At 46.2% G+C, this 57,671-nt stretch carries 37 protein-coding genes and 1 tRNA gene (1 of these 38 only partly in view); 10 read left to right on the forward strand and 28 right to left on the reverse strand.

Annotated elements, in window-relative coordinates; genetic code table 11:
• On the reverse strand, positions 1-845 hold an 845-nt coding region (locus DWY55_RS09370), incomplete at its 3' end, for a tyrosine-type recombinase/integrase (RefSeq protein WP_243633649.1).
• Positions 846-1,006: 161 nt separating this feature from the next.
• Here DWY55_RS09370 and DWY55_RS09375 point away from each other — a divergent pair.
• Entirely contained in the window at positions 1,007-2,113 is a 1,107-nt protein-coding gene (locus DWY55_RS09375) for an AAA family ATPase (protein ID WP_022401130.1), read from the forward strand.
• Between the two features lie 28 nt (positions 2,114-2,141).
• Here the strand turns inward: DWY55_RS09375 and DWY55_RS09380 are convergent, their stop codons facing one another.
• The 5 genes from DWY55_RS09380 to DWY55_RS09400 form a co-directional block, all read right to left on the reverse strand.
• The gene (locus DWY55_RS09380) at positions 2,142-3,083 is read right to left on the reverse strand and encodes a HipA domain-containing protein (protein WP_005824466.1); all 942 of its coding nucleotides are present in this window, start codon (positions 3,081-3,083) and stop codon (positions 2,142-2,144) included.
• Between the two features lie 2 nt (positions 3,084-3,085).
• On the reverse strand, positions 3,086-3,412 hold the full coding sequence (locus tag DWY55_RS09385; protein WP_022401131.1) for a HipA N-terminal domain-containing protein: 327 nt from the start codon (positions 3,410-3,412) through the stop codon (positions 3,086-3,088).
• Complete coding sequence (locus tag DWY55_RS09390; RefSeq protein ID WP_005824474.1) at positions 3,412-3,636, reverse strand: helix-turn-helix transcriptional regulator; 225 nt, start codon at positions 3,634-3,636, stop codon at positions 3,412-3,414. The genes DWY55_RS09385 and DWY55_RS09390 overlap by 1 nt, the downstream gene beginning before the upstream one ends.
• 457 nt (positions 3,637-4,093) lie before the next feature.
• A complete protein-coding gene (locus tag DWY55_RS09395; RefSeq protein ID WP_022401132.1) occupies positions 4,094-4,441 on the reverse strand; it encodes a hypothetical protein in 348 nt (115 codons plus the stop codon).
• Positions 4,442-4,518: 77 nt separating this feature from the next.
• The gene (locus DWY55_RS09400) at positions 4,519-7,671 is read right to left on the reverse strand and encodes a PspA/IM30 family protein (RefSeq protein WP_022401133.1); all 3,153 of its coding nucleotides are present in this window, start codon (positions 7,669-7,671) and stop codon (positions 4,519-4,521) included.
• A gap of 337 nt (positions 7,672-8,008) precedes the next feature.
• Between DWY55_RS09400 and DWY55_RS09405 the strand changes: the two genes are divergently transcribed.
• The 3 genes from DWY55_RS09405 to DWY55_RS09415 all read left to right on the forward strand — a co-directional run bounded on the left by DWY55_RS09405 (position 8,009) and on the right by DWY55_RS09415 (position 13,337).
• Positions 8,009-8,956, forward strand: a complete 948-nt coding sequence (locus DWY55_RS09405; protein WP_005824483.1) for a tyrosine-type recombinase/integrase — start codon at positions 8,009-8,011, stop codon at positions 8,954-8,956.
• 442 nt (positions 8,957-9,398) lie between these two features.
• Positions 9,399-12,665, forward strand: coding sequence for a PL29 family lyase N-terminal domain-containing protein (locus tag DWY55_RS09410; RefSeq protein ID WP_243633650.1), 3,267 nt, complete (start codon positions 9,399-9,401; stop codon positions 12,663-12,665).
• A 111-nt stretch (positions 12,666-12,776) separates the two neighbouring features.
• Positions 12,777-13,337, forward strand: coding sequence for a hypothetical protein (locus DWY55_RS09415; protein ID WP_034532595.1), 561 nt, complete (start codon positions 12,777-12,779; stop codon positions 13,335-13,337).
• A gap of 73 nt (positions 13,338-13,410) precedes the next feature.
• On the opposite strand, the gene DWY55_RS09420 is transcribed toward DWY55_RS09415, so the two are convergent.
• Positions 13,411-13,971: a porin family protein gene (locus tag DWY55_RS09420; RefSeq protein WP_035447725.1), complete on the reverse strand. Its 561-nt coding sequence runs from the start codon at positions 13,969-13,971 to the stop codon at positions 13,411-13,413.
• Between the two features lie 161 nt (positions 13,972-14,132).
• Between DWY55_RS09420 and DWY55_RS09425 the strand changes: the two genes are divergently transcribed.
• From DWY55_RS09425 to DWY55_RS09435, 3 genes are all read left to right on the forward strand, one after another.
• Positions 14,133-14,630: a hypothetical protein gene (locus DWY55_RS09425; protein ID WP_008661945.1), complete on the forward strand. Its 498-nt coding sequence runs from the start codon at positions 14,133-14,135 to the stop codon at positions 14,628-14,630.
• A 280-nt stretch (positions 14,631-14,910) separates the two neighbouring features.
• A complete protein-coding gene (gene ric / locus DWY55_RS09430) occupies positions 14,911-15,639 on the forward strand; it encodes an iron-sulfur cluster repair di-iron protein (RefSeq protein WP_005824443.1) in 729 nt (242 codons plus the stop codon).
• Positions 15,636-15,995 (forward strand): DUF488 domain-containing protein, encoded by a 360-nt coding sequence (locus DWY55_RS09435; RefSeq protein ID WP_035447724.1) that lies wholly within the window; start codon positions 15,636-15,638, stop codon positions 15,993-15,995. The genes ric and DWY55_RS09435 overlap by 4 nt, the downstream gene beginning before the upstream one ends.
• 70 nt (positions 15,996-16,065) lie before the next feature.
• Here DWY55_RS09435 and DWY55_RS09440 read toward each other — a convergent pair whose 3' ends face one another.
• The 11 genes from DWY55_RS09440 to DWY55_RS09490 all read right to left on the reverse strand — a co-directional run bounded on the left by DWY55_RS09440 (position 16,066) and on the right by DWY55_RS09490 (position 38,638).
• Positions 16,066-18,501 (reverse strand): DEAD/DEAH box helicase, encoded by a 2,436-nt coding sequence (locus DWY55_RS09440; protein WP_117878227.1) that lies wholly within the window; start codon positions 18,499-18,501, stop codon positions 16,066-16,068.
• Between the two features lie 133 nt (positions 18,502-18,634).
• Complete coding sequence (locus tag DWY55_RS09445) at positions 18,635-18,856, reverse strand: DUF2795 domain-containing protein (protein WP_002558131.1); 222 nt, start codon at positions 18,854-18,856, stop codon at positions 18,635-18,637.
• Positions 18,857-18,926: 70 nt separating this feature from the next.
• Entirely contained in the window at positions 18,927-19,481 is a 555-nt protein-coding gene (locus tag DWY55_RS09450; RefSeq protein WP_005824436.1) for a cob(I)yrinic acid a,c-diamide adenosyltransferase, read from the reverse strand.
• Positions 19,482-19,585: 104 nt separating this feature from the next.
• The gene (locus DWY55_RS09455) at positions 19,586-20,218 is read right to left on the reverse strand and encodes a hypothetical protein (RefSeq protein ID WP_117878229.1); all 633 of its coding nucleotides are present in this window, start codon (positions 20,216-20,218) and stop codon (positions 19,586-19,588) included.
• 4 nt (positions 20,219-20,222) lie between these two features.
• Positions 20,223-21,719, reverse strand: a complete 1,497-nt coding sequence (gene bas-suc, locus DWY55_RS09460; protein ID WP_057258765.1) for a 3-succinylated cholic acid synthase — start codon at positions 21,717-21,719, stop codon at positions 20,223-20,225.
• A gap of 195 nt (positions 21,720-21,914) precedes the next feature.
• Entirely contained in the window at positions 21,915-24,377 is a 2,463-nt protein-coding gene (locus DWY55_RS09465; protein ID WP_117878231.1) for a glycosyl hydrolase family 95 catalytic domain-containing protein, read from the reverse strand.
• 174 nt (positions 24,378-24,551) lie between these two features.
• A complete protein-coding gene (locus tag DWY55_RS09470) occupies positions 24,552-26,765 on the reverse strand; it encodes a glycoside hydrolase family 3 C-terminal domain-containing protein (protein WP_117878233.1) in 2,214 nt (737 codons plus the stop codon).
• A gap of 47 nt (positions 26,766-26,812) precedes the next feature.
• Positions 26,813-29,395: a glycoside hydrolase family 2 TIM barrel-domain containing protein gene (locus tag DWY55_RS09475; RefSeq protein ID WP_117878235.1), complete on the reverse strand. Its 2,583-nt coding sequence runs from the start codon at positions 29,393-29,395 to the stop codon at positions 26,813-26,815.
• 141 nt (positions 29,396-29,536) lie between these two features.
• Complete coding sequence (locus DWY55_RS09480; RefSeq protein ID WP_117878237.1) at positions 29,537-32,419, reverse strand: TIM-barrel domain-containing protein; 2,883 nt, start codon at positions 32,417-32,419, stop codon at positions 29,537-29,539.
• 138 nt (positions 32,420-32,557) lie between these two features.
• Positions 32,558-36,637 (reverse strand): hybrid sensor histidine kinase/response regulator transcription factor, encoded by a 4,080-nt coding sequence (locus DWY55_RS09485; protein WP_181986305.1) that lies wholly within the window; start codon positions 36,635-36,637, stop codon positions 32,558-32,560.
• 219 nt (positions 36,638-36,856) lie between these two features.
• Positions 36,857-38,638, reverse strand: coding sequence for a cellulase family glycosylhydrolase (locus tag DWY55_RS09490; RefSeq protein WP_005833637.1), 1,782 nt, complete (start codon positions 38,636-38,638; stop codon positions 36,857-36,859).
• Between the two features lie 252 nt (positions 38,639-38,890).
• Here DWY55_RS09490 and DWY55_RS09495 point away from each other — a divergent pair, with 252 nt between their 5' ends.
• Positions 38,891-40,459, forward strand: coding sequence for a glycoside hydrolase family 43 protein (locus DWY55_RS09495; protein ID WP_057253881.1), 1,569 nt, complete (start codon positions 38,891-38,893; stop codon positions 40,457-40,459).
• Between the two features lie 394 nt (positions 40,460-40,853).
• On the opposite strand, the gene DWY55_RS09500 is transcribed toward DWY55_RS09495, so the two are convergent.
• Genes DWY55_RS09500 through DWY55_RS09515 form a run of 4 tightly spaced genes read right to left on the reverse strand, consistent with a single transcriptional unit; the run spans position 40,854 to position 50,383 of the window.
• Positions 40,854-43,475 (reverse strand): hypothetical protein, encoded by a 2,622-nt coding sequence (locus tag DWY55_RS09500; RefSeq protein WP_117703777.1) that lies wholly within the window; start codon positions 43,473-43,475, stop codon positions 40,854-40,856.
• 8 nt (positions 43,476-43,483) lie between these two features.
• Positions 43,484-45,454 (reverse strand): hypothetical protein, encoded by a 1,971-nt coding sequence (locus DWY55_RS09505; protein WP_005824411.1) that lies wholly within the window; start codon positions 45,452-45,454, stop codon positions 43,484-43,486.
• 41 nt (positions 45,455-45,495) lie between these two features.
• Positions 45,496-47,175, reverse strand: a complete 1,680-nt coding sequence (locus DWY55_RS09510; protein WP_117680860.1) for a RagB/SusD family nutrient uptake outer membrane protein — start codon at positions 47,173-47,175, stop codon at positions 45,496-45,498.
• A 13-nt stretch (positions 47,176-47,188) separates the two neighbouring features.
• Complete coding sequence (locus DWY55_RS09515; RefSeq protein ID WP_005824407.1) at positions 47,189-50,383, reverse strand: SusC/RagA family TonB-linked outer membrane protein; 3,195 nt, start codon at positions 50,381-50,383, stop codon at positions 47,189-47,191.
• 347 nt (positions 50,384-50,730) lie between these two features.
• Between DWY55_RS09515 and DWY55_RS09520 the strand changes: the two genes are divergently transcribed.
• A complete protein-coding gene (locus DWY55_RS09520; RefSeq protein ID WP_005833650.1) occupies positions 50,731-51,690 on the forward strand; it encodes a FimB/Mfa2 family fimbrial subunit in 960 nt (319 codons plus the stop codon).
• A 10-nt stretch (positions 51,691-51,700) separates the two neighbouring features.
• Here the strand turns inward: DWY55_RS09520 and DWY55_RS09525 are convergent, their stop codons facing one another.
• From DWY55_RS09525 to DWY55_RS09535, 3 genes are all read right to left on the reverse strand, one after another.
• Entirely contained in the window at positions 51,701-53,089 is a 1,389-nt protein-coding gene (locus tag DWY55_RS09525; protein WP_005824402.1) for a PAS domain-containing protein, read from the reverse strand.
• Between the two features lie 229 nt (positions 53,090-53,318).
• Positions 53,319-54,128, reverse strand: coding sequence for a Fic family protein (locus DWY55_RS09530; protein ID WP_034525383.1), 810 nt, complete (start codon positions 54,126-54,128; stop codon positions 53,319-53,321).
• A gap of 75 nt (positions 54,129-54,203) precedes the next feature.
• Positions 54,204-54,287: transfer RNA gene (locus DWY55_RS09535), tRNA-Leu, on the reverse strand.
• Between the two features lie 157 nt (positions 54,288-54,444).
• Between DWY55_RS09535 and DWY55_RS09540 the strand changes: the two genes are divergently transcribed.
• On the forward strand, positions 54,445-55,530 hold the full coding sequence (locus DWY55_RS09540; RefSeq protein WP_005824399.1) for a mannose-1-phosphate guanylyltransferase: 1,086 nt from the start codon (positions 54,445-54,447) through the stop codon (positions 55,528-55,530).
• 100 nt (positions 55,531-55,630) lie between these two features.
• Here the strand turns inward: DWY55_RS09540 and DWY55_RS09545 are convergent, their stop codons facing one another.
• From DWY55_RS09545 to DWY55_RS09555, 3 genes are all read right to left on the reverse strand, one after another.
• Positions 55,631-56,023 carry an HIT family protein gene (locus tag DWY55_RS09545; protein WP_005824396.1) on the reverse strand — a complete coding sequence of 131 codons (393 nt, stop codon included), beginning with the start codon at positions 56,021-56,023 and terminating at the stop codon, positions 55,631-55,633.
• Positions 56,024-56,072: 49 nt separating this feature from the next.
• Positions 56,073-56,537 carry a transcription elongation factor GreA gene (greA, locus tag DWY55_RS09550; protein ID WP_005824394.1) on the reverse strand — a complete coding sequence of 155 codons (465 nt, stop codon included), beginning with the start codon at positions 56,535-56,537 and terminating at the stop codon, positions 56,073-56,075.
• Between the two features lie 190 nt (positions 56,538-56,727).
• Positions 56,728-57,671, reverse strand: partial view of a thioredoxin-like domain-containing protein gene (locus tag DWY55_RS09555; RefSeq protein WP_005824390.1) — the 3' portion only. 208 nt of this gene lie beyond the right edge of the window; only the last 944 of its 1,152 coding nucleotides appear in the window; its start codon lies beyond the right edge, outside the window; the stop codon is at positions 56,728-56,730.

Below are 57,671 nucleotides of genomic sequence, written 5' to 3' on the forward strand. Positions count from 1 at the left end.
GAGTGCCCCATGGCTTCCGATATGATTCCGGGGTGTATCTCGCAATGGTAAGCCATTGTAGCCCAGGTGTGTCTGGCTGCATAGGTGCTGAGTGCCGACTGCATTCCCAAGCACTGCCTGAGTACTGCCAGCCGCTGGTTGAATGCCCTGAGTGCCGACTGGTATTCCCGGTATGCGGCTTCCGACCCTTCCTCACTTTGTAATATGGGGAATAAATAAGGAGAGTCCTTGTCCTTGTTTGCTATTATTCTCACCATCTGCATGGCTTCGGGTGTGAGTGATACGGTCAGCGCCCGTCCCGTCTTCCGTCGTCTGTACGATAGTATATTTCCCTGCAGGTCCCTTTTGTGCAGGTATGCCAGATCCACAAAGGGTATGCCCCTGAGCATGAACATGAGTACGAAGAAAATCCTTGTTTTTTGCTGTGCGTTTGGGAGCGTCCCTCCTTGCAGGCTCCTTTCCGTCTCCCTTACCAGGCTGCTGATGTCTGATGCTTCGAGCGCCTTCTTCCTGTCTGCCCGTGTGCCGGTATACACATGCTCAAACAGTCTGGGTACATACCGTATGTACTTTCTGTCCACCGCCCGATGATACACCGAGCGTACCGTCTTGATGTAGGTGGACACAGTGTTCCAACTGCAATTCCTCTGCCTGAGGAAGTTTTCGAACCTCTTCAGTACGGTCGGGCTCAGTTTGCGCATGGGCATCGGTTGCCATTTGGTGAATGCCGAGAATGCATTCACCGCTGACTGGTAGATGTGTGCCGTCCCCCACCTGCCGCTTTCCCGGAGTTCCCCGATGACTGAGGAGAACATCTCTTGTAAGGTAATTTCATTTCTATTCATTTCCAATTTATTTATAAAAGGTTTACCTTACAAGTATATACAATAAAATGAAGCAAAACAGAAGTTTATAATGTATTTCTTCATTTTAGCCAGTCTTTCAGAATGAACTCAAATATATTTCTTATATTTGCGAAAAAAGTCGCATTGAAAAAAGTCGCAATATGAATAATCCATTTAAATTCGGTACAATTGTAGACGGTGAATACTTTACGGATAGAGTAGCGGAACAAGAAAAAGTAAGAGAGATACTTGCAAGTGAGAATCACCTGATACTTATTAGCTCACGACGTTTCGGCAAGACCAGCCTCGTTCAAAAAGTAACGAAAGGATTGTCACGTCCCGTTTTTCAGTTGAACCTGCAGTTGGTAACAGGCACTGCCGACTTTGCCGCACGATTATTGTGGATTATGCTTCAGCAATATCCTATGGAACGTCTGAAACATCTTATCACTCACTTTCGTTTTATCCCCACCATTTCAACCAATCCCATGACGGATGGCATAGAAGTTTCATTTCAGCCGTCAATGGATGGCTTCATTCTGTTAGAGGATGTATTCACACTGATTGATAAACTGGGAATGAAGAATCCACACAAGAAACCGATTGTAGTACTGGACGAATTCCAAGAAATACGTACATTGGACAAGAATCTGGATAAAAAATTGAGGTCTATTCTACAGACTTACAACCATGCCAATTACATTTTCTTAGGTAGCCAGGAATCGATGATGCAGGAAATCTTCGAAAAAAAGAAATCCCCTTTCTATCATTTTGGATATTTGATGAAGTTGGGTAAGATTCCTCAAGATAACTTCTATGAGTTTCTCAAGAATGGCTTTCTTCTCTTGGGTGAGGATATGGATGCTGAAACGATAGGCCGCAGCATTCTGTCGTTCACCAATTGTCATCCCTATTACACCCAGCAACTGGCTTACCAGACATGGAATAACTGGAAACAAAACGGTTACAGTGATACTTTGGTGGAAACTGCCATTACGGAGTTGACCCATGTACACGATATGGATTATGAACGTTTATGGAGCACTTTCAATAAAACAGATAAAAAAGTCTTGATAGGCTTAACTATGCAGATGGGGACTCCGTCCAGTCTTCCTTTTCTACAAGCTGTCGGTATTGATTCTCCAAGTACAGCTTTCAGTAGCTTGAAGCGACTTGGACAACAAGGATATGTGATACGTAATGAGGGGTATGAACTGGATGACCCTTTCTTCAGAAGGTGGATTGAAGTAAAGAGAGAAGGGCGATAGAAAGAGGAAATCCTTGTTGGGTTTCGTATCATTTCAGCATATTGAGTTTTATGCTTATCATGTCTTTATATGATATTTGCATCTCCTCCGGTAGAAAAGAGAGACTGATGAACTCCATCCATTTGGTTTCTACTTTCAAGAGTTTCTTGAAGAGGTTTTCTATTACTTTTTCGTCCAATCCCGACGCCCGTATGGACGTGACAAAGTCAGCCTTCTTTAATTTACGTTTTTTGCCGTTTAGTGTAAGTGCAAGTTCTTCGGTGTCTTCAGGCATCACCAATGCGGTAGACAGCATGTCATATGCTGGTGTGAGCGTATATACCTCTTGTTGGGGACTATAAAGCGAGAAGTTCTTCAAATGCATGTCGGCATTACCGGTTATCCATGAAAAGACGACTTGCTCCCAGAAATTCACCAGGTCCAATTTGGGAGCGGATGAATATCTCAGCACTAACTTCGCAATCTGTTCATAAGAACCTTTGTATTTTTGTTCAGTGAGTTTTTCAGAAAGTTGGCACATGTCTTCCATAGCCAATTTCCCTCCTTCATTCGTGCGGTCTATGCGCCGGGTGATATAGCATAATTCACCATCCTCAAAGCGGATGAGGCTATGCGGCACAACTCGTATCTTGGCTATCTCCGCAAGATGCATTGTCAGATCCTCTAATTCGGGAAGATTGCCGAACCGTTCGGTTTGCGGCTTCAAAATATAGCGCCCCCATAAGCCTACAATCGTAAATCGTCCAGGCTCGTTTTTACTTCCTTTGTTGATATCCAATGATAATTTGGCCTGCACTCCGGTCAGTGTGGTCTGACTGCGAATTACCTGCCTTGCCAAATCGTTGAGATTATTGTGCGTATAAGGCAATATAGGCGCCTCTAGTGTCCCGAATATCTTTTTTGAGCAAGCCTTGTGGAAATCCCTCTCATTTCCATTCAGTTCTTTGTAGCAATACAGACATTTTGCCATTTTTAATCCTCCTCATTTATAGGTTCGATACCCACTGCACCGATACAGTCTTTACAGCACGCCAGCAACAGTGACATTCGGTCACGTGCATCTATTTTCCAGTTCTTTTCCGCAATGTCAAGCAGCCATCCTTCGGGTATCAGCCCGTCGAAAAAAGGAAACAGCACTTTGTCGTGATAGGCTTTCTCTGTCAAGGGTAATGTGAGACTGACAGCTTCTGCAACATCCGACTGCAGGAATTCCGTATCGTACTGGAAGGTATAGCCATCCTCATCCTCTGTGAGGATACCGGCTTTTATTCCTCGGAGATTTATCAATGCCTGCTTCATCATTCGTCAGTTTTAGTTATAGGTACTGCGCCAACTTCGCTGCCGAACAAAGACAGTAGCTGGTTTACCTTGTCCAACCGCAGCGTCTGTTTGCCTTGCTCCAATTCACGGACAAAGCGCAAGCCTACTCCTGACTTTTCCGAAAGTTCCACTTGGGTCAGATTGTACTGCTTACGCATCGCTTTTACATATTTGGATAATGTTGTTTGTTCCGTATATTCCATTTTTATACCCTTTGGGGTACAAAGATAGAATATATTTTCGTTATTACACCCATAAGGGTATAAAAAGATTAAAGGAGAAAGAGATTATATCTTTTCGGGTATAAATTAGCTAGAATAAGTTTATGAATCTATCCATTTCCTGTCTACCTATTTCTGGCTTTACTCTTAAAGCCTGCCAGTCCTTCACTGCTTCAACGGCCTCTGTGATAATTCTTTCAGTGGCTTTTGGGCTAAGCATATAATCTCTTATGAGAATCACACTATATTTCTAGGCCGGCTTTGCTTGATTCTGCTGAGTACATAAGAAGATAGCTTGTTATATTGTTCAAACTCTTATAAATTCTTGTCACTTTTGCTGCGTACAACTGTCTAAATGGTGAATTGCTGAAAAAAGCAAGAGGCTGTCTCAAAATGCACTTGAGATAGCCTCTTCTATGCAAATGTTTTACTCTTCAGTTTATTCCTGATATTTCACTTTTGTTCCCAAAGCATCGTGGCGCATTTCGCGCTCACTTCGGTAAAGCTTTTCATCTTTTAAATAATAGTATTCCTGATAACCTCCAAATTCGATATTGGCATACTCTAAGTGGTCTTCGGCCTTGCAAGACTTCCATGTACCTTCATACTTCACTGAATCAGAGAAAGTGATGAGGGTGGTTGAGTCTGCACGGAGTTCAAACCTCACGCCATTTTCCGTTATGAATGTACCGGCGAAAGAATGAGTAGACTCTGTACTGTTAGTATTGGTACAAGAATATAAAAAACCGAAAGCTATTGTCAACATAGCCAAAATCGTTCGTCTCATTGTTCTTTTGTTTTTATAGAAAAGAGAGTGCTTCTTTTCCGGAAACACTCTCTTTTATTAGTTATCTGCAGTGATGATTATCTTTGAGCAGGAGTACCAGAGTTCTTCTTAACATCAACTTCGAATGTCAAAGTGAATGTCTTCCACTTGTAACCGAACTTCACAGGGATGAACAATTTGTAATCCCAGTTAACCGGAGTACCGCTGTAGTTGTTGTAAGTCAGAGTTTCATCTGCCTGGTTGTAAACAACCTTGGTATTAGAAGGCAGAGGACCGTTTGTTACACCATCAGTCGGAACCAAGTTACCGTTAACCAGTTTCAAGTTAGACTTGATTTGGTCTGTCATCCATTCGCCCGGAACTACTTCGTAGAATTCCCACAAAGCTTTCTGCAAGCCGGTAGTATTGGCTACAATATACTTCTTGCCTGATTCGTCAGCATTCCAAGAAACATAAGTGAAAGCACCCTTAACGTCAATTGTACTACCACCTACAGTTGCATCAGTAAAGTTCTCAGTTTCACCTGTAGTTACTGTCAACGGTTCGATGATAAATGCATCATATTCCTTGATAGTTGCAGTGTGGGCAGCAGCCAGCAGAGAACCAGCAGCACAAGCATCTTTGTAGCATACGTCGGCAACCAACTTGATGGGGACATACTTGCCTACGAGAGCCTTGGCAGCTTCTGTCGGAGCGTCGCCGCTACGCGGTGCGTGAGTCGGGTTTACTTCTTCCAACTTGATGTTGTAAGTGATTTCATTGGCATCCAGCTTGTTGGGAGCGTAGTTCACAATCTCAGCAGCTTTCTTGCCGTCGATGTACAGGATTGTTCCGTCAGGACTTACAGTCGCAGTCTTTTCAACAACGCTTGTACCGTTGAAATATTCGTACTTGTAAGCAGAATTGGCAGCTTCCAGTTTTTCTTTGTCGAACACGAAGCGGGCACCTTCCTCTGAATAAGCACCACCTTTCACACCCTGGTGGCCGCTGGCAGCATAAGGATACAGTCCGGAATAGAAGAACTTCTTACCGGCACGCAGTGCATCGGCATACCAGATTGCGCCGCCCAAACCGGTTGTCGGTTTAACTCCGAGGTCGTTCAGGAAACCGTTCAGCAAGTCTGTGTAGATGTTACATGTCGGGTTATTCTCTGTATTGTTAGACCATGCCGGGTTGGATTCCTCGGTATTGTAAACAATCGGGTTTACATTGAATGTGGACCATTCATTGTCGTTCTTCCAGTAGCGGCCATCGTAACCCCAGAGGTTGAATACCGGCTTGTAGATAGTACGTGTCAAAGTAATCTTCAATGTAGGATATGCACCTGTAGGATCGGAGTAGTAGCAAACCTTGCTGAAGCTCATCTTTTCCTGGTTGTTCCAGTTCGGATACTTCTTAACGATGTCTGCATGAGTCAGTGTCCAGATGATGTTGTAAGATTCTACACCAGCTTCAGAGTTGGCAATCACAGAAGCCGTACCTTCGCCGGCACCCTTTGTACCATCAAATTGAGTATAAACGGCGTGGAATTCCTGCTTGGTCATACCACCTTCTTTAGCCTTGTCGTAGATGTCCTCATTCATTTCCTGAGTACCGATACGACCGGTGTAGTTGCTGCAGTAATAGATAGAATCAGCAAAAGCATGAGACAACTCTCTCTCGCCAGCTTCTTTCACCCATTTCACTTTCAGGTAACGCATGGCAACCAAAGCATTGTTTACTGTATCCACCAGTTCCACGCGAACGATAGGCTCACGACCTACAGCTGTTGCAGAAGTACCTTCGACAGTGTAAACCTTGGAAGACATGATACCGTTTTCGTGAGAATCCAGCTTGGCAAATTTCTGCTGGTCTGTCTTGTTGGTGTTACCATCTACGCCACCCAATGTGTTATAAGGAGCAGTAGGGATGTAGAAACGGAATGTCAGACCATAATCCTTGTAGTTTGCCAGATTTGCATGGTTAGCGTGGTTAGTTTTAGCATCTTTAGCGTCTGTAACACAAACCTTCACCAATTTCTTCAAATCAAGCGGCTCGTTATAAGGTTGCTTAAAGTCTACATATTCGTTGGCTTTAGATTCGTATACGCATACAGAGTCATGATAGTGTACATAGAAGTCTTCTTTGCCGTCGTTCTGGATTTCATCGGCAAACTTACCGGTCATAGTTTTGCTAAAGTCAGTTTTGCTATTAACCAGATACGGAACCTTAACCTCTTCGTGCAGACGTACATATTCAGAGTTCACATACACCTTAGTACCTTGTTCGTCAAAAGCTTTCTTTTCAGCAGCTGTATAGTTTTCAGCAGCGATAGGAGCTTTCAAAGATGCCATGTAGAACTTTTCCTTGTCGCCGGCAGTCGTTGCAGCGATAGAACCCTTGACTGTCTTTTTGAATTTTACTGTCAGCACGTCCTTATTGATGTCGTACTTAACCGGTTGAATCGGGCTGTTAGTCTTAATATCAGCACCGGTAGCCTTGGTCATAATATTTTCAGATGTGATGCAATCAAATGAGGGCAATTCAATATCTGAAGTACGGACACCTACGCTGGGGCTTACATGGAAATAAGCCTCGTTGTAATCTGTAGAAATGGAGTTAGCTGTAGCAGCAGCATTTACGTGGTCCAAAACCGGAGTCGTAGTGTGGTCTTGAGTTGTATGCTTAGCCATAGCCTGATACTTCTGCGGGGTATATTGCAGGGTAGTCAGCGTGATGGCGGCAATACCGTTGATGTGGCTGGTAGGGATTACGGCCAGGCTGGTCAGACGATGACCAATCAGGGACATCACCTCAGCACTTACCTTGTCAATTTCAGCAGCCAAGTCCTTCAGCTTCTCGTCTGTAACGAAGTCGCCTTTCAATTCTTCTTTCAGAGCCGCAATCTTTTGGTTTACGATGTCCAAAGAAGCCAACTTGTCGATTTGGTCTTGCAGTTCTTTCTTCAGAGCTTTCAAGTCGTCATCAGAAACACCACCTTCTGCCGAACCGGCCTTGTCCAAAGCTTCCTGAGCCTTGTCCTTAGCTTCGTTGGCAGCTGTTTTAGCATCGTTGACAGCTGTCTCCAAAGTCGAAACTTTTGCAGCCAGCTCTTCAAGTGAAGCTTTCTTGTCCAGTTGTTCCTGCAAGTTCTTGATGTCGTCATCATAGTCCTTACAAGACGTGAACGTTCCTGTCGCACCTATCATCAAGGCACTGAACAGGGTCACACTTAGAAACTTTTTGTTCATAATTGAAAAACTTTAAATTTATAAATTTAAAAAATAAAAAGTGAATAATTTCTCATTTCCGGCATTCCTTTTCCCACAATGCTTTTGTTAAAAAATTCCGTTACTTCGCAGGTAACGGAGGAATTTTCCGTGCAAACATAATTGTTTTTCTATAAATGAGCAAATAATAATGCTGTTTTTTTATAATTAATCGAAAAATCTGCATTTAAGCGCACTTTTTTGTTAATGGGATTGTTGTTCGCCCCAATTATTAGTGTATTTGCACGTATGTTCTGCATTATAAAGGGATTGTACTTATACATATTATTAATAAGAGAATGTATAATTTAAATTGAAGATGAAAGAGATTACCTTACAAGAAATGCTGTCAACTATTATTGGAGAGCTTCGAGAAAATGGAAGATGGGGAACAGCCCATATTTACCAATCTACATTGAATGTGTTTTCCGCATTCAATAACTATCGGGATTTGCATCTGCGCAAATTGAATCCAGTGGTTTTGAAACGTTTTGAAATGCACCTGCGTCAACGAGATTGCAGTTGGAACACCGTTTCTACCTATATGAAAGTCATTCGCTCGGCTTACAATCGAGCTGTAGATTTACGATGTGTCCGTTATACTCCTAGATTATTTGAACATGTGTATACAGGAACTAAAGCAGACAAGAAAAGAGCTTTGGAAGCTTCGGATATAGGAACTTTAGTTCGCGGGACAGAAATGGATTTGTCCAAAAGGATTCCTTCCTCAAGCCTTCAAAAGGCCAAAATGCTATTTGTTTTTATGTTTATGATGCGTGGTCTCCCATTTGTCGATTTAGCTTTCTTGCACAAGAAAGACCTGCAAGGGAATGTATTGTCCTATCGTAGAAGAAAGACTGGTCGCACCTTACGGGTACTTCTATCCCCTGAAGCCTTACAGCTGGTACACATGGTATCCAATAAGGACGAGAACTCACCTTATTTATTCCCAATATTACGTAGCAAGGATGGTACAGAAGCGGCTTATAAAGAGTATCAATCAGCTTTGAGGCGTTTTAACTATCAGCTGTCAGCTTTAAAAACACATTTGAATATGAGTTCACATCTTAGTTCGTATTCGGCAAGACACACGTGGGCCACAATGGCATATTATTGTGAGATTCACCCTGGCATTATTTCCGAAGCGATGGGACATTCATCGATAAATGTTACTGAAACCTATCTCAAACCTTTCAACGACAAGAAGATTGATGAAGCAAATGAGAAGGTAATTTCTTTTGTAAAAAGCAATGGAATCTCGGCATAGATTTTTTTATTTTTATTGATAAAGCGGCCTAGATGTGTCCATATTTATTCCTCCCGCAAGAAGCATCTCTTGAAGGGAAGAGTCCTCTCGCTCATTTCTCAACAACTTCCCCTTAAGCCAAAACTCTACAAAATAACACTTTAAGTCTTTCTTTCCCTATAAATATTTTGATTTCCCTTTATCGTAACTTTACCTCTCGGTCATATTATCAGAATTCCACCTATAAGCCACTTTTCATCTTTCATCACTTAAAATGTTATAAACAATTATAGGGGCATTACAACTATATTAAACTTCTTTTCACATAATTGATTCAAGATGGTTCCCGTTACCTGCGAAGTAACGGAATACTTAGTAACAAAACAAGTATGCGAAAGGGGTTCAAAATGAGAGATTATTCACTTTTTATTTTTTTAAATTTATAAATTTAAAGTTTTCAATTATGAACAAAAAGATTCTAAGAGTGATCCTGTTCAGCGCCTTAATGGTGGGCACTGCAGGAACGTTCACGTCTTGTAAGGACTATGATGACGACATCGAAAGCTTGGACAACCGCGTATCAGCAGTAGAAAAGCTGGTAAGTGACCTTCAAGCTAAGATTGACGCTGGATCGGTCATTACCGGCGTTGACAAAACAGAAGATGGCATTGTCATCAAATTAAGCAATGGCGAATCTTATCCTATCAAGAACGGAACAAACGGCACAAACGCTCCCGTTTGGAGTATTGTAAAAGACGCTAACGGTGACTATTGGTGGGCTAAAGACAATGTACAAACAGAGTTCCCTGCACGCGGTGAAAAAGGTGAACCGGGCAACGGTAGCGCTGGTCAAGACGCTAAAACCATCTATTACTACCCAGGTACTGAAGAAACTGGCAAGTTGCATGGCCAAGCAGAAGCTGGCTACTGGGTGAAAGTAACAGAAGAGAAGGGTAAAGATCCTTTATATGAAGTACAAACTACGAAATGGTTACCGGAAGGGACTCTTTCAGCAGTTTGGAATACAAAAGATGAAACTCTGACCCTTGGTAACATGAAGGATGAGAACGGCAAATTGGTTGAAAAGACTATTTCTCTGACTACTAAGTTGAAAGCATTGGTATTCATTCCTGATTTGTATGAAGACGGAGTAGAAGCTACTAAATACAAATATGCCAACGGTGATTTCATCGAAGCTGAAAAGAACGCAATAGAAAGTAAAGATGACCACAATGTAGCTTATGTAATCAAGAAAGGTACAAGTGCTACCAATTGGATTACTTTGAAAGATGCCACTAAGAAAACTTATTGGATGCCTTCAACCAGCGCAATGTACTATCACTTGAACCCGCTAAATGCCAAGCTGAAAGATATTGAGTGGAAATTCTTGGCAGCTACTCCGGAATATGTAGCTACAAAAGCTACTCCTGCTGTGGTAACCCCTATCTTCCAAAACGCAGGTAAGACCATTGACGGCGAAAAAATGTATGCTACATACAAACTCTCTGTAGAGGATTTGAAGAAGGGCAATTTGAGCACTCCCGGTGAAAACAACTATATTTCTATCGCAGCTCTGGAAGCAACATTGGTTAATGGCGAAAAAGAAGGTGAAGAAAAGTCTACAGTTACTTCTGACTATGCAGCCATCATGCCGATGATTCAAGGTTTTAAAGCCATTGCGTATACCGATGACAGCAAAATCGTAACAAAAAACACTTGTAAACCTGAACTGTATAAGACAGCTAAGGAAGCTATCGAAAACGTATATACTGTTCCTGCACAATACAATGGTGGTTCTATTGAATTGGCAGATTTACTGTGTATCCATCATGTAGAAAACTTTGGAGAGAAAATTACTGCAACCACTCACAAAAGCATGAGTCTTGCTGAAGCTGCCCAGCTATATAATCTGACTCTCAAGTTTGAAGCTGTTCACTATATCAGCGGTGACAATGATACAGAGGAAAATGCTTACTCTCAATTGGAAGAAGACGGTACTTTCACTCCTTGCTATGTAAACGACAAAGAAGAAAGTGTGGTTATTCCTGAAGGAAGCACAGAAAAGATTGGCAGAAGTGCTATCGGTCGTCGTCCGGCAGTATTGGTTAAACTGGTTGATGCAACAAATAATGTAGTATTAGCAGGTTACATCAAGTTGGAAATCACTGAAAAAGCCGCTACTCCTGATGCAATTGTTATTGACAAGAGCACTCCGCAGTTGCCGTACTTGTGTGGTGAACAAACTGTATCCATCACTTGGAAAGACATGTCCGGTAAGATTCTTGAAGAACTGGGTATGACCAAGGAAGAATTCACAAAGGGTTATACATTTGTAAAAGACGAAACTTATGTAGCAGACGGTAAGGGTGGCTTCATTCAAGTAACAGCTGCTAATAAATTTGCAGCAGACAATACTTACGGTGTAGTTACTGAAACTCCTGACGGTAACACTAGTACAAATGCTATCCTGAACTGGACTAGCAATAAGACTCAAAGAGACCAACTCATCAAGGATTACAAAGATCGCGCCTTGACACTTTATGGCAAGTACAAACCTGTAGCAGGTGGAACAACTTACGCTATTTACGTAGGTATCAAGATTTCCATAGCAGAATTGCCGACTACTGCAAGTTATGGTAACAAACGTGATGCGTTCTGGTATCCTGCTGAAACAGCTTTGGCTGACAGAGATACTGTACGTACCAATGTTCCTGCTCCGGATGCAGCAAACAATGTAGCAAATTATGTGAAGAATCTTGATGACTACTTCTATCACTACGTAACAGAAGCTGGAAAAGAAGTTGAAAAATCAGGCATCGAATTCATTGTATCAGAAGCTTCCAAGCCGGTTTATGGTGAAATCTGGAACAACAAAGACAAAGGTATGGAAATCAAGTACAGCTACTTGTTCTCTGCTAAGAACGATGGTCTGACTATAGGTGGAAAGAAGTTGTTTGTAAGTACAGTTGAAGCTGACAAGAGCAAGAGCAGCACTAAGTTATACTGGGGTGAAAAGAGAGCAACCGCTTCTCTCATCGCAACTCTTGATAAGACAGCCAAGACAATTACTTATGCAAACAACGATGAAGCAAAAGTATTCTTGAACCTTTTCGGTCATAACGAAAACAAGCCTAACCAACAGTTTGCCATCATCGAGGTATCCGCTGTTTATGGTGACTGCGAAATTGAACTGGCTCCCGCTTACAACTTCAACGCTCGCTTCTTGCGTCCGCTGGATATTGAAAGCAACGACAAAGCCAAGTTCTTGGATGCAGAGGCTAACGGTTCTTCCGTATTACTTGGTAACTTGTTCAAGGCCAACGACTGGCGCGACAAACCGGTTATCGTATACAATGATAAAGACAAAGTATATGAAGCTGCTAAAGAAAACAACGTTAACTTGTACGAATACTACGGTATCAGCGCAATAACTTTGGATATTGACAATGCAACTTGTGACGTTAATGTTATCGGTGAACAGAAGCCTATCAACAAGGACGTTATCAAGCTGACAATCCTTGATAAAGTAGGTGGTACTGCAATTTCTAACCCGATTGACATCAAAACTACCAACATCAGCAAGTTGAACTCTGTAGTATTGAACTACAAGAACAATATGGGTAACACTAAAGACTTCACCATCATGGTTCCTGTAAAGGTCACATACACATGGGGTACAGTAAGTGCTAAAGTTGCCATTGCTGTTGATGGTACTATTGCCAACAGATAATTTTGTAAAGAACTCATCGCATCCTAAAATGCGGTAATATAATAAAGGTGCGTCATAATAAGGTGACGCACCTTTTTATTTAACAATGCACGATTAATAAATATATCAACAATGAACAATAAACAAATCCTTTTTATGCTTCTTCTCTCAGCAAGCTTTCTACTCGGAGCATGTTCAACAAAAGGACACGAAGAGAAGATGAAGACACAGAAAGAGGCAGAAGATGAGTTTGTAGCCACTTTGACTGCTGCAGACTCAAGCGCTGTTCTTACATTATGTACACAGTGTATGGATCTTCTAAAAGCTAAAGAGACTGACAAGGCTCTTGATATGCTTTACTCCATTGATGACGCTGGTATAGCCAAACCCTTAACGATACAACAACGGGAAGCACTGACCAAACGTTTCCAGCGTTTCCCGGTAATTCGTTATCGATTGGATTACCTCAGCTTCTCTACACAAGGAAATAATGACGTGAAGTACAAAATAGAATTTACGCCACGTTCAGATTCTGACACTCCAGGTAGTAGTATGGGGTTCATGTTCAACCCCATAAAAGCAAATGGGGAATGGGTACTCGCCATCAAAGACGGTAGACAGCCTAGTCGCGAAGCTGCTACCCCACTCCATGATGATGCACCTGCCCCAGTAGATGTAATTGTAGAAAAGTAATCAAAAACACAAGAAAGGCCCTCCTTTTTGTAGGAGAGCCTTTCTTTATATTCCACAAATCGTTTTACTACATTTAGAAGAGATACGCCGCAGACACCTGCCAAGTCTTATTCTTGGCACCGATGGCATCACCCGCATTCTTCCACGTAAATGAGTCGCCCATCGGGAGCTGATAGGTCACGCCAACCTGGAGATGCTTCAGCAGCTTCACACCGGCACCCAGATTAAGTGCCACTTGAGCCTTCTTGCGGTCTACGTAATCCTTCTTCTTGAAGTCGAAGAAGAAATCGGGACCGGCTGCCACATAAATACCCAACAAACTACCCAAGCCAATGGTATATTTCAGATTTACGGGTACTTCCAGTCCTGTTTGCTTCACCTCGTCCTTGCCGCGCTGAGAGAACAGCAAAGCACCATCAACACCCAAGCCTACAATGGGAATGGTGAACTCAGCCATCGGACCAATAAAGAAACCGGTAGAATTATCCTTGTTTCCCTTATATCCGCCATCCCAATCTATTTTCGTCATATTCACACCACCCTTAACACCCCACTTCAATAGTTGGGCCTGGGCAGGCATAGCCATAAACATACAGCATACAGCTATCACGAAAGCACTAAAAATCTTTTTCATAATCAATTGTGTTTAATATTACGGGACAAATATATGCAAATTCTTCCTAAAGAAACAACGTATGTTAGCATTTGTTCATTTACGAGAACAATGAATCACAAAACGCATTACCTTTGCAACCTGAATCAAAGAAAGATACCACACAGATAAAATAAAAAGCTATGATAAAAATCAGAAAGACGCAACCCACAGACATTGCAATCCTTATGGACATCTTTGAACAAGCGAAGCACATCATGCGGAAAGACGGAAATATGCTGCAGTGGAGAGGCAACTACCCTTCCAGGGAAATCGTCATAGCAGACATCGAACAAGGAAACAGCTATGTGTGCACCGACGATACCGAAGAAATTATCGGAACCTTCGCCTTTATCCGTGGAAACGACCCCACATATACGCATATCTATGAAGGAAAATGGGTGGAAGATACGCTTCCTTACGGCGTCATTCACCGGCTGGCAAGTACAGAACACAGCAAAGGAGTGGCCAATGCCTGCCTGCAATGGTGCTACGAACAAATACCCAACCTACGTGCAGATACCCACCGGGACAATCATATCCTGCAATACATACTGAAGAAGCACGGATTCAAATATTGCGGCATCATCCTTCTGGCCAATGGAGACGAACGGCTGGCATTCCAAAAAGTAGAAGGATAGACAAGGAAACCACGAATCTTTCATTTAAAGGAGTTATCAGCCGACAAGTCGGCTTAGGAGTTAAAGCCAATACTCGTGCGTATGTATTCACAGAAGTATCGGCTTTAACTTCTTCAACTCCTGACGGAGCGGAGCGAAGTGATAACTCCTCCAATTCCTTTAAATGAAAGAACCGGGCAAGAAAACTCAAATAATCATAACCCTTCAAACATTATCTGCCATATAATTGTATATATAGCAGGCTTCCACAATGTTGTGGAAAACAAAAACAAGATAACATATGAAGGATTATAAACGTATGACAGTCGGCGAAATCGTAGCCGACAACTTCAACAATGCCGGGATATTTGATAAATATGGCATTGATTTCTGCTGCCATGGTTCCGCACTGCTTCCCGAAGCCAGTAAAACTGCCGGAGCCGATATGGAGAAGGTGATAGAAGAAATAGAGCATCTGGCTCCGACAACCTCCGAAAATATTGATTTCAAGAGTTGGCCTCTGGACTTATTGGTGGACTATATTCTCAAAATCCACCACCGTAATATCCGTACACAAGGTCCCGAGATTGAAGAACTGCTGGATAAAATATGTCGCGTACACGGTGAAAAACATCCGTCACTCTACAATGTGCAGGCTCTCTTTCATGATTCCCTCTCCGACCTCAATGCCCATCTCGACAAAGAGGAACTGGTACTGTTTCCCTACATCTATGAGATGGTAAAGGCTAAGCTGGAAAATACTCCCCTGCCCGAATTCCACTGTGGAAGCATCGAAGCTCCCATATCCGTCATGATGGCAGAACATGACATTGAAGGAGAACGCTATCGCCACATAGAGCATCTGACCAACGGCTATACAGCTCCAGAAGATGCCTGCAACAGTTACCGCCTCGTACTCCAACAGCTTAAAGCATTTGAAGAGGCCTTGCACCAGCACATCCATCTGGAAAATAATATCGTTTTCCCACGCTCCATCAAAATGGAAGCAAAATTAAGAGAACAGCCATGACACAAATCAGAATCAAACGGGTATATGAAGAACCCAATGCAACAGACGGCTACCGTGTATTGGTGGACCGGCTGTGGCCTCGCGGCATAAAAAAGGAACATCTGAAATACGATGTCTGGGAAAAGGATATTACCCCTTCACCTGAATTAAGAAAATGGTTTCACGAAGACCAAGCGGAACACTGGGAGGGGTTTGCAGCCATGTATCGCAAGGAACTGGAAAATTCGGAAGCCGCCCTTAGGTTCATTGACACCATAAAACACCACCATACCATAACCTTACTATATGCTTCCAAAGCACCGATATACAACCATGCACGCATCCTGCAACGGTTTCTGCAGGAGCACTTAGACTAATTACTCACAATCTTTACAGTAAAAGCAAAGATGAACTGTAACTCTGGAAAGGCTGTTCAACGAATTGGTGCTACAAGGACACAAACTTCTTTTTCAAGTCGTCCACTCCCATTCCCGTAAAATAATCCTCTATAAAGTCCCAGCGCTGTTCATCCGTCAGCTTATCTGTTCCGAAGAAGAAAGAGAACAAGTCAATCTGCTCCTGGAATATCTGCCCGTTGGTATCCAGAATCAGATTGCGGTAATCATCGCCAAGCGCAAGTTCCTGCAGAGTTTCGGGGTCATTGAAACGGACAAATACGCAAGGCGTACCGCCACCCTCCACACTGAACGAAAGGCAGTCAAGCATAGAAAGCAGATTAAGCAGCATATTCAAGTCCGAGAAAGGAGTGCAATAAAACACCAGGCGGTCTCCCTTACTGCCCACTATGCGTTGGCTAAACAGTTTTTGATAGCGCGACAAAAGCAAATCAAAGCCTTTGGTCACCGTAAAAGAGAGTTCATTGGAATCCTTCTTTTTCACACTGCTGATATAGCTTACACTGCGGCCTTCCTCCGTGCGACTCTCCAGCAGGGAACCGATAAAGCGTTTGGCAGAGCGCACGTCCATGCCATGCTCGGCAAAGACAGCCCGCAATTCTTCTTCATCAAAACGTCCTTTCGACTTTATCAATGACGTTTTCAGCATCGTTGTCAGGCTCTTGAACAAGGCATCCATCCGCTCACGGATGACAGTGGCATCTTCCTTCAACAACACCTCATGCTTGCCTACAGACACGGCACGGGCTCCCTCCCACAACGTTCCATTATTCAGTTTCTGTTTGAATTCCTTGTAGCCAAGCTCAGGGAAACGCTCTTCCCAAAGCGCTTCCAGACGTGCGACGTAAACCCCGTCCTCCCCTTCTACCTTTGTCAGATAGCTCTGGAATTCACGGGCAAAGACATCACCCGTCTTGTCCTGGACATATCCTTCGGTCAACAGATTCTTGGGGCTGATTTCAAGCAGATGCCTTCCATAACGCTGCATCAAATCGTCTTCCAGCCAAAGCAAGGCGGTCTTGATGAGCTGTCCCAACTCCGCTTCATACTCCAGCTTGTTCTTTGTACGCGGCAGTTTCACCACAAACTCGAAATCGGACAAAGATACCATGATTTCCGGTTTTTCCCCTTTCATGCGGTACACTTCCATGAGTTTTCTCAGAATAAGCACCAGCTGTTCCTGGGCAATGTTCCCTGTCTGATGCAGACGCTTCATATAATAGAAATCCCGTTCATGGTAGTCGGTAGCGGCAATACCCTGTATCTCCGTATCACGCGCGGCACGCCCTATCTCCTGAATATAGTCGACAAACGTACTGGATGGCGCCACATGGTATACACGGTCTATATCACTGATGTCCACTCCCATACCAAAGGCTTTCGTAGCCACAATCAGTTTCTTGGTTCCTTCCTTGAACTCTTGTACAATGGCAGCTTTCTGTTCCTTGTCCTTCTTGCCATAATAGGAGGCAACCAGACGCCAGTCCGCCGGCTTCACCCACGTCTTCAAGCGCATGTCGATGCCACCCGCAAAAGGATAATAGAGCAATGTCTTGTGCCCGTCCAGGAAGTCCTCCACCCGCGCAGCCACCACGCGCTGCTTTGCCTTGTCGTATGTCTCCCCGTCCTCCATCTCCATCTGACGGATGTCAAAGCCAATATTCCGGCGCTTCACTGTACCTACATAAAGCACGCAAGGCTCCATCTGCAAGGAACGAATAGTCTCGAATATCATGTCATTACCTCCTTTCGGGTTCCAGACAGCCGTAGCAGTCAATGCAAACAACGGGAAATTATAGCCGAGAGTCTGTTTCAAAGCAGTCAGGTAGCGCCCCAAGAACCAATAGTCCACGCGGAACTCCTTGCCCCACGTAGTGACCGTATGCGCCTCATCGACCACCACCAGACCGATGCGGCGCTCGCCTACAAAATGCTTAATGTCGTAAGAGAGAAGCAATTCCGGCGAGAGATAGAACAAATCAATCTCCCCCTCACGCACCTGCCGGTAAACCTCCATCTTCTGTTCCGGCGATAAATCGGACGAGGCGTATGCCACACGCATATACCCCAGCTCTTGCAGACTTTCCACCTGGTCTACAATCAACGCCTTCAAAGGGGAAACCACAATGGTAAGCAGATTATACTCCTTCCCCAGATAGATGGCAGGAAGCTGGAACAACAAAGATTTTCCGGAGCCGGTAGGGGCAGTCAGCAAGATATTGTCTACCTGCGTTTCACCTTTCCAAGCCTTTTCAGCCTCCAGTATAACGTTCTCTATCAGCTGTCCCTGCGAAATGCAGAGTTTCTCTTTTCCCTTGGACAAGTCATCGTAAATCTCAAGATTACGAAACTGTTCGTAGCCGTAAGTCTCCTTTAAAATCGTGTTTATGGTTTCGCGGCAGTTTTCAGGCAGATGCCTTTCCTTCAAATCCGGTAACCGGCGTGTTGTTGCTTCTTGTACATTCATTATTATTGTAGTGTGGGGATATTAAAAAGAAAAGAAGTAATTCTTCAACCATAGTTATCGGTTTTGGAATTACTTCTCCCTATGTTTCAAAATATTACCAGACATACCGGTAAGTTTTTTCTTTTAAAGCGTATCAATATTCCTCCTCGTTAAAGAAAAAGTCCTCTTTGCTGGGATAATCGGGCCAAATATCTTCTATGCTTTCATAAATCTCGCCTTCATCTTCCATTTCCTGCAGATTCTCAATCACTTCAAGCGGAGCACCCGAACGCATGGCATAATCTATCAATTCATCCTTAGTTGCCGGCCAAGGAGCATCTTCCAATTTAGATGCTAATTCCAATGTCCAATACATAGTCTCTAGTATTAAAATTGTGAATATTAAGTCCTATTTCTATTTTTCGGCAAAAGTATAACAATTTATTTCACTTGCAACTATTATTCCAAAATATTTCACCTTTTTTGTCGTCTTGATTCATTTTACGGGAAAGAACGAACAAATAATCAGACAAGCGGTTCACGTAAGCCAGTAATTCCGAAGCGATTTCCACTTGTTCGGCCAGAGCAAGAATCCGACGCTCTGCACGACGGCAAACCGTACGGCAAACGTGGCAGACTGCCGCACCGCGACTTCCGCCGGGAAGAATAAAGGCTGAAAGAGGAGGCAAAAGAGTATCCAAACGGTCTATCTCCCGCTCCACCATTTCCACCTGCTCCGAGCTGATGATACTGGCTTCTTTCAGCTCCATTTTCTCCCGGTCTGTGGCCAGATGAGAGCCTACGGCAAAAAGTCTGTCTTGCACTTGCTGCAGAAAATCTTTATCCTTCCCGTCAAGCAGGTACGTGATGAGAAGACCCAGATTGGAATTCAGTTCATCCACCGTACCATACGCCTCAAGGCGGATATGCGTTTTAGGTACACGGGTTCCGCCTACAAGAGAGGTGGTTCCTTTATCTCCGGTTTTGGTGTATATCTTCATAAGGAATTAATGTTTAGGGGTTAGAGATTAATGTTTAGCAGCCAGTAAGTGGAGCTAAGCACTAATCACTAACCGCTAATCACTATTGAAACGCCTAAAGATAATCAAAAGTTGACAATATAGTCTTGTTTTATCTTTGTTTTATCGAAGAATATGATACCAAGGTCATAAAGGTCGAACGTAATACCCGCCCGCCCGTCCTGCTTCATACGTTTCCAGAGGGCAGACATCTGCGGAGTGTAACGGATACCCTCAATCACAAAAACAGACTTTCCCCTGGTACGGGTGGAACAGATGCGGAAGACCTCCTCTACAAAACCGGGATGACGATAATCGTGCAAATAAAGGAAATCAACGGGAACACCACTCTCCAGAAAGAGCTCGGAAAGGTCGGAAGCCGAGGTATAATCCGCCCCCTCCTTCCCCGCTTTCAGATAGAGGGCAGAAGCGGCAAGCGTACCGGCATCCACAATGGTCTCCGGCTGGGCATAATTTACCAGACGGAACAGAAGACGTTTCACTTTCTTCGATTCGTACTTCCAACGTTTATCTTTCTCCAGCTCCAGTTGCTTCTGTGCCTTGGCCAGCTCTTCATATTTATAATAAGCCGTACTTTCGTAAATTACATGCGTAATCAGATTAAAGGCAAAAGGAGAATGTACACCGTAGCCGCAACGGTGCCGGAAACGGTACAGCCAGATAAAAGGCCGTTTTAGAGTAAGCAAAATACGATTCATTATTTTAATGCGCTAATGTACCTTCGAAAGTCACCCCTTCACCCGAAGAATAATTCTCCGTAACAGTCAGGAGTACCTTGTTATCCTCAAAGCAGAGCGTAAGCCCAAGAGCGCTTATCCAGTTGACATAATGTACTTTCAGTTGCAAAGCATCAGGTGACGCCCACGCATAACTGCCTGCCACCTGGAAAGGGCCTTCTATACCCTTAAAACGCCCCTTTGCAGCAACCGAATACGGAGGATAGCCATCAATTGCCGCTTTCGACCATTGCTTATAGCCAAACGGAAGACTGTATGTCTTTCCGTCTTTCTCCACCACAGTCATCACTACTTCTTGCTGCTTGAATTGCAGCTCGATGGATTGCCATCCGTATTTGTTCTCTCCGAGCAGGATGCGCTTGCCTGCGTATTTCTGTGAAAGGGAGGAAGCAGCCTTTCCTTGCACTAACGGCAGTTGATAAGAACGCTGTTTCTTCTGCAGGCGCTTGTAGTCCTTACCGGGCGCTAATACCTGGTCACCGACCTCCGGCAACAAGCGGTTCCAGACCAGACGACGCTGCCGACGACCGTCTATCAATGTACATTCGGTAATAACCACTACCATATCCTTATCCGGAACAATCAGAATGTATTGTCCCAAAGCCCCGTCAGCACGTACAGCACCCGGATATTCGCAAAGCCACATCTGATAGCCATAATCTCCTATCTGTCTGGTCATCATCTGCTCCACCCAGGAAGCCGGAAGCAACTGCCTGCCTTCCCAAACACCCCGGTTCAGCAGCAGCAATCCGAATTTTGCCAATGACTCGCTCTGGATATGCAGTCCCCAGCCACCGGTATTGATGCCTTCGGGGCTTATCTCCCACGCAACGTCCGTGATATGCATCGGGATGAAAAGCTTCTGCTTCAGATAATCCAGCAAGGTCATGCCCGTCACCTTCTGCACAATGGCAGAAAGCATATAGGTACTAATCGAATCATATTCAAACTTCTTGCCCGGAGTTTTCACCGGTTTGGCAAGGAAGGTACGTATCCAGTCGGAAGTGAGGTTGCGCATATTCCAGTCGGGAGTGATACCCGACGTCATGGTAAGCAGGTCACGGACAGTCATGTCTGCCAGATTAGCGGAAACCGAATCAGGAAGAAATTCCGGGAAGAAAGCGGCGACGCGGTCTGTCAAACGCAAGCGGTTGTCTGCAATGGCAAGCCCTACGGCAGCCCCGACAAAGGTTTTGGAGCAGGAATACATGGTATGGCGATATTCCGGCGCGAACGGAGCCGGATAGATTTCTCCGATGACCTTGCCGTGACGCAGCACCACCACGCTGTGGATGTCTGTTTTCGGCAATGCCATCAGTGAATCAAACAAGGCAGTGACAGCCTTGGAAGGGACTCCTTCTGCCTCGGGTGTGGAACGTGGCAACTCATTGATTTGTGCATGAACTGCCAACGCTCCCAGCAAGCCGAGAAACAAGAAGAAAAAACGTACTCTATTTTTCATAATTATCTAAGATATTTGTTCTACATGCGCTGCAAATGTACAGCATTCGGGCGCGAAAGGCAAATTACTTGATAATTTTGTCGGGGAACTATTTTTAGACAGAAGAACAAAAGGACATATTTTACTTTATGACTTTTGTTCTTCTGTTCTTTTGTTCTTCTGTCTAAAACATCTTCTGTTCTTCTGTCCGAATCATCAGAAGAAACACACCGTCGCTTCTTCTCCCTTGTTCAAGTCCAACGAGAATGCCGGTTTCTTGTAAGTATATGTATGTCCTCCTACCGTCACTTCGGCACGGACAGCACTTGCGGGCATCTTTACTGTAAATTTACCCGGAACAAGAGCGGTAACAACAGCCCTCGTTGCCCGTCCATCCTTCCAGTCCAGGTCTATGGAAGCGCCGCCGCGTACGCGCATTCCACGGAAGTTGCCGGCAGTCCAGCTATCCGGCAGGGCAGGAAGCAGATGGATAAAGCCCTCATGACTTTGCAACAGCATTTCGCCGACTCCCGCCGCGCCACCGTAGTTGCCATCAATCTGGAAAGGCGGATGCGAACAGAACAAATTAGGGAAAGTGCCGCTACCATGACCTCCCGTCGCAGCATCGACAGCAGGATGCAGCAAACTCTTGAAGAGTTTCCAAGCACGGTTTCCGTCGCCCAAACGAGCCCAGAAGTTTATCTTCCAAGCACGGCTCCAACCGGTACCCTCATCTCCACGGCGGTTCAAGGTCATCCGGCAGGCTTCGGCAAGCTCGGGGGTGGACTCCGGCGAAATCAGGTTTCCCGGATGCAGGCCGTAGAGATGGGAAACGTGGCGGTGGTGCACATCCACTTCCTTATAATCTTCCAGCCATTCCTGCAAGTATCCTTCCTTACTGATTTGCATGGGTGGGAATCTCTTCAGGTCCACCTCAAGCTTCGCCACATAATCCGCATCACAATCCAGCAGGCGAGCGGCGGCGATGACATTAGTATAAAGCTCAGTGAGCAGTTGCACATCCATAGTGGGACCCATACAAATGCTGACGGGAGTCACGCTGTCACCCGGCACATAGAAACTGTTTTCCGGAGAAGAAGTGGGGGCAGTTACCAGCCAGCCATGCGAAGGCTCCTGCACCGTAGTGGAACTAAAGAACCGGGCGGCACCTTTCAGGACGGGATAGATGCGGCGCAGATAATCCTTGTCCTGCGTATACAGATAGTGTTCCCACAGATGGGCACACAGCCAGGCGCCACCGGTATTGGTGGCTCCCCAGGAGGGGTGTTCACCGGGAGCGGTATAATTCCATACGTTGGTCATCATGTGGAGCACCCAGCCATCCGCCTCATCGCCATAGAAGGTACGCGCACTTGCCTCTCCCGAAGGGATAAGGCGCTCCATCAGCGTCGTCAGCGGCTGATAGAGTTCGGAGAGGCCGGCTTGCTCCAAGGGCCAGTGGTTCATCTGGATATTGATGTTCGTATGATAGTCTCCATTCCAGGGAGTCGATACTCCATTTGCCCAGAGTCCTTGCAGATTGGGCGGCAAGCTGCCGGGGCGGGTACTGCTGATAAGCAGATAGCGTCCGTAGTTATAGTACAAAGCAGCCAATGCCGGCGACTCCTGCTGTGTAAAGCGGAGGATGCGCTCGTTCGTCGGGAGCGTATCATCCGGCGTGGCAGGAAGCGTCAAGGAAACACGGTCGTAGAGGGAACGGTGAGCGGTGACATGGCTGGATAATGAAGAATGGAGAATGGCACATGGAGAATTAGCGGGGGCGGTGAAAGGACGGAGCAAGCTGTCGCAGACTTCCGCATAGCGTTCGCCTGGGAAGTCGGTACCGGCAGCGGCATAGGAGGTAGCGGCAGAAAGTATCAACCAGGCTTCCTGCCCATTCTTCAAGCGGATACCGTTTTCCGGGCTGACAGACGATTCACCACCGTTCTGCACGAGTTGCATGGCCACACGGTATTTCATACCGTCCAAACCGGTTTTACCGCTTTCCAACATGCCGTCCATCAAAAGGGTGTTCCCTTGGACAGTCACCGAGCTATGTTCCGCACGGCTCAAACGGGCAGAGAAATTCAGAGCACCTTCACGTCCGGCAACCAGATGAATCAGCATGACATCACGGTCACGGGAAACAAAATACTCACGACGGTAATCGACATCTTCCAGCCTGAAAGCCGTGTATGCCACCGCATCGCGTAAGTTGAGCCAACGGCGATAGTTGTTTAATGGAGAGTTGAGAATGGATAATGAAGAATTGTAGGTAAAATCTATATCCAAATCGCCCAATACCTGATAGGTTCCATATCTCCCGTCAGTCTCCTGCTTCTTCGGAACAAAACTGCTGTACATCAGCTCCTGTGCCTCTCGGTTCTTTCCCTCAAACAACAGTTGCCGGATGGCAGGCAGACTCTTCGAAGCATCCGGATTGCTATAATCCGCCTCCATTCCGCTCCATAATGATATTTCATTCAGCACAATGTGCTCACGGAGAATGCCTCCGTCGGGCATCATGCCCAAGCGTCCGTTGCCCAAAGGAAGAGTCTCCTCCCAGATAGCGGCAGGCGACGTATAGTACAACTGATGATTACAACTGTCGGCAGGCGCATCGGCTGCACGAAGCAGCAACGAGGCTGCAAGCAGAAATAGAGTGGCAAGTGTCTTCATATTGTTTTTTGATTCTGATTTCAGGCTGCAAACTTACTGCATACACTTTGCAGCATTACTGCATACCTTTTGCAGTGACGCTGCAAAGCAATTGCAGTAGCGCTGCAAAAGGTATGCAGTACCACTGCAAAACAGTTGCACTGATTTTGCAGTGGTTACGCACTGATTATAAGATTATTGCATTTCGAACGAAACTACACCACGGACGTCGGCAGACGAAGCGCAAACGTATGCCTTGAACTTACCCGGTTCGTACTTCCAAGCTGCGGAAGCCTCATCGTAGAACTTCAAATCATCCGGAGTAAGGGTGAAAGTCACGCTCTTCTCCTCGCCCGGTGCCAAAGCGACTTTTGCAAAATGTTTCAGTTCCTTTACAGGACGAAGCACACTGCATTTATCATCGCCTACATAAAGCTGTACAATCTCTTTTCCGGCAATGCTACCCGTATTCTTCACGGCAACTGTCACCGTCAGCGTACCGTCGGCAGCCATGGCCTTGGCAGAAGCCACCGGTTTGCCATATGTAAAGGTAGTATAGCTCAAGCCATGACCGAAGGGGAAGAGTGCCGGAACCTTCTTGGTGTCGTGCCAACGATAGCCCACCAGAATATCTTCCTTATACTCCTGCTTAATACTGTCGCCCGGATAACTGAGTTCATCGAAAGCATGTGCACCGCAATCCGTCAACTTGGCAGGGAAAGAGAAGGGCAACTTTCCGCTTGGATTCACCGCACCACTCAGGATGTCAGCCAGAGACTTGCCACCCATGGAGCCTAAATACCAGCCTTGCACAATGGCAGGAACCCGGGATACCCACGGCATTTCCACCGCATTACCGCTGAGAAGCACCAGAACGAGATTCTTGTTTACACCCAGCAAAGCTTCAATCAGTTCATCCTGCCCGAAAGGCAAGCCGTATTCCAGACGGTCGCCGCCTTCACAATCCTGGAAGTGGTTCTTGTTCAATCCACCTACCAATACTACCAAGTCTGCCTTTTTCGCCATCTCCACGGCTTCTGCACGGAGTGAGTCTACCACATTCTGCGGAATTTCATCTGCACGGCCGTACATCGGACGACCGGCGGCATAGCCTTTCGCATAGGCTACCTTATCACCATAAACGGCACGCAAGCCATCCAGCGGAGATACCATATCCTTCACTTTCAGTTCGGAAGAGCCTCCTCCCTGATTCAGCAAGCGTACGGCATTATCGCCCACCACCAGGATATTCTGATACTTGGCTGCATCAATCGGCAGCAACGGGGCACCTTTCTTTACCACCGGAGCATTCTTCAACAGCACAATGCCCTCATTGCCTATCTCGCGGGCAGCGGCATAATGCTCTTCCGTAGCTACCGAACCATAGGGTTTCTGACGGTTCATCGCCGTACGGAATATCAAGCGGAGAATGCGGGAAGCCTTGTCGTCTATTGTAGACATCGGCACTTTACCATCTTTCAACATCTGGAGGTAAGGGTTGGCAAGGTAATAATCGTTATAGGTAAATACACTCTCGGACGTCAGACCGTTGGTGTAAGAACCCATTTCAATATCCAGACCGTTGACGGCAGCTTCATAGGTGTCGTGGGCACCGCCCCAGTCGGTAATGACACAGCCGTCGAACTTCCAGTCATCTTTCAGAATCTTGTTCAGTGTGAAATCGTTATGGCAGGCGTGCTGGCCGCGAATCTTATTGTAAGCGCCCATAATGCTCCAGGCACCTCCCTCTTCTACTGCAGCCTTGAATGCCGGCAGATAGATTTCATACAGAACACGGTCGCTAAGATTCACATCAATATGTCCGCGCCACAGTTCCTGGTTGTTCAGCGCATAGTGTTTGACACAAGCTGCCACTCCGTTCTTCTGCAACTCCTGGATGTAAGGTACGCACATCACACTGGCCAGATAAGGGTCCTCGCCCATATATTCAAAATTACGACCGTTCATCGGAGTACGGTAGATGTTGACGCCGGGGCCCAGCAACACATCCTTTTCACGATAGCGCGCTTCCTCACCGATGGCCTTGCCATACTTTGCAGACATGTCCGGATTCCAGGTAGCGGCCAGACAAGTCAAAGCCGGGAAAGCGGTAATGCTGTCATTGGTCCAGTTGGCATATCCCCAGTCATTCCAGTTGATTTCGGCACGGACACCGTGAGGGCCGTCGCTCATCCAAAGCTCGGGAATGCCGAGCCGCGGAACACCTGCACTGCTGAATTTACTCTGCGCATGGCAAAGGGCTACCTTCTCTTCCAGTGTCATCCGGCTGAGAGCATCCTTTACACGTGCTTCAATAGGTTGTGCATCGTCCATATAGACCGGTGTCTGTGCAGACACGGTACTGATGGAGCATGCAAGAAATAAGGTTGCTAAAAATTTATTCTTCATGTCTTAATTGGTTAATATGCTAATGTGCCAATTAGCACATCAAATTATCATTTAACTTTAATCGCCGTCGTCGCCTTCTCCAGTCCATCAGCCGTAGCCGTCACCTTGACACCACCCGGTTCACCGTTGTTCTGCAGTACCACCAGGCACTTTCCGTAGAAAGCCTTGCGGTGGTTGTCCTTGAACTTCTCCATAGAGATGGGGCTTCCGTTATCCACTCCAGCAATGAAGCCGGCACCTTCTACGGCAAAGGTCACATCGTTTTCGGCATTCGGACACAAATTTCCATCTTTGTCCAGAATCTCAACCGTAATGAAACTCAAGTCTTTGCCATCTGCCTGAATGGTACTGCGGTCGGGGCTGAGACGAATCTGCGCAGGTTCGCCCGCTGTCCGGATTTCCTGCTCGGCCACAGTCTTTCCTTCCTTGCGGGAAACAGCCTTTACCGTACCCGGCTCATACTTCACGCGCCACATGACGTGGAAATCGTCTTTTCCCTTGTTGCGCACACCCTGCGACTTTCCATTCACGAAAAGCTCCACTTCGTCGGCATTGTTATAATATGCCCACAAATCTATGTCTTGTCCCTCCGTCCAATTCCAATGTGGGAAAAGATGCAACACCGCCTTGTCCGGACGCCACTCGGACTGATACATGTAGTAGACATCCTTCGGGAAGCCGGCCAAGTCGATAATGCCAAAGTAAGAGCTGCGTGCCGGCCAACCGTAAGGAGTAGGCTCACCGATATAATCGAAGCCCGTCCAGACGTATTGTCCACTGATAAAGTCGTTGTTCTTCACATGACGCATAGTACCTTCGTGACGGTTGCCCCAAGGAACATGACAGTTGTCGTAGGAGGAGCAAGAGAACGAGGCATCATAGAAAGGCTTGTCCCAACGTTCGGGCCAGATGAACATCGAATCACTCGGCATCCGGTAGTAACCGCGTGTCATCAGGCCGGAAACACTTTCCGTCACGATGAACGGCTTGCCGGGGAAGTTCTCGGGAACACCTGCAAACCAGTCGTCATGGTAATTGAAGCCGATAATATCAAGCGCACCGGAACGGAACAAATGATTGTTCGGGTTCGGCTCGTTGCAGCCTGCCGTCACGGGGCGCGTGGCATCGAGCTTTCTCACCATATCCGCCAGTTTCTTTGTCAGCAGTGAGTTGACGGACATTTCTCCGTCCTTTGCCAGCATATCCGCACTATGGCCGAAGTTCAAGACCAGGTTGGCCTCTGCCAGACTCAAGGTGTCGGCTTTGGCATCCGTCCACTGCTCCAGCACTTCGTTGCCGATGCTCCACATGAAGATGGAAGGATGATTGCGGTCACGCACGATAAGGTCAGTCAAATCGCGTTCATGCCATTCGTTGAAATAGCGTGAATAGTCGTGGCGGGTCTTTTTCTTGCGCCACATGTCGAAAGTCTCGTCCATCACGATGAAGCCCATACGGTCGCAAAGGTCGAGCAGCTCCGGTGCAGGAGGGTTATGGGAACAACGGATTCCGTTGCAACCCATTTCTTTCAGAATCTCCAACTGGCGCTCGATGGCGCGCGTATTCACCGCAGCTCCCAGGCAACCCAGGTCATGATGCATGCAGACACCGTTTATCTTCACTTGTTCACCATTCAGGATAAATCCTTTTTGTGCATCGAAGCGGAAAGTACGGATGCCGGTAGGAGTATAATAACGGTCGAGTACCTCGCCGGTCTCTTTATTCTTGAGGATGCTTTCTACCTTATACATATAAGGTGCATCAATACTCCAGAGATTAGGATTCTTCAATTCTATTTCCTGCTCCATTTCTGCCGGAGCGACAGGCATCAGCTGAGCTTCCGACACAGCCTCACCCACCACATGACCGTCGGCATCCACTAACCGGGATTGCAGGACGACATCAATCAGAGGAATAATTTCCGAATCGAACACAACATATGTACCGTCGGCCTGCTGCACGGAATCTTCCGTCTGCATCTCTACATCGTACTGTAAACTGGTACGTATCTTCAACCGGGCACTGTTCTTCGACACTTCTTCTGCCGTCACGTAGGTACCCCACTGTGCCACATGCACCGGATTCAGTTTCGTCAACCACACATTACGGTAGATACCGCAACCGGAATACCAACGTGAATTGGGTTGTTCGGCATTGTCCACTCTTACAGCAATCACATTCTTCTCCCCCCATTTGATATAAGGAGTCAAATCATAACTAAACGAGATGTATCCATAGGGGCGTGTTCCCAGTTCATGCCCATTAATATAAACGGTGGAGTTCATATAGACACCATCGAAATCTATGCGATAGCGCTTGCCCTCATCGACCTTATCGGCAATAAAAGTCTTACGATACCAACCTATACCACCAGGCAGAGCACCTCCCCCTGTTCCTGACGGATTGTCCCGACTGAACTCTCCTTCAACAGCCCAATCGTGGGGCAAGTTCAGTTTCCGCCAGTCTGCGTCATTATAATCCAGACGGGCTGCCGCCGTATCATCTCCCAAGCGAAAGGCCCAGTCGGCCGTAAAATCCAAGCTACGGTCATCGCCAGCTACCTCTTTAGGAGCATTGCAACCGGCCAATAGGGACAGCCCGATGGCCAAAGACAATATGATTTTATTCATGGTAATAAATATCTAAAAGATTATCGAGTGCCTACTCCTCTCTCACAGCTATTCAGAAGTGGGGAAGTGCCCGGCACCGAGGAACGACGAGATCGGTACCGGGAAGACTTCTCTCCCTGGCACCGTCGTCTATCATTCTGATTATAATTTTACGGTTTGTGCTTTTCCGTCATACTTCACCGTTGTGCCTTTCGCCTTCAAATCGAACGGTTGCGGCTGGTCTTTGCTTACCTTCACCACATTGAAAGTACGTTCCTTCAGCATACCGGGGAAGTCACCCGTACGGTCGCCGATAACCAGTGTACCCTCAGCATCGTTATAGGCAAACGGTATAGTGGCATATTGTCCCTTCTCGTAGTTATAGTTCACACCTTCATCCTCATAGAGCGTAAACGCGCCGTCCTTACCCGTATAAACATAGAGAGTGATTTCCGAAGCCGGTTTTTCATCACTGTATTGCATATCCGGACCATAAGGTACAATGGCACCTTCGCAAACGTAGAGCGGGATACGTTCATAAGGAGCATCCACTGTCAGCTTCTGGCCACCGTCCACATACTTGCCGGAGTAGAAGTCATACCAACCGCAGCTTGCCGGGAAATAAACCTCGCGGTTGCGTGCACCGTATTCGTAAACCGGAGCCACCATCAGGGCAGAACCGAACATGAACTGGTCACCTATATTGTTGACGTTTGCATCAGCTGTGAAGTCCATTACGAGCGGACGCATGATGGTATAATCATTGAAATAAGTCATACCAGCCAAAGAATAGATATACGGCATCATGTTGTAACGCAACTTCGTATAGTAAACGATGGAGTTGTAGCACGGATGTCCTGCCGGAGCAATGTTCCAAACCTCACGGTACGGATACTGGCCGTGTGCACGGAACAACGGGCAGAAAGCGCCGAACTGATACCAACGGGCATTCAACTCTCTCCATTCCTTATAATCGGCATTTTCACGTCCGGTCTTGTTGAATTCCATCTGACCAGCCACATAACGGTTCTCTACACAGAATCCACCGATGTCCATAGTCCAATAAGGGATACCGCTGACAGCAAAGTTCAAGCCGGCAGAGATTTGCGCTTTCATATCTTCCCAACGGGTAGCGATGTCACCACTCCAGGTGGCGGTAGAATAGCGCTGCAATCCTGCAAAGCCGGAACGTGTCAACAAGAAGACGCGCTTGTCCGGTTCCACGCCGCGCTGTCCGTCATAGATAGCTTCTGCATTCATCAGTGCGTATGCATTGAAGAACTTGGCAGAGGGGCCGAGTGCTGTCGGACCGCAAAGGTCCTTGCGGTATTGCAAATCCGTACAGTCGCGTATGTTCGGTTCGCTGGCATCCATCCACCAAGCGTCAACACCCAGAGGATAGTAGTGGTCTTGCATCTGCTTCCAGAAGAGCTTGCGTGCATCGGCATCGTATGCGTCATAGAAAGAGCCCAGATAGCCAGGACCGACCCAGTCTTTGATGCTGTCTTTGATAGCCTGCTGATACATCCAACCTTTTTCGTCAAATTCCTTGAAGTGTTCGGTCGTAGCATAGAACTTGGGCCATACGGAAATCATCAGACGTCCGTTCATGGCGTGGATGGAGTCGACCATTCCTTTCGGGTCGGGGAAACGTTCAGGGTCGAACTCATGGCTTCCCCATGCATTCTGCTTCCAGTGCAGCCAGTCGATTACGATATTGTCGATAGGAATCTGACGTTCACGGAATTCCTTCAAGGTGGAGAGAACCTCCTCACGCGTATTGTACTTCTCACGGCTCTGCCAGTAACCCATCGCCCATTTCGGCATAATCTGGGATTTACCTGTCAATGTACGGTAGCCGCTAATCACATCGTCCATATCATCACCATAAACGAAGTAGTAGTCTATTTCATTCTGCATTTCACCCCACCAAGAGAGTTTGTTCTGTTCTTCATCAGCCACCGGACTCAATACCCGCAGACCGCAGTAAGAAACACCGGCATCAGGCTTCCACTCTATCTTCAACGGAACGCGCTTGCCCGCTTCCAGATTAACAGCAAACTTATAACTGTTAGGATTCCAAGCCGTACGCCAACGTTCGGGAACCACCAATTCATTATCAATATATACTTTCATGTAGCCTGCATAGTAAAGGATGAAGCGGAACAAGCCGCTTTCTGCCGGTTCTATTTCTCCCTCATAAACTACGTCGGACCCTCCGAACGGGAACTCCGCAGGCAAATTAACCACCTTACTCAGATGTGCGGCACGGTCCAGATGTTCAAAATAAAGAGAATCCTCACGACGTACAAGGGTTTCCACGTCTTTCTTGCCCGGAATATATGTACCGGTCAAAGCACCTTCCTTGCCCTCTTTATCATAAAGTTTGAAGACATCACCCAGTTGTGAGTAGTCACGCGGGTCACCGAAACGGCAGAGCGAATAGCTGTCCCAAAGCACACCGTAGTTTTTATTAGACACGATGAAGGGTACAGACACCTTTGTATTGTACTGGAACAGTTCCTCATTCTTACCTTTATAGTTGAACTCATCCGCCTGGTGCTGGCCCAAGCCATAGAAAGCCTCATCATTGCCTGCCGACTGGAATACCTGACGTACTGTATATCCTTTCGTACCTTCCACTTCCACCGGAGTAAAGGTCCGCCCGTCAGAGTCTTCAGCCAGAATCTGCTTGCCGTCGGCATCCGTGAAGCGTACCTCACCCGTTGTCTTGGACACAATGGCACATAATTCCGATGTCTTGACAGTCACTTCATCGCCCTGCTCTTCGACCTTAAAGTCGGTCTTATTCTGTTGAGGGATCACAATGAGACTCTGCTCCTTTGAAAATTCCTTCTCAGGAGTAGCCGATACATGAATGAGCTTCTCGCCCATTACTTCTAATCTTACTTTACGCACATCCGTCGGTTGCTGCTGCTTGACTTCCACAACAACACCGTTCTCGGTCTTTTGGAATCCGCCTCCGGAACATGCGGCGAGCATCCATCCGGCAAGCAAATAAACTGAAGTGTTTTTCAATTTCATATTACTGTTTTTAAAGTGAATTTTCTCCAATGCAAAAATAGAAAGTTTACTTCAAAAACGAGTCCTCCCGATGTTGAAACAAAAGGGCGCTTTTGATTACCCTAAAAGACAATATGTTTCCGTAAGGGGTATCTTTTGTTATCTACCCTCTCTTTCCTGATAAACAGAGGGCAAAACACCGAATTCATCCTTGAAATATTTGCTGAAATACTTGGGGTTGTTAAAGCCCAACTGATACGCTATCTCCGATACATTTTGCTGACTCTCGCGCAGCATCTGCGCCGCTCTTTTCAGACGGATGACACGGATAAATTCAATAGGTGTCTTACCGGTTATCTGCAAGAGTTTCTTGTAAAGATGTACCCGGCTCATACCCAACCCCCGACTCAACTCTTCTACGGACAAGTCACACCGACCGATGTTCGCCTCCACATATTTGATGGCATTTTCCACCAGCTTTTCATCCAACGAAGTAATGGCTATTTCACTTGGTTCGGGGTCAATGAGCGACTTTGCCTTGCGCTTCTTGCTCAGGTCAATCAACTTGCGCATACGCAGAATAAGGATTTCCACATTGAAAGGTTTCGTCACATAATCATCCGCACCGATGGTCAACCCCTCCACTTTATCTTCCACAGCCTGCCGTGCAGTGAGCAATATCATCGGAATGTCACTCGTGCGTTTATCGGTCTTCACCCAGCGGCACAATTCATTCCCATCCATCTCGGGCATCATTACGTCGCTGACAATAATATCCGGCATCAGTTCCGATATTTTCTGCCAAGCTTCCCGACCATTGGAAGCTGACTGTATACGGAAATACAAGCTCAGACTATCTTTCATGAAGGCAACCAAATCTTCATTATCATCCACAATCAGGGCCAACGGCTTTTCTTTTTCATCTTCATTATCCTCCATATCGTCCAGCAAATCAACCGAAAGCGCTTCCTCTTCCATACCCGGCAAAAGTTCCTCATGCTCTTCCACCTCTTCTGTAAGCGGTGCAGGCTTGGGAGGACTTACACGTACATGTTTAACCGGGAGCTCAACCAGAAACACACTACCGGAACCCACATTGTCGACAACGCGCACCGTACCCTCATGCAGCGTCACAAAGTCGCGTACCAGGCTCAAGCCAATACCGCTACCCGTTGACTGGTGCTCCGGTTCTTCCTGCTCCACCTGATAGAAACGTTCAAAAATCCGCTCCTTGTCTTCATCCCTGATACCGACACCGGTATCCGATACCTTTATCAGCAATCTTCCGGACATCTCTTTCGACATTTCCAATGCCACATCCACACGTCCCCCGTCCGGAGTAAATTTGAAAGCATTGGACAGAAGATTCATCACAACTTTACCAATTTTATCCTCGTCGAATGACATATTCAGCGATTCCATGGCCGAAAAGAATGTCAGATGCACATGTTTCTTTTCAGAAAGCATCAGGAAAGAAGCACAGATGCTACGCACATACGCCACAATATCCCCCTCGGACAAAGTGAGATGCAATCCTGTCATCTCATTCTTACGGAAATCGAGCAACTGGTTGACCAGATTCAACAAACGCTGCGCATTGCGGTACATCAGTTGTAGCTTGCCATGCAGTTTTTCGTCCGTAATCTCCTTCATCATACTTTCCATCGGCGATATAATCAGCGTAAGCGGCGTACGCAACTCATGGCTGACATTCGTAAAAAAGCGGAATTTCATCTGGCTCAACTCCTCCCTCTTCTTCGCATCTTCCTCTATCTGGCGGATTCTGAACTTATTACGTTCCCTCCGTTGTACGGCATAAAGTGAAAAGGAAACAACTCCTACTATCAGAAGAGCATAAACGATATATGCCCACGGAGTCATCCAGAAAGGCGGAAGAATGACAATCTTGAGCGAAGCCTCTTCAGTACCCGCATATCCGTCACTGTTTGTAGCCTTCACTTTTAAAATGTAAGTCCCCGGAGCCAGATTGGTATAGGTAACGCGATGCATATCGGACATACTCGTCAGCCAGTTCTCATTAAACCCTTCCAATTTATAGAAATACTGTGTCTTTTCGGGCAGCACGAAATTGTCCGACGCGAACAGCACCGTGAACACATTCTGCTTATAAGCCAAGACAACTTCTTCTGTTTCATTCAAAGCTTCCTTCAAGATGACACGTCCTGCATACTCCTTGCCCACCTTCACGTCTTCATTGAACAACTGGAAACCGGTAAACATAACCTTGGGCAACGTACGGTTATACTTTATGTTGCCCGGCTGGAAGCGATTCAGCCCATACAGTCCTCCCACTACAATCTCGCCCGTATGCAGTCGTTTGAGGGAACGCTGGTTGAAGTCACAACTCTGCAACCCGTCCTTGTCATTATAGGTATAGCAACGGAACACGGGCTGCTCCGTCTTGCTGTCAACGGACAACACCACGTTTATCAGTTCTCCTCCGGTGCTGATCCATATACTTTTGTTTTCATCTTCCGTAATACCTAATATCAATAGTTTGGAGAAACCGGGTTTGATAGGCACTTCGTACAATTCATCCCGTTTGCTGTCATATACATTCAAGCCTTCACGCGTGGCTATCCATAACAAACCGCGACTATCTTCGTAAACTTGATTGATATTTTGGTTGGAAAGTCTGGTCTTACCCGATTTTGTACCTGCAAAATTTGTAATCTCGCCGGTCCTCAGGTCCATGAAAGCCATCCCTGCCGAAGTACCGATAATCAGATTATTGTCACAGCTGATGCAGAGGGATGAGATATAGTCCGACACAAGGTTTGAATTACCTGTAGAATAGGTGGTAAATATCCCCGTCTGAGGATTCAGGCATTGCAATCCTCCCCCCAACGTACCGATCCAGATATTTTTGTCCGCATCTTCTGCCAATGCCCATACATTGTCATAGACCAGCGAGTTACTGTCTCCCTTACGGGACCGGTAATGGATAAAGCGGTTTCCATCATAGCAATTCAGTCCGCCCCAGAAAGTACCAGCCCACACTCTGCCGCTACTGTCCCGAAGAAGGCAGACTATGACATCACTCGAGATAGAGCGGGGATCTGCCGTATGCGAAAAAAACATACGTTCATCCGTCACGCTATTCCAGCGAATCAACCCGCGGTCGTTGGTCCCCACCCATACGATATCACCGCCTCCGTCCTCCACACAATTGATGTCGCCTACATCGGCAATGCCGAATTTGAAGACACTTTCATTATAGAAAGAGACACCCTTCTTGTAGGTTCCCACCCACATCGTACCGGCCTCATCTTCATAAAGAGCCGTTATTGTATTGTTGGACAGAGTACGCCCGTTATTAGGATCGTTCGCCAGACGGATTTTCCGTCCCGCCGGTTCTATCAATTCAACGCCATCCTGATCCCTGCCTACCCATATACATCCGTATTTATCCTGTGCCACTGCACGTACGGTATTGTAGGTGTCCGTTCGGGGAGAACGCTGTTCCCAAACCTTCCGAGAAAGGCTATAAATCCACATCCCCTCCACACTGAATATCCACGCCCGCCCACTATGGTCGACAAACAAATCAAAGGTAGCATTCTTTACTTCCCTGCAATCTTCGGCAATGTCCGGATTGGTCCACTTGATATTTTGCTTTTCCTCATCTATACAAACCAAGATACCGTTACTCAAAACCAACAGGATTCCTTCGCCGCATTCTTTCATGTCGGACACTTCGGCTTTCGCAAGCAGTTCATCCGCCTCCTTTACTGCCACGGCATTTTTCTGTCCTTCTCTATAGCTGTAAACACCTTTACCATTAATATAGATCCAGAAAGTCTTTTCCTTATCAATATAGATAAGCGAAGGATTTCCGGTCAGACCGACGTTCCACATCCAAGCTTCCACATTACGGTCAAAAACATCGGAAGCCGAGTTGTAAATGGCATACCCACTTCCCGTACGTATCCACAAATTACCGGACGCATCTTCTTGTATATCCTCGACATAACTATCGGGAAGAGATTTCTCGTCATCTTTCTGGCTGCGATAAATCTTTATATTGTAACCATCATAGCGGTTCAGCCCCGAAGCTGTACCAAACCACATGAATCCGTTTGAATCTTTATAAATAGCATTAACCTGATTATTGGAAAGTCCGTCTTTCACTTCCAAATGTTTAAACATGTAGTCATGTGAAGCAGCAGAGAAACATACCATCCAAACCCACAAGAGCAGTAGTTGCAGTCTTTTCATACTATCAGAGCTAAGGGAAGTTATTTTTGTTGCAAATGAAGTGAAAAACGAACAGAAAAGCAAGGAAAGACAAGGATTTTTAAAGAAGGAGAAGCATATCCCTCGCGGACATACTTCTCCGTAACCAATCAAAAAAACTATATCAACAATCCTTGTAACCTATAAAACCTATTTGTATGATACTTTTAAAAACTGTCTTTTATTCTATCCACCACTCAATCAGTAAGGGTATTGACCGGCTGCGGCTCCCTTCATGATGCCCTCAATGGCATAAGCCTCCTTCGCCGTACCCGTACCACGGTTCATGTCACCGCCGGTTTCCCAATAAAAGGGGACACAACCGTGGTTTTTCGCCTCTCGGGTGACTACCTCATTCCAATAGGAGCGGCTCTTGTTATGCATCTCCTGGTCAATATCAGGATAGGCAAGTTCAGAAGTCCCCTCTATCTTGTCTTCTTTTGCCCGCTTCATGGCACTATACTCGCCTACAATCACAGGAATTCCCTTATCTGCATAGGCCGTTTTCATCTTCTGGAATTGCTGCTTCACATAATCTTCTTCGTAACCGGTGGCATTATGAATGGAACCGGATACATGATTATCCTTACCCCAATAAAGGAATACATTGCTCCAGGTTTCGTCATGGTTCATCATGGTGAACTGATAGGGATCATAGAAGTGAACTTCCACCATCAGACGGTCGGGTACCTCATCCTTGGGCATCGTGTAGTCATTCACCGTCTTGTCAATATTGGTATAAGGACCTTGCACAATCAGACAACGGCTCGCATTATTTCCTCCGGTGGCACGCACGGCATCAATGAAGGTCTGTTCGTATTTCAAGATGACATCTATGGCCGATGTGCCAACGTTCCCCTGGTCTTGCTGTCCGGGTTCGTTACATCCGGCAAAGAGCAGGTGTTCGTCATAAGCATTCAGTTTATTGGCAATCTGTGTCCAGATAGCTTTCTGCTTGGCATCTACTTCGCTGCTGTAACCATGGGTGATACTCTCTTCAAGCCAACCGCCATCCCAATGGATATTGACAATGGCATACATATCATTGGCTACACAGTAGCCCACCACTTCGCTCACCCGGTCGAGCCATGCAGCATCTATCTCATAGGTCGATGGATTCACAATGTAGTAATCCCACGCGCAAGGGATGCGCACCGCATTAAATCCCAATGCCTTCAGCCCTTTGATATATGCCTCGCTCACTTTAGGATTTCCCCATAACGTTTCGCTCGCTATCTTGTTCTTGTTATCACAAGCTTCCAGCGTGTTGCCGATATTGATACCTGCATACATCTTGGCGGCAAGTGTCCTGGCATCGCTTTCCATATTGCCGGTTTCGCCCGCACCCTGCTTTACGGCCACAGTCTCCGTCAGGCTACCCAAAGTAAAAGAGATATGGCCTTCGCGCGCTCCCAAAGGATTGGGAGAGACGGTAAACTTGAAAATCTTGTCTTCCATGGCACGGGTATTGACCGCCTTTATCCAAGAAACATCGGAAACGGCTTGTACGTCACCATTGGTTTCCACCACCACAGAAACATCTCCTCCCGCAGCTGGCAGGTCGAAAGAGGTAGAGTTGGATATGATTAATCCGTCCGCAGCCGTTTGTTTCACTGTGAAGCTCCCTACTTCGCTGCCTCCGGCTTTCACCGTTACCTTGGCTTCACGGTCACTCGTGTCCGTATTGGCTTCTGCCATAACGGTATACTTCAAAATACTACTCGAAGCAGAACTTTCGGCAGTAACCTTACACCACTCCGGTGCACTGCTGGTAACTTCCAATGCAACGTTCGACTTGATGTTCAGCGTACTTGTTCCTCCGGTCTTGGAGAAAGTCATTCCATCCGTCAGAATGTTCGCGGGAATCGTTATTTCCGGAGTCACAGTATCATCATTGCCGGAACATGCGGCAACGAAAGAAGAGAAAAGCAGTGCCGACAGCACCAGGCAAATTTGGAATTTTTCAATGATATTCTTCATCATGTCTTTACGTATTAAAAATAATGGTTAAATCAGTGAGAGCAAAAGTAGCGGAAAAGGCGGAAAACACACCGATGCCATGTTATCTGCAACGGTATCATTTGTTTCCGAATAGGGCTCAAAAGTTATCATTGAATGACATCAGACACATCCGGCTTGCTTGAACCGAAAGAATACTTTATTTTTGTGTATAAACACTTCCTTCAACTACCCTGATTCATATATCTGATAAACTATTTAAAATACAATGCATTTATGAGAAAGATGATGTTACTTTTAGGACTGGCGCTCAGCCTGTCCTGCTTTTCACAAAACCGGCAAGGTTATCAAAATCCCGTTATTCCCGGTTTCCATCCCGACCCGAGTATCTGCCGCGCAGGAGATGACTTTTATCTGGTCAACAGTAGTTTCCAATATTTCCCGGGCGTACCGTTGTTCCACAGCAAAGACCTCATCAACTGGGAACAAATCGGACACTGCCTGACGCGCCCCTCACAACTGCCGCTTCACGACGCCGGCCCATGGGGAGGAATCTATGCACCTACCATCCGCTACAACAGCGGTACATTCTACATGATTACCACCAACGTGTCCGACAAAGGCAACTTCCTTGTACACACTACCGACCCGCGTGGCGAATGGTCAGAACCCGTATGGCTCAAGCAAGGCGGTATAGACCCGTCCCTCTATTTTGAAGACGGCAAGTGTTACCTCGTCAGCAATCCGGGCGTAGGTATCTATCTGTGCGAAATCAACCCCAAAACCGGCGAACAACTCAACGAGTCCAAACGCATCTGGAACGGCACGGGCGGACGGCACCCTGAAGGGCCGCATATTTACAAGAAAGACGGATGGTATTATCTGCTGATTTCCGAAGGCGGCACGGAATACGGCCACAAAGTGACAATAGCCCGTAGCCGCGATATAGACGGCCCGTACGAAGAGAACCCCGCCAATCCCATCCTGACCCACATCAACAAGAATGCACAAAACAGCCCGATACAAGGAACCGGCCATGCCGACCTGATACAAGCCCCTGACGGTTCGTGGTGGATGGTGTGTCTCGCTTTCCGTCCGCAAAGCGGCAACCATCACCTGCTGGGACGCGAAACGTTCCTTGCTCCCGTGCGCTGGGACAAGAATGCCTGGCCGGTAGTAAACGGAGATGGCACAATAGCCCTGCAAATGGATGTGCCAACCCTACCGCAATATCCTCTTGCCCCCAAGCCTGCACGCACCGATTTCAAAAACGGCAAATTAGGTCCCGAATGGGTTCATATCAGAAACTATCATCCGGAAAACTATACCTTTGCTTCCGGTAACCTCCGTCTGAAAGCAACCCCCGTAAACCTGAACAACGGGAAAGGCAGTCCTACTTTTGCCGGCCGCCGGCAAGAACATATCGACTTCACAGCCACCACTTCCATGCAACTGAAAAAAGCCGCCAGTGGCGACGAAGCCGGCCTGACGGTCTACATGTTCGAATCGTCCCATTACGATTTATTAGTCAAGCAATTGGCAGACGGGAAACAAGCTGTAGTATTGCGCTACCAATTGAATGAATTGACCCATACGGAAAAGGAAGTTATTCTGCCCCAGGGGAAAGTACAACTCCGTGTAAAAGGCAGCAACGAAATCTATTCGTTCGAGTATGCCACAAACGGAAAGGACTTCAAAGAACTGGGCCGAATGAATACGCGCTATATCAGTACAGAAACTGCCGGTGGCTTTACGGGAATCATGCTGGGATTGTATGCCGTCTCCGGTTCTCAAACCTCAAAAGCATATGCAGACTTTGAATACTTTGATTACGAAGGAAAATAGCAGCCAATCTTAGAGAAAGCCCCTGCTTTTCTCCGCTTCCGCCCTTTTGTCTGTCCGGTTCAGTACAAAGATTCATGAACGGCCCACTTAGGTGAACAAGTTTGTTCACCTAAGTGGGCTGATTTGTTCACTACTATGAACAAGGCGGACCACTTTAGTGGAGATACCATAAAATCACTATGTTTATCGCAATAAGTACCCATCCCGTCCGAACAAAGTACAAGGCAAAGAGCTATCAAAGCGCCGCCTTACGGACCACCTCCTTTATTTTATTCTCTCTATGGTTCTTCAATCTATATCAGAACGATGCACACCGGTGAGGGCAAAACAAAAAATCCGGGATGGCCTGCATCCCGGATTTCCTATCTAACCAGTATATTTCCGTCTATCCCTCTTACCATTCAGGAACAGCGAAAAGAGTGTGGAACGTGAACTTCACTTCCATAGAACTGCTGAAACCAAGTTCCTTGATAACATCACCATCAGGAGTACCGAAAGCGCACCCTTTATCCTTTGTTGCCCCATAGCAATTCCAAAGTTCCAGACGATACTTCGGGGATTCATTGGCATCGAGCACTTTGGATGCATCAAATGTCACTTCCTTGCCATCCAGATAGAGGTTGTCAAGTGTGGCATGTAAACCGGGGAAATACTTGTAAATGTCAGCCACTTCAACGAAGGTCATGATGGAACCTGCCGCATAGTCGGCAGATTCGTACTTAATGTCGAACTGAGAAGCCACAAGGCTGTACTGGAAGTTCTCGTATTTCACCTCGAACGTAGCTCCTGCGTTATATCCCCATGCACTTCCCCAATCCGGATTGACAGTAACCAGATTGGGCGTATAAATACCTGCACCGGTACCGTCGGTAATGACGGTGCAGACAATCTCAAGCTTCTCCTTGAAATGGATGGCAGGCTCGGTACCTTGATTTTCTACATTGCTGAACGGACTGAGAGGAACAGCATTGCCTACAGAACCCGCCCCATAAGCATTGAACAACTGAACACGGTACTTGCCGTTTCCTTCAATGTCGCCATAATAGAAGCGGTTGGCATCAAACCGGATGGAAGTACCGTCCAGCTTGATGTCGTCAATGCGTACAAACGAATTGGGATAGCGCTTCGCCATACCGGCAAAGTCAAGCGTAAACACCATAGCATCGGTACAAGTTCCCTCGAAAACAAACGTGTGCTGTCCAGCCAAGTCTTCGGGTGAAATGGCTACAAGCAGTGCATCCCAACTTCCTGCCCATGATGAATCGGCGATATTGAGCAATACAGGAACCTGCGCATCGGCATCGGCCTTGGCCTGGCTGTAATAGTTCAACGAATAGCCATAGTCGCCATCGGGCAGGGCAATCTGCAAGCCGTCGGCAGTCAACGACAGAATGTTCAGCTTACCACTCTTCGTGCCAATCCAAGTATTGGCACAAAGCACATCTATGTCGATGTCAATCACTTTATTCGCCTCGTCAATCGTAAACTTACCGGTTTCATCGGTCACGGTACCGTCTTCGGCAATACGATGAATATTCACCGTACCGTCCTCCTTGAGCTCCATATAACCATAGTCCTTTCCGTAAGTATAACCTATCCAGCCATTATCCGTACCCATCTCCCAATGAATCTGCTGTTCAATGTTGGGTTGTCCGTTGGAAACTGTGCTCCAGTTGTCCGTAACACCCCACTGCGTGAAAGGTCCTTCAAACACGTGCTGCTTACCGTCCTGGCCATTGTCAAGATACCACTTCTGATAGAGCAGAGCCTTGTTGAACGGTACGTTCTTGGCTGTGGAAACAGCGCGTACAGCCATACCTTGATAAACTGCGGCAGTGATACGGTGATTGACAGAAGCTGCAAACTGGTAACCTACCGCAAATTCTGTATTGGAAGAGTTGACAGTACCGGTGAGGTAATATCCTTCAGTACCCAGCGCCGTCACATCGTTTGCCACACGCGTACCGGCTGCAGGCAGGAAGATGGAATTACCATTAGGACCGGTGAACTTGAAACCTGTCACTCCATTCTGCTCAGTCCACTCTTTCTGGCACAACGTGAAGAGTTCCTCGAAATCATCGGCAGTAGGCAGTGTGGCACGCCCTTGAAATGCACGGAAAGCCAAGTCGGAAGCCGTTTTATAAGTATCGGCCGAAGCATAGTCGGCAGGGTCGATGCTATTGTTGCATCCGGTCAGGTCACCGAATCCGAAAAGGCCACCCAGTCCAGTCTCGCTCTTGGCACCCACATTGAAGCGAGCCCACTTCACGGAGAGTCCCAGGTCGACAAGGTCATTGTCGAGATCGAAGTCATAGGCAGGAGTAGTGAAGCTCTTCACCTCACCATACACAATGCCGCTACCCAGATTGAGGTAAGCCGCATAATAGTATTGCGTTTCGGGCACCAACCCTTCATGGACGAATGAATAGCTGTCCTTAAGTTCCTCACTCTTCACTATAAGGCCTGCACGAACCGCTTCTACATCGGATGAAGTAGAGATAACAACACCACAAGTAGCATCGGCCGTAGCATCGGTCAATGTCCCACCCAATACAGCCGAGGCGAAGTCGACAGATGCGGCATCGGCAGTAGCCACCTTGGCATCGGTGGTGAGCAAGCTTTTCACCTCACCTTTGTAATACACCTTACCCTGCAAGCATACATAAGCCTGATAATAGAGCGTAGAGTTATTGTTCAACCCGTTCAACTGAGCACTGAAGGCGCTGCCGTCATAAGCAGCCTGCACGTCCTCGGGCAGGTTGTCTTGCGCAAAACCATAGAAGAAGCCGGTCTTATAGCTTCCGGCATCCATGCCATCCAACCCGGAGAGCGTGGCATGGAGTGTAGCGGTAGTGGCGGTCACATCGGACGACCCCGTCACCACCGACGATTCGTTCAGAATCGGGGTGGTGTGGATAGTATAGTCGTCATCTTCACTGCACGAAGCCAGCGAAAGACCCAGTACAAGTGAAAGTATTCCTAAATATATCTTTGTCTTCATATATACTAAATTCATTTAAGTGGTTATTCAATGGTCATCGAAATTATCTCAACCTTCACATCCGGCTGTCCGTCTTCGGTGGCAGCCACAGTAGCAAGTCCCTTATTCTGGATACCGATACAGATACAACTGCTTCCTTCGTAAGTCACAGTGGCACCGGTGGTATTGGTCACGGACACAGTCTGTACAGCTCCTTCGGCAGTATCAAAGGCCACGGCATGAGCCAGGTTGTAGCAGTCATCTTCCCAAGCATTTCCGATGTTATTGTCCATAATCACGGTCTTAGGAGTCGCGCCCTCGTTCCAAGTGATTCCACTCAGCACTTTGTACTGTATCTTCAGCGTCTGGTTCTTTTTCAACTTCACCTTCGTGATGTCGATCGGCCATCCCGCGTCACCACCGCCCCAAGGATTGTAGAACTGCAAGCGCAAACGATCGGGATTTCCGTCACCGAAAAGAATTTGTACCTTGCTGTTGTCTACCTTGATTTCAGTAGGCCCGGTAGGTCCGGTAGCGATAGGTTTGTAGTTGAGGTTGGCACAAAGATAAGAATCCACGGCTCCCTTGTCATTGGTCGTTGCAGGCACACCCATCTGGAAAGAGCTGGTGACATCGCAAGCCATTACGGTAAACTCGCTTCCCTTCACTTCCACCGTGCGCTTATCACCGGTAGCGGTGAGGACGGTTATCTCAACCGGATTGCCGTCGGCATCCATAAATTTCAATTTGCCGTCTTCAATGGCAAGCTTACCGGCATTGGTACCGTCATCCCATTTGTAGCCATCGGCCGTGCTGCTCAATACCAGCTCATAGTCGGCAATGGAAGCATCGGCCACAGGTGCCCATGAAGAACCGTACTGTCCCTTCACTACGCTTTCCCAAGCAGCAGAGCCACCATTCCACCATGTCCAGTCATAAGGTTCTTCATCATTGATGAGGAAGCGTGCCTCATTGCCCACATAGGTGACACCGTTGATTTCAGTAGTGAACAGTTTGGTTGCCAAATCTTCAATGGCAGGCTGTTGTACTTCGGCAGGCTGAAGCAAACCCGGATCTTCAGTCGGTATGATACTGGGGTCATTATAAGCCTCTTCGGAAATGAAGTTCCACACCAGCCACCACGGACCTTCGCTATTGGTACGCATCGTAGCTACCTGCAGCAGATAAGGAGTACATTCTATAATCTTGATGTCGTTGGTATAGTTGGAACAGACATCATCAAAACCCTCGTTATGCAATGAATAGGTACCGCCATAGAAAGATATGACAGGGCGTTTCGGGTCAGACACATTCAAGTTGAAAGTTCCGGTGGCATCCGTCGTGCCCGAAGCAGCCACCCGATGAAGTTCCACCGTACAGCCTTTCACAGCATCCAGGCCGAAAGTGATGTACGACTGGAAATAGGGGTCGTCTGCCGGAATGAGCCACGATTGGATACCCGGATCCCAGTTGGGAGCCCAATTGGCGCTACCAATCATAAGGTCGGTAATATTGCTTCCATCATTTTTCACATCAGTGTGGCTCATGTACATCACCGGTCCCGAACAACGGCCAATACCAAAGTTCTTGTCAATGGGAACCCACTTACGGCTCTTGCCCACTCCACCTGCAAGGTTAGCCCAGATAGGGTCTTCGAGCATGGCAAAGTTATTGGTCTCTACCTTGAAGGTATATGGTTCGCCATATACCGGACCTGCCGGTGTGGAAGCGCCGAAAGTCACGCTATATTCTCCGGCAAAAGGAAGTGCCAAGTCAAGAGTGGTCTTTTGAGAAGGACCGCTTGGAGTGACCCACAAGGGAGTGGCTCCCTTGATGAGCGAAGTCAGATGAATCGTATTAGGATCATTGGCATCAGGGGTCACCGTATAGGCGATACCTTCCACCAAATCATCGGAAACATAGGTTTTTGCCCCCATCTCGTACTCTTCGGGCGAGCAAGCGGAAAATATCAAAGCCGCTCCTGCCAATATGGAAAAGAATGATTTAAGTCTCATATCTTATTGTTTTTATTTTTTATTTACTCTATTAATGGTACTCACCATCCGGGATTCTGCACAAGTACACTCTGTGAAAGGTTAATTTGATTATAAGGAATCTGGCTCAAGCCTTTGGTGGCTTTCACACGGTCGACCCGTATGGTTATTGCATCATCAGCGCCTCCACTCTTCACCTTGACACCATTCAAGGCGAGCTTCTCGGCTGCCACGTCTATACCTTGACGCAGGAGATCCCAATAATTAATGCTTTCAAAAGCAAATTCAAGACGACGTTCTTCCATAATAGCTTGTTGAGACACACTCTTAGCTTGATAGTTGGCCGATACTGTTCCGTTGTCATCAACCTGATAAGCACGCTTACGCACTTGGTCGAAATAAGTTTGCGCATTGGGGCTACCCAGTTCTGCGGCCATCAACAATACGTCGGCATAACGGATAATAACGTAGTCTTGGCGGTTCTGTGTCTGGAAGTCACCGCTACCATCCTGCTTACCGGCATGGCTTCCATCGGCATAGCAAAGGGGAGCATACTTCTTCACAGCATAGCCGGTATATTCACGCCAGTCATTAAAACTGGTGGTAAAGTCGGCCGAACCGGTGATTCCTTCCCCTACCAAATCAATGATAGAAGCCGAACGGCGGAGGTCACCAGTGGGAAACGCTTCCACAAAATCAGGATTTACCGTCAATGCGCCCCATCCCTTGCAATAGGGAGCAGCATTAAGCTGGCGCATACCCAACATCACCTGCCAACGGTTGGAGTCATTATTCCCGTTATAATCCTGAGTAGCGGTAAATTTCAACGCAAGAATGGTTTCCTTGTTTCCATCACCGGCATATGTACCCTTCAAAGTTTCATAGTCTCCTTTTTCAGCCACTTTTGCAGAAGAAGCCGGCCATAAATTCTTGAATTGCGGCACCAAACCATATTCTCCTGAAGCGATTACGTCTTCTACAGCAGCCAAAGCTTCGGCACGAGTCACCTCTACAGGTTCTTCACCGTAATATCCGGTATAGAAAAGATAGGCACGTGCCAGCAAAGCCTCGGCGGCATATTTTGTAATATGTCCGTCGTTCTTGGTATAGTCGGCCTTGGGATAAGCGTCACCGGGAATATTCTCGATAGCATATTTTAAGTCAGTAAATATGGCACTGAACACCTCTTTGGCAGGTGAAGGAGCGCGATTTTCGTTTATCGGTTCCAGAAAGAGTGGGATATTCCCCCATAAACGAACCATATCCAGATAAAGCAATGCACGCAACGTACGACATTCGCCCATATAGATACCACGTTTGCTATCCGATTCATTCCATACAATCTGCTCTTCATGAGCTATCAGCTCGTTGCAACGATAGACGCCCGCATAATAATTTTTCCAGTCACCTTCGTATAGGTTGAGGTCAGCCGGCGATTGGGAGATGTCAAAACGGTCAATGGCCTGATAGCCACGTCCATCGGCATTTCCGGTAGCGCCAAAACACTCGGCACTCATCACCTCGGAAGCCATATAAAACCCTACCATCATGGCTGATGAAGTCTGGCGCCAACCATCATAACAACCTATCAGAGCACGATAAGCATCTTTTTCAGTCTTATAGAATGTACCGGTTGAAGATTCAGTCTTCGACGTAACATCGAGAAAACTGTCGGTACACGAAGCCAGTCCCAAACTCAGGAGCAGGACACTTGCCATAAATATATTTTTGTTTTTCTTCATATCAGTCTATATTTTAAAATTTCAAGTTAACACCAAACAATACGGTACGGGGACGGGGGTAATAACCTAAATCAACGCCCGATACCCAACCTTGTCCGTTATCTCCTTCGGGACCATAACCTATTTCCGGATCCATGCCGTCATATTTGGTAAATGTGAACGCATTCTGTACCTGAGCATAGATACGGCACTGGCTGATGACCTTACATCTCAGTAGCTTGGCAAAGTCGTAGCCCAAAGTAATGTTACTGATTCGCAGGTAATCACCATCCTGCACATAGAGGTCTGAGAACTGCCAGTTGAGATTCTGGTCTGTGACACGAGGTATGCGATTGCTGGTTCCCTCTCCTGTCCAACGTCCTAAAATTGCAGTAGTATAATTGGCTTGCTTGGAGGTATGGTTACGATAGCTCTGGACAATCTGCTGTCCGAAAGCACCGTTGGCCACTACAGAGAAATCAAGTCCTTTCCAGTTGAAACCGAGATTGAAGCCCATAGTGAAATCAGGAATACCGTTACCAAGATCGGTCTTGTCAAGCTCGTTCACCCGTCCGTCATGGTTGATGTCCACAAACTTCACGTCACCTGGTTGTACGTCAGCTTGCAGCACACCGTTACCAGCCTTAATCCAATCCTCTATTTCTTGATTGTTTTGGAATATGCCTGCTGTCTTGAAACCATAGAAATAACCGATAGGCTTACCATTCTCGGCACGATAGAATTCAGGAGTATTGTCATACAACTGGTTGGTAGAGCCATGAATGATACCATCGTCGTTAGGAATCTCTCCGACCTTATTCTTATTGTAGGCACCGTTGATACCGATATTGTAACTAAAGTCTTTGCCTATTTGGTCATTCCAAGTAAGATTGAGTTCCACACCGGTGTTTTTCACTCCACCGCCATTAATATAAGGAGCACCTGCTCCGGCAGTAGCAAGAATAGGAGCCACCACGAGCCAGTCTTTAGTATCTTTAATGTAGAAATCGAAATTAACACCCAGGCGACTGTTGAGGAATCGGGCATCAAGACCGATATTGGTCTGCTGTGAAGTCTCCCACTTGATGTCAGCATTAGCCAGACGACTAGGGTAAGCTCCCCAGTTGGTTCCGAGCTGTGCCGCAGCATCCGAGTCGCCGTAACCGCTGCCGAAAAGATAGTGTGTATTGGTACTCTTGATAGGAGCCAGATATTGGAATGCGTCAATGTTGGCATTACCCACTTGTCCCCAGCTGGCACGTATTTTCAGGAAGTCGAGCCAGTTTTGCGTACTTTCCATGAATTTTTCGTTAGTAATGGTCCATCCTGCCGATACCGAAGGGAAGTAACCAAAACGGTTGCCTTTGGCAAAGTTGCTCGAACCGTCTGCACGCAAAGTAGCATTGACCATATAAGTTTCTTTCCAGTTCCAACCCAATCGGCCGAAATAGGACACCTTGCGGCTCTCGGTATGCGGATTGCCACTGGCACCCAAGCCGTTGGTCGAATCGGAGGCCGTTCCGTTGCCCACAAAAGCATGCTCCCAATCATCAAAACCTTCTTTCAACATACCATTTTTAGCTTCGATATAAGTGCCCTCGTAACGATAGGCTTCCATACCCAGCAAGGCGTTGAACGAATGTTCTCCCATAGTCCAGTCATAAGAAGCCGTATTGGTCCATGTCATACCCAAAGAGTGATTGGCATTTTGAGATACGGTAGTACGTTCTTCATTATATATATATTGGCTGAACTTGTAGAGAGGCTTGAAACTACGGTATTCGCTGGAACCATAAACCACACCGAATACAGACTTTATCTTCAAATTCTTGACAGGCTGCAATTCAGCATAAACATTACCGGAAAAAGTAGCCGTTTTGTTCTCATTGTTGCTGTCGGTCATCATTAAACCATAAGGGTTTCCATCACCTTTATTCCAGTCACTGGTACTGGTGTCATTGTAAGGCGAATCATAAAGATTATTATCGCTATAGACAGGAGCGATAGGCGATGTTCCGAATGCACCGCGTAAGGTATTATTATATTGGTTGCCTACACTGATACCGTTATTCATCTTATATACAAAACTCACCTGCTCGCCCACTTTCAAAATATCCTTGAAAAGTTTGTGCTCGCTGTTCACACGGAAATTGTAACGCGAATAGTTAGACACATCCGAACCGCCGACAATACCTTCCTGACTCATATATCCTAACGAAAGGGCATAAGTGGAAGTTGCGCTTCCACCAGTGACACCCAGCGTATAGCTCTCCGTTGTGGCATTATCTTTGAACATAGTATCTACCCAATCCGTATCATACACATTGCCATTGGCATCGTAAATAGACTGGTATTGGCTCCAATCGTAAGCCGAAAGTCCGCTATTCAAAGCCTGCTCATCCATAATGGCCATATACTCTTTTGCATTCAGCATATTAGCCTTACGAGCTACATTCTGTATTCCATAATAAGCATCGAAACTAATCTGCGCTTTACCTTCGCGCCCTTGCTTGGTAGTAATAAGCACTACACCATTAGCACCGGCCGAACCGTAGATAGCCGCACTAGCCGCATCTTTCAGTACATCTATACTTTCAATATCGGCAGGATTCAAAGTAGAAATATCACCACCCACACCATCAATCAGATAAAGAGGAGCACTATTTCCCACGGTACCAAGACCACGGATACTCACTTTCATGTCAGCACCCGGTTGACCGGAAGTCGAAGCAATACTTACACCCGGTGTCTGTCCCTGCATAGCCTGCAAGGGATTGGTTGTATTCATCTTGGCTATTTCGTCACCCTTCACCTGAACAGTGGCACCCGTCACCAATTTCTTCTTCTGGACACCATAGCCCACTACAACCACTTCATCCAACATTTCCGTGTCCTCCTTCAGCACCACATTGATGACGGAAGAAGTACCTACCTTGATTTCCTGTGATTGATAACCGATGTAAGAAAACACCAGTGTCTGTCCTTGTTGGGCACTTACCGAATACCGGCCATCAATGTCGGTAATTCCACCCGTAGCGGTTTCTCTCACCTGCACGCTGACACCTATCAACGGCTCACTATCCGTAGCCGATGTCACAACACCCGAAATGGTCTTGTTTTGAGAAGGATTAGCCTGCAGGCTACTGATTGCAGGTACAAGAAACAAAAGTACCAATGCAACACGGCATAAACGCAGATTTATGCACTTTTCCAAGAATGTTTTTCTCATTGTACATTATTTAATGGTTAATATCAAAGATTCATTGTGTTCTTCAATTAATACCAAAGAACTCGGATGCAAATGTATGGAGGAACAAGAAAAGAATGTCGAGAAATTGTTACGAAGAGTATATGATTTCGTTAATCAAGGCTTCTAAAATGTTACTAAAAAAGGTATAATTTGTTTTCCATCCCTTCTCTAAGCCTTTTGAAGAGGGGCTATTCTTCCCATTCCCCTCAATACCGGAATTGGTTTCACCTCACTTTTCCATCCCCAATATACTTTCTCCGGAGTACAAAGAACCATTTCTTTCTAAAAACGTTCTCAAGGAAGAACAACCTAAAGCTTAACAGATAATGAAAAAATTAGTAGTATTTGCAGTACTTGCCGCAATCGTGGCAAGCTGCGCCGATGACAATCCGCCCCAGATAGAAAAAAGCAGTGAGTTGGTATCACCACGACTTTTGATGGACGTGTCCACAGAAAGCGGACAAAGCCCGCTGACCGGCATACTGACCATCATGCCCTGCAAGGCGGGCACCTCTATTTATTATGGAAACTACATAAACCGGAAGCTGACACCTTTTTACGGTTACTACCAAGTTAAAGACGGAGCTTTCTATAACGATGGCGTCAATCGAGAGTTATCCTTACCCGCAGGTCTCTATAACATGATTTATTGGGGAACCCCTAAATACGAGGAGCCGATTTATGCACATCCTCTCATGAGGGACCCGGTCTACATCTTAGGCGAAGACATGTCCCGGCAACACTTCTCCCTATTCAAAATGGAAGCGGACACAACCTATTATCCGGTATTCGACCTGGTACACGCCGTCCAGCCTGCCAACATTGGAAGTGAGGACCTGAAAGCATCCCTCAAACGGGTAGTGACCGGACTGAAAGTAATCATCAAGGACAAGAACAACGGCATCCTCAGTTCGAGCATCGACAGCATGGTGGTGCGCATCACCAATATTGCTGGAGAACTGAATTTCTACACCGCCGCTCCTCAAGGAAGCCCACGCACAGTAGCCTTCCCTCTGGTCCGTTCCGTCGACGGTACACAAATGAGCAACGCCACCGTCATGCTCTTCCCTTCTTTCGGGAAACCGGAATTCCAGATGAGCATCATACTGAAAAATGGAAACGTGAAAAGTTTCAAGCAAACATTGAACGGACCTTTGGAAGCAAACTCCAAACTGACCCTGACCCTCACTCTGGGAGACATCTTTTCCGAAGAATCATCCGGAGAATTCACCCTTGACAACTGGAACGAGGAAAGCCAGACAATCGATGTCCCTTCATTGGATTGAGCTTGCAGCATCAAGGAAAGATAGAACGGTGCGCGTCCATCTTATAAAAAGGCAACGTGAACCAGAAAGTGGAGCCCTTGCTCAACTGTGACTCCACCCCTATCTCTCCTTTCAGTTCCTTCACAATGTTTTGCGAAATGGCCAGTCCCAGTCCGGTACCTTGCTTAAAGGAATCCAGCTTCACAAAGCGGTTAAAAATCCCCTGCGCATTCTCAGATGATATCCCCGTCCCGGTATCGGTGACATAAAAACGGATATAGCTATTTTCGGGCATTCCGTAACCAATGGTAATGCTACCGGCAGCAGTAAACTTCAGCGCATTACTGATGAAGTTATTGAATACCTGAGTAATTCTGCGCTGATCGGTATACAGCAGCAAACCGGGCAATGGCGTAACCGTGACCAGACGCACGTCTTTATTGGTCAGCCTGATACTTGTAGCCTGCTCTATCTCGGACACCATTTTATTGATATCCACGTTAGCATAGACATACTCCAATGTACCGGCTTCTATCTTCGACAAATCCAGAATGTCATTGATGAGCTGCAACAGCAGTTCATTATTCCGCTCTATAATATCGAGATACTCCACCCGTTCTTCCTCAGACACTTCCGTGGCCAAAATACTCGAAAAACCAACTATTGCATTGAGCGGAGTACGTATCTCATGACTCATATTGGCCAGGAAAGCCGATTTTATCCGGTTGGACTCCTCAGCCTCCTCTTTGGCCAGACGTAGTTTGCGCTCCATGATTTTCAAATCAGTAATGTCCCAAGCAGTATAAACAATCCACTTGCGACCATCAGAAAGCTTTATAAAATTATTGTTCTGGAAGGTAAACCGCTCCTCGTTCTTCTTGGTAAAAAAACGTCGTATACCTTCTTGTGGAATCCCCGTCTTGACCAACTCTTCATCCTCCTTCCTAATTAAAGCCGCAGCCTCTGGCATTGTTTCAAAATCCGTCTTGCCTATAGCCTCTCTGGCCGAACATTCAAAGAGTTCCTCTGCCTTTTTATTCCAAAAAGTATAGCGCATCCCATCATTCACATCCTTCACTTTTGCCGCAATGGGAAGATTATCAAGAATGCCTTCCAACAGTTGCAGATACCTCTCCCGGTCCCTTTCCCTCAATTTCTTCATCCGCCTCTGCATGAAGAAAAAGAAGAGGCACAGCACCAATGTACCTAAAAGAATGGAAATATAGACCATCTCTCTTTGAACAAACCCGTCGGGAATATCAAGCCTTTCCTGCAAGGTGAAAGCAGTATCGAAAAGTTCGGGGCTTTCAGCCATTTTGTCAGCCAATGCCGGATGAACAAAGATTATACAAAAAGAGAAGAATATCGTCAGTAACCGAATACTTCCGAGAGGTAAAAAAAGAGGAACATGTTTTGTCATAATTGGCAAACATTTAATAATTAAATAGTTAGATAAGATTCCAGCTACTGCAAATTTAGAAAAAAATAAATGCGAAAACAGTATCTACGAAATAAATTTGCATTTTACACCCATTATTTTGTATTTAATGCCGAGAAGAGAATATTTTGAGAATAACCCAATACAAAAGGATGATACAGCACAATCAGCTAATGCCTATATGAGCTTATCAGGAAGGAATCGTCGCTTTTCAAAACATGAGATTAAAACCTTTTTTACGTCCAGTATTGTATTTCTCAATCTCTGACGCAAATGATTTTTTCAGCTGCGCTGCCATAAAGTCCAAGAAAGGCTGACTGTTCTCATCTTCTTGCGACTGCCGCAAAGAAAGAATATAGTCGCCCCTATCTTCTTTAAAGATTTTCGTCGGAAAAAGATGATGGCAGAACTGGATATAGTTCATCAACAAACGAGCCGTTCTCCCATTGCCATCTACCCACGGATGAACGGTTACCAAATTGAGATGAGCATTGAAACTCAATTCATATCGTTCCCGAAATGTTTCCATATTCTTTTGCTTTTCTCTCAATATAGAACAAAGTTCTTCTACTTTAGCGGGAACTTTAGGATAGCTCATATAAGAACACCCGCCCACCCCAGCAGTAACGCCGCACAAACGAAATTCACCTTTAGAAGAATCAAAAGAACCGCCCATTACATTATATACACTCCCAGTAGTACGCATTAGAGCAGCATTCAATTTTTGTAAGAAAACAGGCGTAATTTCCGCATTTTGTGCACTTTCTTCTTTGGCGAGTTCGTATGCCTTCTTCAAATCCTCATTCATCAGATGATAGACCAACGGCTTTCCTTTGGCTGTTACCCCCTCATCAAAAAGCAACTGGGTATCCAATTCGGTAAGTGTAGAGCCCTCAATAGCAGTAGAATGGGTAATAAGCGAATAGAGGTAGTACTTTTCATAGTCTACCGACTGACTGATACCAAGCCTCACAAATTCTTGATTCAGTACTTCTATCTCTTGCCAGATATCTGTTCCCATGAGCAAAGGGCATAAAAGATAAGTATAAAAAGAAAGCGGGAAAAGCATTAAAACTTTCCCCGCTTCTTTATTTCGTACCCAGACCCGGGGTCGAACCGGGATGGAAGTGAATCCACTGGTGTTTGAGACCAGCGCGTCTACCGATTCCGCCATCTGGGCATGTTTGACTTCTCAAATGCGGTGCAAAGATACAGCTTTTTTCTAAACCTGCAATACTTTTCCTAAAAAAAGGCGAAAAAAACGATAAAACCTGCTTGAATCATTCCTTGTTTGTAAAATATGCAGTACATTAGCAGAAACTTTTAAAATCAATAGCATGGTAACCAATAAGGATAATTTCTGTGTAATTATGGGCGGAGGAATCGGCAGCCGTTTCTGGCCATTCAGCCGCAAGACACTTCCAAAACAGTTTCTGGATTTCTTCGGTACAGGACGTTCCTTGCTGCAGCAAACCTTCGACCGCTTCAAGCAGGTAATCCCCATGGAAAATATACTTATCGTAACAAATGACTTGTATGCCGACCTTGTAAAAGAACAGCTTCCCGAACTTAAACCCGAACAGATTCTACTGGAGCCGACACGCAGGAATACAGCCCCCTGCATTGCGTGGGCTTCCTATCATATCCGCGCCTTGAATCCGAACGCCAATATAGTGGTAGCTCCTTCGGACCACTTAATCCTGAAGGAAGGCGAATTTCTGGCAGCTATCGAAAAAGGGCTGGACTTCGTTTCCCAATCGGACAATCTGCTGACACTCGGCATCAAGCCCAACCGTCCGGAAACCGGATATGGCTATATACAAATAGCCGAAGCCGCCGGTGATAATTTCTACAAGGTAAAAACCTTCACTGAAAAGCCCGAACTGGAACTGGCAAAAGTATTCGTGGAAAGTGGAGAATTCTATTGGAACTCTGGTCTGTTCATGTGGAACGTAAATACCATCATCAAGGCAAACGAAGCCCTGCTGCCCGAGCTGACTTCCAAACTGGCCCCCGGCAAAGATGTGTATGGAACAGTCCAAGAGAAACAATTCATTGATGAGAACTTCCCTGCTTGCCCCAATGTCTCCATAGACTTCGGCATCATGGAAAAGGCAGACAATGTATATGTGTCATTAGGCGATTTCGGCTGGTCTGATTTAGGAACCTGGGGGTCTTTGTATGATTTGTCTCCCAAAGATGAAGCAGGCAATGTAGCCTTAAAATGTAAATCCCTCATCTATAATAGCAAAGACAATATCGTGGTGCTGCCCGACAACAAACTTGCAGTTATCGACGGTTTGGAAGGTTATCTCATAGCCGAGTCGGACAATGTATTACTGATTTGCAAGAAAGATGAAGAACATACCATCCGCAAATATGTGAATGATGCCCAGATAAAACTGGGAGAGGAATACATTTAAATTAAAAATTAAAGGATAGGTGCCGAAGGCAAAAAAATAGCGGGAGCTGGATGAAGTCCAACTCCCGCTTCCGTTTATTTAGGGGAGGAAAATAAACCGATTAAAGCACTGCACGGATAGCTTCTGCCACAGCCTTGAATTCTTCGTCCGTCAGTTTCAGTTTGGGATTGGAGAAAAGCATATCTTTTTCGTTCTGCATAGGAATCAAATGTATGTGCGCATGAGGCACTTCCAGCCCCAATACCGCTTCTCCTACCTTTCTACACGGAAAGGCCTTGCCGATGGCAAGTGCCACTCTCTTGGCGAAAACATGCATCGCCGCCAAATCCTCATCGTTCAAATCGAAGATATAATCCACTTCCTGCTTGGGAATGACCAATGTATGACCTTTTACCAACGGATTGATGTCAAGGAACGCAAAGAATCTGTCATCCTCCGCCACCTTGTAGCAAGGTATTTCACCTGCGATAATTCTACTGAATATTGTTGCCATAGCTATAAATTATAAAATAAGGCAAGCCCGTATGCGGACCTGCCTTCCTTTAAAAGGATATGTTCACTACTTCCAGGTTAATCATGCCCTGCGGAACTTTAATTTCTGCGATGTCACCTACTTTCTTGCCAAGCAGACCTTGTGCAATCGGAGTATTGACGGAAATCTTTCCTTCCTTCAGATTGGCTTCACTTTCGGAAACGATAGTATAAACCATCTTCATGCCATTCTTCACGTTCTTAAGCTCTACCTTATTGAGAATCTGTACAGAATCGGTTTTCAACTTCGACTCATCAATAATCTTAGCGTCGGCAATGGTCAGCTTCAAGTTGTTAATTTTCATCTCAAGCATACCTTGAGCTTCCTTGGCAGCGTCATACTCTGCATTTTCCGACAAATCACCTTTGTCACGCGCTTCGGCAATGGCAGCCGATATTTTGGGACGTTCCACCGTCTCCAGGTGTTTCAATTCGGCCATCAATTTCTTGTAGCCGTCTTCTGACATATAAGCCATACTTTTTCCTCCTTAAATGTTATGTTAGTTTTTAATGGTACTATAAACAAAAAAGAATTCCAACATGGTCAGCATGCTGGAACCCTCTTTCCGATTTTCCTTTGCAAAGATAGCCTTTTATACAATGCGTGTCAAGCATAAAAGGCTGCTTTGTAACATATTTAAACGAAAACTTCTTATTTATAACATGTTACAGCAATGCTTTCACTGCCGCCTCCAGGTCTTTAATGCTCTCTCCACGGGCACTCAACTCATTGTTCTTGTTGACCAGGAACACAGAAGGCACATTCTTCACATTATAAGAAGCCGCTATAGACGAATAAATTCCATTGCCGTCGCGCACACAAATCCAAGGCAGATTGTCGGCAGTTGTTTTCCAATAGTGCTCGTCTGCATCCAGAGAAACCTGATAGATTTCCAATCCCTGGGCGGCATACTTGTCGTACAAGTCGCGCAACATATAATTATGTGTAGCAGAAACGGCACTCTGATAAACAGTGAAGTCCACAATAACAGCCTTGCCCTTCAGTTCGCTCAACTTACGTGTATTGCCCTTCATGTCACGCAGGTTAATGTCGATGATGCCGGTTTCGGAAATTGCCTCTTCGGGGATTTCCACCACCTTCTGCTGCGGAGTACGGGTATTCTTCATTCCCTTTATCACAATATTGTAGAGGTTCTTGGAGCGGTCGGCATCCGGATAATAATTGTTCAGGCTGGTTGCCACGGCTGCAAAACACTTAATGTCTTCCTTATTGTTCAGAGGGTCGAAAATCAAATAATTATTCAACTTCTGGAACAAGGCGAAATAGGCAGCAGCCGTATTGGGAGCGGCAAAAATATAGCTGATTTTCACTTCATCCTTATAGTTCTTCAATAAAGAGGCAAGACTGTCCTCAAAAACATCGGCACCTATCTTATGTGCCTGCACCGACTGCAGCAATGCATTCACATTATCCTGAAGCTTCATCTGCTTCAGCGTCAAGTCCTTTATCTTCGAGCTATTCGGAGAACCTTCCACTGTATAGGCAGTGGCGAAATCGGTATAAGGTGCCTTTACCAAAACCGTTTCCGTCGAATCTACCGAGAAATTAATAACCTTGTCGTCTACCCGCAGACGGTAAAATTCCGGAG

Source organism: Bacteroides sp. AF25-38AC (assembly GCF_003602995.1).
Lineage (GTDB): Bacteria > Bacteroidota > Bacteroidia > Bacteroidales > Bacteroidaceae > Bacteroides > Bacteroides uniformis.

Bases quoted from the DNA above. Each gene is read 5' to 3' on its own strand.
- DWY55_RS09385 (WP_022401131.1), bottom strand. From the start codon at position 3,412: ATGAAGCAGGCATTGATAAATCTCCGAGGAATAAAAGCCGGTATCCTC.
- DWY55_RS09510 (WP_117680860.1), bottom strand. From the start codon at position 47,175: ATGAAGAAAAACAAAAATATATTTATGGCAAGTGTCCTGCTCCTGAGT.
- DWY55_RS09435 (WP_035447724.1), top strand. From the start codon at position 15,636: ATGACACAAATCAGAATCAAACGGGTATATGAAGAACCCAATGCAACA.
- DWY55_RS09415 (WP_034532595.1), top strand. From the start codon at position 12,777: ATGAACAATAAACAAATCCTTTTTATGCTTCTTCTCTCAGCAAGCTTT.
- DWY55_RS09445 (WP_002558131.1), bottom strand. From the start codon at position 18,856: ATGTATTGGACATTGGAATTAGCATCTAAATTGGAAGATGCTCCTTGG.
- DWY55_RS09450 (WP_005824436.1), bottom strand. From the start codon at position 19,481: ATGAAGATATACACCAAAACCGGAGATAAAGGAACCACCTCTCTTGTA.
- bas-suc (WP_057258765.1), bottom strand. From the start codon at position 21,719: ATGAAAAATAGAGTACGTTTTTTCTTCTTGTTTCTCGGCTTGCTGGGA.
- DWY55_RS09495 (WP_057253881.1), top strand. From the start codon at position 38,891: ATGAGAAAGATGATGTTACTTTTAGGACTGGCGCTCAGCCTGTCCTGC.
- DWY55_RS09540 (WP_005824399.1), top strand. From the start codon at position 54,445: ATGGTAACCAATAAGGATAATTTCTGTGTAATTATGGGCGGAGGAATC.
- DWY55_RS09375 (WP_022401130.1), top strand. From the start codon at position 1,007: ATGAATAATCCATTTAAATTCGGTACAATTGTAGACGGTGAATACTTT.
- DWY55_RS09530 (WP_034525383.1), bottom strand. From the start codon at position 54,128: ATGGGAACAGATATCTGGCAAGAGATAGAAGTACTGAATCAAGAATTT.
- DWY55_RS09500 (WP_117703777.1), bottom strand. From the start codon at position 43,475: ATGAATTTAGTATATATGAAGACAAAGATATATTTAGGAATACTTTCA.
- DWY55_RS09470 (WP_117878233.1), bottom strand. From the start codon at position 26,765: ATGAAGAATAAATTTTTAGCAACCTTATTTCTTGCATGCTCCATCAGT.
- DWY55_RS09480 (WP_117878237.1), bottom strand. From the start codon at position 32,419: ATGAAATTGAAAAACACTTCAGTTTATTTGCTTGCCGGATGGATGCTC.
- DWY55_RS09485 (WP_181986305.1), bottom strand. From the start codon at position 36,637: ATGAAAAGACTGCAACTACTGCTCTTGTGGGTTTGGATGGTATGTTTC.
- DWY55_RS09525 (WP_005824402.1), bottom strand. From the start codon at position 53,089: ATGACAAAACATGTTCCTCTTTTTTTACCTCTCGGAAGTATTCGGTTA.
- DWY55_RS09515 (WP_005824407.1), bottom strand. From the start codon at position 50,383: ATGAGAAAAACATTCTTGGAAAAGTGCATAAATCTGCGTTTATGCCGT.
- DWY55_RS09395 (WP_022401132.1), bottom strand. From the start codon at position 4,441: ATGAGACGAACGATTTTGGCTATGTTGACAATAGCTTTCGGTTTTTTA.
- DWY55_RS09505 (WP_005824411.1), bottom strand. From the start codon at position 45,454: ATGAGACTTAAATCATTCTTTTCCATATTGGCAGGAGCGGCTTTGATA.
- DWY55_RS09380 (WP_005824466.1), bottom strand. From the start codon at position 3,083: ATGGCAAAATGTCTGTATTGCTACAAAGAACTGAATGGAAATGAGAGG.
- DWY55_RS09520 (WP_005833650.1), top strand. From the start codon at position 50,731: ATGAAAAAATTAGTAGTATTTGCAGTACTTGCCGCAATCGTGGCAAGC.
- DWY55_RS09390 (WP_005824474.1), bottom strand. From the start codon at position 3,636: ATGGAATATACGGAACAAACAACATTATCCAAATATGTAAAAGCGATG.
- greA (WP_005824394.1), bottom strand. From the start codon at position 56,537: ATGGCTTATATGTCAGAAGACGGCTACAAGAAATTGATGGCCGAATTG.
- DWY55_RS09405 (WP_005824483.1), top strand. From the start codon at position 8,009: ATGAAAGAGATTACCTTACAAGAAATGCTGTCAACTATTATTGGAGAG.
- DWY55_RS09425 (WP_008661945.1), top strand. From the start codon at position 14,133: ATGATAAAAATCAGAAAGACGCAACCCACAGACATTGCAATCCTTATG.
- DWY55_RS09440 (WP_117878227.1), bottom strand. From the start codon at position 18,501: ATGAATGTACAAGAAGCAACAACACGCCGGTTACCGGATTTGAAGGAA.
- DWY55_RS09455 (WP_117878229.1), bottom strand. From the start codon at position 20,218: ATGAATCGTATTTTGCTTACTCTAAAACGGCCTTTTATCTGGCTGTAC.
- DWY55_RS09410 (WP_243633650.1), top strand. From the start codon at position 9,399: ATGAACAAAAAGATTCTAAGAGTGATCCTGTTCAGCGCCTTAATGGTG.
- ric (WP_005824443.1), top strand. From the start codon at position 14,911: ATGAAGGATTATAAACGTATGACAGTCGGCGAAATCGTAGCCGACAAC.
- DWY55_RS09475 (WP_117878235.1), bottom strand. From the start codon at position 29,395: ATGAATAAAATCATATTGTCTTTGGCCATCGGGCTGTCCCTATTGGCC.
- DWY55_RS09420 (WP_035447725.1), bottom strand. From the start codon at position 13,971: ATGAAAAAGATTTTTAGTGCTTTCGTGATAGCTGTATGCTGTATGTTT.
- DWY55_RS09400 (WP_022401133.1), bottom strand. From the start codon at position 7,671: ATGAACAAAAAGTTTCTAAGTGTGACCCTGTTCAGTGCCTTGATGATA.
- DWY55_RS09545 (WP_005824396.1), bottom strand. From the start codon at position 56,023: ATGGCAACAATATTCAGTAGAATTATCGCAGGTGAAATACCTTGCTAC.
- DWY55_RS09490 (WP_005833637.1), bottom strand. From the start codon at position 38,638: ATGATGAAGAATATCATTGAAAAATTCCAAATTTGCCTGGTGCTGTCG.
- DWY55_RS09465 (WP_117878231.1), bottom strand. From the start codon at position 24,377: ATGAAGACACTTGCCACTCTATTTCTGCTTGCAGCCTCGTTGCTGCTT.